Origin of the sequence: Streptomyces hokutonensis (assembly GCF_000376565.1) — a bacterium.
In the GTDB taxonomy this organism is placed as follows: domain Bacteria; phylum Actinomycetota; class Actinomycetes; order Streptomycetales; family Streptomycetaceae; genus Streptomyces; species Streptomyces hokutonensis.
Window position 1 is genome coordinate 113,817 of sequence record NZ_BARG01000050.1, and the last position, 49,379, is coordinate 163,195.

Sequence of the window (49,379 nt, forward strand, 5' to 3'; positions counted from 1 at the left end):
CCCGCGCGCAGCGCCTGCATGGCACCCGCGGCGACCACGTCGGTGCCCGCGAGCACCGCCGTGAAGTCCACCCCTCCCTTCAGACTGTCCTCGACCGCCTCGTACCCGTGCTCGTAGTCGTACGGACCGTGCCGCACCATCCCCGGGTCGAACGGCACGCCGTACGCCTCGAAGGCCCGTTGCGCGCCCCTCAACCGGCCCTGTGCCGTGGTGAGTTCGGCGTGCCCGGGCAGCAGCAGGACTCTGCGGTGGCCGGCCGAGAGGAGGTGGCTGGCCATGGCGTAGGCGCCGCCCTCGTTGTCGTAGTCGACCGTAGTGGCCGGTACGTCGCCCTCCAGCGGCGGGCGGCCGACGAGCACGAGGTGCGAGCCGGCCGCGTCCAGGGAGCGGGCGAAGCGGGCCATGCGCAGCTGGTACTCGTCGACGTCGTAGGCGCCGCCCAGCAACACCACGGCGGCGACGCCCTGTTGGCGCATGAGGTTGACCAGCGCGAGTTCGCGCTCCGGGTCGTCGCCGGTGGTGCCGACCAGGGAGAGCCAGCCGCGCAGCGTGGCCGCGCCCTCGACTCCCTTGGCCACATGGGCGAATGCCGCGCCGGTGATGTTGTTGATGAGGATCGCCACGGTCGGTGTGCCGCCGCCGGCCAGGGAACGGGCGTGCGCGTTGGTGACGTAGTCGAGGTCGCCGACGACCTTCATCACCCGGCGGCGCAGCTCCTCCGACACCGGATAGTTGCCGGACAGCACGCGCGAGACGCTCGCCACCGAGACCCCGGCGCGCTCCGCCACGTCCCGGATCGTGGCCCGGCCGACGTCGCCCGACGTCTTGCGCTGACTCACCGTGGCGACTCCTTCGCGGTATCGGCGTTCCCGCCGGGCGCGCGAGGCCCTGCTCCCGCGCCGGTCCGGAAACCGTATCCCATCGTTGTTCCAGGCAGGAGGCCCTGTGGACGGCCCGGATCAGGCGACACGGGCCAGGTCCGCGTGCCGCACCTCGTGGGCCGGCGGCAGGCCCGCGGCCAGCCGCTCCAGCTCGTCGACGACGATGGAGCCGAGCCGTGCCAGCTCGTTGCCGAGCGAGCCCGCGATGTGGGGGGTGAGGAAGACGTTCGGCAGCTGGTAGAGCGGGGACGCGGAGGGCAGCGGCTCGGGCTCGGTGACGTCCAGGATCGCGGTCAGCCGGCCGGAGAGCAGTTCGTCGGTGAGGGCGCCGTGGTCGATCAGCGCGCCCCGGGAGGTGTTGATCAGCACCCCGCCGTCCCGGATCAGGGCGAGCCGCCCGCGGTCGAGCATGCGCTGGGTCTCGGGGATGTCGGGGGCGTGCAGGCTGACGATGTCGCTGCGGCTCAACAGGTCGTCCAGCGGCAGGAGTTCGGCGCCCAGCGCGGTGGCCTCGGTGACACCGACGTAGGGGTCGTGGAGGAGGACCTCGAAGTCGTAGGGCCGCAGCAGTTCGAGCAGGCGGCGGCCCACCCGGGAGGCGCCGATGACGCCGATGCGGCGGCCGAGGTTGCCGATCGCGGCGGTCTCGGCGGGCGTCGGGTACGTGTGCGCCTGCCGGAAGCGCTCCCGCTGCGCGAAGGTGTCCTTCCCGGCGAGCAGGATCATCGCGAGGGTGTACTCGGCGACCGGCAGCGCGTTTCCGGTGACCGCGCTGGACACGGTCACCCCGCGTTCCCACAGGGCCTCGCCGACCAGTGAGCGGACCGAGCCCGCCGCGTGCAGCACGGCGCGTACCCGGGGTGCCGCCGCGAGGGCGTCGGCGTCGAGGTGCGGGCAGCCCCAGCCGGTGATCAGGACCTCGGCCCCGGCCAGGGCCCCGGCGGCCTCGGGGGCGGCGAAGTCGCGTACGACGAGCCCGGGGTCGATCTCGGCCGTCTGCCGGAGCCGTGCCATCAGGGGTGGGGGGAAGAGCAGGGGCAGGTGCACCGGATCCATGGCGAACACGGCCCTCGGCGGCTGGGCGCTGGGCATGACCCTCCAGTACTGCGGCTTGGGATGCAGCGTCGGAAACGTTTTCTGAAAGCGTCTTCTACCGTAGATCTGCCGAGGAGCGGGGGTCAATCGGTGGGAGGGAGCACGGAGGCTGGAATCTTCGCGTGACCCGGCCGGCGGAGTTCGTCCGCCGGAATAGCGGGGTGCGATGTGATGCTCTGATGAGCATGGTTCACGAGCGCGGTGAGGAGCTGGTGGGCAGATGACGGCAGAGCGGACGAACCCCGTGGTCGGAACCCCCTACGGGGCGGTGCGCGGCCGGTACGAGAACGGGATCGCGGTCTTCAGGGGCATCCCCTACGCGGCGCCCCCCTTCGGCTCGCGCAGATTCCGCCCGCCCGTCCCGCCCGAGCCCTGGACCGGGGTGCGCGACGCGCTCGCCTTCGGTCCGACCCCGCCGAAACCGCCGTACTCCGACGCCTTCGCCAAACTGCTCTCCGACCCCGTCATCCCGGGCGACGACTGCCTCAACCTCAACGTGTGGACCCCGGAACCCGGCCCGGGCGCCCGGCTGCCGGTCATGGTCTGGCTGCACGGCGGCGCGCTCACCCGGGGCTCCTCGGCCGTCCCCGTCTACGACGGCCACGCCTTCGCCCGCGACGGAGTCGTGTTCGTCTCGGTCAACTACCGCCTGGGCGTGGAGGGTTACGGGCTCTTCCCGGACGCGCCCGCCAACCCCGGTCTGCGCGACCAGCTCGCCGCGCTGCGCTGGGTGCACGAGTCGATCGCGGCCTTCGGCGGCGACCCCGACAAGATCACCCTCTTCGGTCAGTCCGCCGGCGCGATCAGCATCGGCGCCCTGCTCGCCGCCCCACAGGCCCAGGGACTCGTCCGCCGGGCCGTCCTGCAGAGCGGACCCCCGGAGGCCTTCGACCGCGACAAGGTACGGCGGATGGTGCGCCGGATGGCGACCCGGCTGAAGGTCCCCGCCACCGCCGAGGCCTTCGCCGCCGTCGACCGCGAACTGCTGCTGCGCACCCAGGCGGAGGTCGGCAGGCTCAGCAGCCCGGTGCTCGGCGGGCCCACGTTCGGGATCGTCATCGACGGCGAACTGGTGCCCCGTGACCCGCTGGAGGCGCTCATCGACGGTCAAGTCGCCCGCGATGTCGACCTGTTGATGGGGTGGACCCGCGACGAGTACCGGCTGTGGCTGGTCCCCGGCGGCCTGCACGAGCGCGTCGACCGGCTCGGCGCGGTCGCCCTGGCCGGCGCGATGGCCCGCTGCCACTGCGGAGTCGAGGTCCCGCGCGGCTACCGCGCCCTGCACCCCGCGGCCGGCACCGCCGAGACCGTCGGCCAGCTCGTCACCGACCACCTGCTCCGCTACCCGCTGCACCGCCTGGCCGACGCCCGCCCCGGAAACTCCCACGTCTACGAGTTCGCCTGGCCCTCCAACCTCCCCGACCTGGGCTCCTGCCACGCCCTCGAACTCGGCTTCGTCTTCGACACCGGCGACGTCCCCGAGGCCGCCAAACTCGCGGGCGAGGGCGCGCCCCAGGACCTCGCCGACACCATGCACGCGGCCTGGGTGCGGTTCGCCGCGGAGGGCGACCCGGGCTGGCGCGCCTGGGACGACTCGCACCCGGTCCAGATCTTCGGCGAGGGCACGCCCTACGTCGCCAACGGCCCGCGCGACCCCGAGTTCGCCCTCTGGGCGGCCGACACGGCGACGCGCGAGCCGGCGGTCCCGGCCGTGGGCACGCCCGCGCGCGGTGCCGTAGAACTGCGGTCGGTCGTACGGCGGTTGCGGCGGACCGGAGATGTGCCGAAGTCGTCGTGAGCGGGCGGATACGGGCCGGAAACCGGTTGCCCAACGCCCGTTGCCGAGAACTGCCGTACTGACGTAGGCGAATTGGCCGACACACGCCCCTCCTCCCGGCCGTCGCGCGCTGCTACCCTCCGCGCAGGGAACCGGTTGCCGGACGTGTTCCCGCAGGCAGGGGAAGGGCGAGGCGGCGCATGACCAGGAAGAGCCAGGACGCGAACGGGAGCACCATCCGGGACGTGGCGGCCCGCGCCGGGGTGTCCGCCTCCACGGTGTCGCGGGTGCTCGGCGGCGAGTACCCGGTGAGCACGGCGACCCGCACGCGCGTGCTGCGGGCCGTCCGCGAACTGGACTACGTCGCCGACGCGCGCGCCAAGGCCGTGGCGGGCGTCGGGACACCGACCCTCGCCTTCGTCCTGGAGGACATCACGGGACCGTCGTTCGCGCTGATGGCACACGGTGTGGAGCGCGAGGCGACCCGGCTCGGGCATCTGTGCCTGGTGTGCAGCACGGAGGGCGACGTCCAGCGCGAACTGGACTTCATCGAGACCATGCGCGCCCAGCGCACCGCCGCCGTGATCCTCGTCGGCGGAACCGCCGACACCCCGGAGTACCGCACCCGAACCCGCCGTATCGCCGACTCGCTCGCGGCGGCCGGCTCGCGGCTCGTGCTGTGCGGACGCCCGCCGCTCGGCCCGGGCGCACCGGTCACGGTCATCGAGTACGACAACGAGGGCGGCGCCTACGCCCTGGTCGCGCACGTCCTGGCCCAGGGCCACCAGCGTGTCCTGTTCCTCGGCGGCAAGCCCGACCACGCGACCGCGCAGGGCCGCGAACGCGGCTACCTCGCCGCCCATCGCGCCCGCGGCCTCGAACCCGACCCGGAGCTCCTGCTCCACGGCGACTTCACCCGCGACTCGGGCCACCGGCTGATGCGCCAGGCGCTGAGCCGGAAGCTGGAGTTCACCGCCGTGGTCGCAGCCACCGACATGGTCGCGGCGGGCGCCCTGACCGCATTGCACGAGGCGGGCCTGAGCGTCCCCGGCGACGTCTCACTGGCCGGCTACGACGACATCCCGTTCGCCCGTGACCTGTACCCCGCCCTGACGACGGTCCACGTCCCCTACGAGGAGCTGGGCCGCCTCGCGGTGCGCACCGCGCTGGGCCGCACACCGGAGTCCCCGGACGAGCACCTGCTGCTGGGCACGCACGTGGTCGTACGGAACTCGATCACGACGGTGTGAGCGTCCGCCGGATGTCCGCGATCGCCTCGGGCCCCACCCGGCAGCAGCCGCCGATCAGCCGCGCGCCGGCCTCCCGCCAGCCCTCGACCTGCTCGGCGGTGAAGGTGGAACGCCCCGTCCACGCACGGGCGTCGGCGTCCCACACCTCCCCGCTGTTGGGATAGACGACGACGGGCTTCCCGGTGACCCGGGCCGCGATCTCGATCGCGCCGTCGACGTCCTCCGGGGCAGTGCAGTTCACGCCGACCGCGATGATCTCGTCCGCGTCGGCGGCCAGGGCGAACGCCTCCTCCAGCGGCTGCCCGGCGCGGGTCCGGTCCCCGGCGATCGAGTACGACAGCCAGGCGGGCGTCCGCAGCCCGCGCACCGCCCGCAGCAGCGCCTCGGCCTCGACGGCGTCCGGGATCGTCTCGAAGGCCAGCACGTCAGGACCGACGAAGTCCAGCACCTCGAGGCGCGGCCGGTGGAAGGCCTCCAGCTCGGCCACGCTCAGCCCGTACCGGCCCCGGTACTCGGAGCCGTCCGCCAGCATCGCGCCGTAGGGCCCGACCGAGGCGGCCACGTAGAGGGGCCGCCCGATACCCCGCTGCCCTGCCTCCACCGCCGCGTCGACGCCCAACTCCACGCTCTCGGCCATGAGTTCGGCCGCCCGGTCGTGCTTGATCCCGCGCTTCGCGAAGCCCTCGAAGGTGGCCTGATAGCTGGCGGTGATCGCCACGTCGGCGCCCGCCTCGAAGTACGCGAGATGCGCCTCGGCGATCGCCTCGGGCCGGTCCGCGAGCAGCCGCGCCGACCACAGCTCGTCGCTCAGATCGTGCCCGGCCGCGCCGAGCTGATTGGACAGCCCGCCGTCGAGAACGAGTGTTCCGGCGGCGAGGGCGTCGGCGAGGAGGGGAGCGGTGTCGCTGGTCATGTCTCGACGCTAGCCGATACGGCCGTGGGTGCCGACTGTGTCCATTTGGTGAACGGATTGCCCGGCATGCGATACGTCTGCTCCGGCATACGGCGATCTGGTGGTCGTGTCCCCGACCTGCGAAGCTTGCGTGTACACGTCTTGAGGAGGCCCTGTGGTCTATGCGGAAGGGATGGCCCGGTTCACGTTGGCGCCCGCCGCCCGTGAGCTGCTGCGCCTGTCGGCCGACGGTGAGGAACACTCCGCGACGATTCCCTACGGAGGGGACGACTTCACTCTGTACGCCCACCTCAGGGCTCGCCGGACGGCACCCGGCCAGGGCGAAGTGGGCGTGGCGTGCTGGATCGTCAGCATCGACCTGGCCCGCTTCTTCAGCAGCACCCCTCCGGCCGAGCACGAGACACGACTGCCCCCCGAGGGGACGGCCGTACCGGACGGCGCCTTCACCATCGAAGCGGCCCGCCACCTGGCCATCTCCCTGAACGCCCTCGACGGTCCCCGCTCCGCGACCAACGGCGACGGCCATCGCACGATGACCGTTCCCGTCGACGTCCCGGAATGACGGGCAGCCGTCAGACCGCAGCCGTCAGGTCTACGCCGCGTGCTTCCCGCCCCCGCGCCTGCTCCCGCCCCGGGTGCGCCTGGTCGCCGGGACCAGCAGGGCGCCCAGGAGGCCGAGGCCGAGGGCGTAGGGCCACCAGCCGAAGCCGGCGCCTCGGGCGGTGTTCTCGGTACGGGCCTCGGTGATCGTCGTCCCGGACGACGACTTGGGGTGGGCGGTGGGGGAGGAGGAACTGCTCGCGGCGACGGCGGTCAGGACGACGTCGTTGCCGTCGCCGCCCCGGTAGCTGATCCGGTACGTCGTGTCGGCGAGCTTGAGCCTGCTGCCCTCGCGAAGTCCCTTGAACGCGCCGGTCGTTGGGGCGTCGCCCGTGTGATTGAGGATCGTCACGGTCCGCGCGGGATGCGTACCGGCGGCCGAGAGATCCAGGTCGCCGGCCAGGCCGACCTTGCCCGCGACCTTCAACGGCTTGTCGCGCAGGATCAGTTCGCCCTTGGTGCTCTGCGTGTAGTTCCCGGTCACGGTCAACCCGGTCGTCACCACGCTGTCGTTCGTCACCGAACCCTTCACCGTGCCCACACCGGTTAGGTCAGTCGCCACACGCAGGCCGGCCGTCCCCACGTCCAGCCGTGCGCCCACCGAGGTGAGCCGGATCGACCTGCTGTGGACCAGAGTTGCCCCCGAGCGGAGCGCCACCGTGCCCTTCGAGACCGTCGTCGTCCCCGTGTACGTGACCGCCGTGCCCGTCAGTGTCGTCGTCGCGGCGCCGGACTGGACGAGGGACCCCTTGCCGGAGAGGTACGACAGTTTCACGGGGAGCGACACGTTCCGTGCGACAAGGGTCCCGTCGTCCACGATCCGCCGCCCGACCGTGCCGGTCAGCACCCCGCCGTCGCCGCCCCGCTTCCCGGACCCCAGCCGCAGCACCGCCCCCTTCTCCACGGTCGTCGAGCCGTCGTAGTACTGCGGCGCCGCGAAGGTCACGTCGTTCCCTCGCGTCCCCGCGATCACGATGTCCCCGGCGCCGGGCGCGGCCAGGGTGTCGTGGTACTTGCCGCCGCCGATCGGCGCACCGAGGGTGACCGGACCGTCGTAGTCGAAGGTCAGCCTGGACCGGACCCCGCTCGCCGCGTGGAGGTTGATGTACACGGTGTCCTTGGTGCCCGGCATGAAGATCCGGTGGGTGGTGCCGTCGCCCCACTGGACGTTCGCGCCCTCGATGTTGGTGCCGCGCTTGTTCAACTGGTGGGCGATCGCACGCCAGTTGAGGCCGGGGTCGCTGAGCGACGGGTCGGTGTCGCCGCCCTGGTCGCTGTAGCTGTACTGGCCCGTGAGGACGACCTTGCTGCCCGGCCGGGAGTGCACGTTGACGTCGCTGCCGTACTCGCGCTGGTAGAAGTTCTGGCGCAGGGTGATCGTCTGGTACAGCGGGGTGTCGATGATCCAGGAGCCCTGGTTGAGGATCGCGCGGGCGTCGGGCAGCGCCACCGGGTACTCGGGGCGGCCGACCGCCATGCCGGTGCCGTTGTCGATCACCCCTGAGAAAGGGTGGGTTCCGGCGAGGTCGAGCGTGCCCCACATGTTGCGCGGCTGGGTGACCAGGCCCGAGCCGCTGATGGTGCCGATGTTGAAGGTGCGGGTCAGGGAGAGGCGGAGGGTGCCGTCGACCCGGACGTTGAGCTGGTTGAGCTGGTAACCCGGTGTGCTGTACGGGAAGTGGCCGATCAGGCCGGTGCCACCACCCGTGCCGTACTGGAGAGTTGTCCCGCGCTCGACCGTGATCGCGGGCGGGTCCGGGTTGCTGACGGTCGTGTACGGGTGGTTGCCGCCCTGGGTGGTCACCTTCTGCCGCTGCCGGGCCGCCGGGAGCGTGAAGTCGCTGTCCTTGGTGAGGACCAGCGTCCCGCCGCCGCGCACGGTCAGCGTTCCCTGACCGCGGAACACCCCGTCGTACGTCGTCGTCCCGGCCGGCACGGTGACCACCGTGTCGCCGGAGAGCGTGACATCGCGGTCGGCGAGCACGTCGGCGGTCGCGTCACGGGTACCGGCGGCCGCGGCCGGGGAAGCGGCGGCGAGGAGGGCGGCGACCGCGGCGAGGGCGCCGGCTGCTGCTGCTGTCGTGTGGATATGGCTGCGCACGGGAGTGGAGACGGTTCGGGGCCCCCCGGGATAACAGAAATTTCGGCCGGAGATGAAAGGGCGGGGGAAAGCGCTCTCTCAATGTCTCGTCGGACCCGTTGACCTCGTGGTGGCACACCCTTACCTTTTCGGCGTTCGAAGTCGTTCGTAATGACAGATGGTGTTCGCCACCTCGAACGTTTCCGAGAGGCAGCCGTATGAGCCGCAACGACGAACTGCCCCATGCCCCCAGCCGGAGGCTGATGCTGAAGGGAGCCGCTCTGGCCGCGGGCGCCCTGGCCATCGCGCCGACCCCGGCGACCGCGTCCCCGAAAGCAGCCCCGTTCGTGAACCCGCTCGTCCGCCAACGCGCCGACCCGTACATCCACCGGCACACCGACGGCCACTACTACTTCACCGCCACGGTCCCCGAGTACGACCGCATCGTTCTGCGCCGCTCCCGCACCCTCAACGGCCTTGCCACCGCTGCCGAGTCGGTGATCTGGACCAAGCACGCGACCGGTGTGATGGGCGCCCACATCTGGGCGCCGGAGATCCATCGCATCGGCGGCAAGTGGTACGTCTACTTCGCCTCTGCGCCCGCCGAGAGCGTCTGGGACATCCGCATCTGGGTCCTGGAGAACGCCAACGCCGATCCCTTCCAGGGCACTTGGGAGGAGAAGGGCCAGCTCAGGACGGCCTGGGAGACGTTCTCCCTCGACGCCACCACCTTCACCCACCGGGGCACCCGCTATCTCGCCTGGGCCCAGCACGAGCCCGGCATGGACAACAACACCGCCCTGTGGCTGTCGAGGATGGCGAACCCGTGGACCCTGACGGGCCCTCAAATACGCCTGTCCACACCGGAGTACGACTGGGAGACCGTCGGCTACAAGGTCAACGAGGGCCCGGCCGTCATCGCCCGCAACGGCCGCCTGTTCCTTTCCTACTCGGCCAGCGCCACCGACTGGCACTACTGCATGGGCCTGCTGACCGTCGACGCGAACGCCGACCTCATGGACCCGGCGAACTGGTCCAAGTCACCGACCCCCGTCTTCACCAGCAACGACACCACCGGGCAGTACGGCCCCGGCCACAACTGCTTCACGGTCGCCGAGGACGGCCGCAGCGACGTCCTCGTCTACCACGCGCGCCAGTACAAGGAGATCACGGGCGATCCCCTGAACGACCCCAACCGCCACACCCGGATCCAGCGCCTGGGCTGGCACTCCGACGGCACCCCCGACTTCGGCGTCCCCGTGGCCGACACCGTGAAGGAGAGTGTGTGAGATGAGACGTGCGTACGCCATCCTGCTCGCCCTGGTCTGCGCCCTCGCCGCCGCCCTGGTGACGGCGGGCCCGGCCCAGGCCGCCGCCCAGACCATCACCAACGGCACGCAGTTCACGGACACTTCGGGCAACGCCCTGCACGCACACGGCGGCGGGGTGATCAAGGTCGGCAGCTACTACTACTGGTTCGGCGAGGACCGCAACGCCGACAACACCTTCAAGTACGTGGACGCCTACCGCTCCACGGACCTGAAGAACTGGGAGTTCCGCAACCACGTCCTGACCCAGTCCAGCGCCTCCGAGCTGGGCACCGCCTACATCGAGCGGCCGAAGGTCATCTACAACGCGTCCACCGGCCAGTTCGTGATGTGGATGCACAAGGAGAACGGCGTCGACTACAGCGAGGCCAAGGCCGCCGTCGCCGTCTCCTCGACCGTGGACGGCAGTTACACCTACCAGGGCAGCTTCCAGCCACTCGGCGACAACATGTCCCGGGACATCACCACGTTCGTCGACACCGACGGCACCGCGTACATGGTCTCCGCCGCCAACGAGAACTACGACCTGCACATCTACAGACTCACCGCCGACTACACCGCCGTCGACAGCCTGGTCGCCAACCCGTGGGTCGGCGGACACCGGGAGGCACCGGCCCTCTTCAAGCGCAACGGCGTCTACTTCATGCTGACTTCGGCCGCCACCGGCTGGAGCGCCAACCAGCAGCAGTACGCCACCGCCACCAGCATCACCGGCCCCTGGACGGCCTTCACCAACGTCGGCGACTCGACCGCCTACAACTCGCAGACCGCCTACGTCCTCCCGATCACCGGGACTTCGGGCACCTCGTACCTCTACATGGGCGACCGCTGGGGCAACTCCTTCGGCGGCACCGTCAACGACTCGCGTTATGTCTGGCTGCCGTTGACCTTCCCGACCACCACCTCGATGTCCATGGCGTCCTGGTACCCGGAGGTGTCGATCGACACGGCCGCCGGCACGATCACCGGCACGAGCGCGACGTACAACACGCTCATCGCCCGCAACAGCTCCAAGTGCGCCGACGTACCGAACCAGTCCCTCTGGCAGGGCGTCGCGATCAGCCAGTACACCTGCAACAGCGGCACCAACCAGAAGTGGTGGTTCAAGGACCTCGGCACCGGCTACTACGAACTCATGGGCCGGGGCAGCTCGTTGTGCCTCCAGGAGAACTCGACCAACGTCACCCAGGAGAACTGCACCGGCGCCACCGCCCAGCAGTGGAGCCTGACCACGTCCGGCAGCTACGTCCTGGTCAAGGCCAGGACGAGCGGCGAGTGCCTGGACGTGTCCGGCGCGTCCACCGCCAACTCCGCCGCGATCATCACGTACACGTGCAGCGGGGCGACCAACCAGCAGTGGACGCGCGGGAGTTGAGACCCGCGTTACCGGACCGGATTCCAGCCGTCCGTGCCCGCCAGATACTTCTGTGCCGTGTAGTTCGCGGCCTGGGAGTCGGTGAGCTGCGGGCGGTTGGAGTTCACCGTCGCGCCCGCACCCGTGTTCTTGTACTCGGAGAAGCGGGCGTTCTTCCACGAGTAGCCGCTCATGTCCGTCCAGGGCCCGGCGACCTTCACGGCAGCGGGCAACGAGGTCTGCCGGACGACCAGTTGCCCGACCGCGTCCGCCGACGGATGCCAAGGGCGCCCCAGGTAGTACGTGTTGGCCGCCGCCGAGCTGGTGATCGAGCTGCCGGTGACGAGGATGCCGTACGTCTTGGCCGAGCTGGTGTTGGGCGCCGACAGGAAGCCGTTGAGACCGCCCGCCGCCGCGCCCGAGTTGCGCAGCTGGATGTTGACCCGGTCGTAGACGGCGGTCGCGTTGCCGAAGATGAAGTCCACGTCGCCGGATATGAACGACGAGTAGAAGTACTGCCGGTACTGACCGGTCGAGGACGGCGACCAGTTGAGGACGGTGTCCTGGCGGCTGATGAACCGGTCGTTGGTGAAGGTCTGCCGGTCGCCCTGCGCGGTGACCGCGACGGCCTGCGTGTCGGTGATGTCGGGGTGGGCCGCCTTGTCGAAGGTGTTCTGGACGGTGATCCCGGTGACGGTGAGACCGCTCGCCGAGAACGTGGCCACCGAACTGCCCAGCGTGCCGTACTTGTTGCCGCCGGCGTCGGTGTAACCGGCGGCCCGGTCATAGGTGATGACGACGTCCTCGGCGTTGCCGGTGGCGCCCTGGATGGTCAACCCCGTTTTCCCGGAAGGGACGTTGACAATCTCGGCGTACGTGCCCTTCGCCACGGAGATCGTGTCACCGGCCGCCGCCGCGTTCACGGCGGCCTGCACGGTGGTGAAGCGGCCCGAACCGTCCTTGGCGACGGTGATGACGGTGGCGGCCCGCGCCTGGGTCACCAGCGACACCGCGACCAGCCCGAGGGCGGCCGCGGTACCGGTCGCCACGGCGGCGGCTCGACGCCGGGCGGGGGAGCGGCGGTGCGTGTTCGGCTCAGTCATGCCTACAAGTCGCCGTCCCCCGCCCGGAAGTTGCCGCCCCTAGGCGAGAAGGTCGATCGCGTCGACCGACGTGCCTGCGCTCAGGAACGACGTCGATCCCGACCCGCTCGCCACATAGATCTTCAGCGTGTTGTACGCGCTCGCGTCCGTCAGCCAGGCGGACGCCGGAACGCTGTACGTGAACGTGCTGTTGTTGCCCCGGTACGAACCCACGGTCAGCGACCGGGTGCTCGGCTGGGTGGGCGGCGAGGGGACGGCCGAGGTCCAGGTGTCGTTGACGACGACCTGCGGCCGGCCGTTCGCGTACGCCGTCGTCACACCGATGCGCAGGGTGTGCGCGGCGGCGAGCTGAGCGGCCGTCAGCTTGAAGTACACGATCAGGCCGCTGTTGACGTCCTTCCACAGATAGCAGGGGAACGCCGAGGTCTCCGTCCCGCTGCCGATGACGACATTGCCGGTCCAGGACGCCGCCCGTACGTCCGAGGGATGCGCGTACGTCATCAGGTCCGCGTTCTTGAACCCGCCCGGAGTGCCGTCCCAGTTGCCGATCCGCCAGATCGCGCTCGCGTTGGACGGGTCGTTCGAGGACGGGATCGCGATGCTGTTCAGCGTCGTCGTGCCGCCCGCCGTGACCGCCACCGACGCGGTGTAGACGGCGAGTTCACCCTTGAAGACGGTCAGCGTGTACGTCCCCGGCAGGATCCCCGTGATCGAGAAGTAGCCGTCCGAGGCCCGCGCCGAACCCCAGTACTGCGCCGCCGAGTTGGCGAGCCCGACCGTGTACGCGTACGCCGTGTCGCGGCCCGTGATGCCCACGCCCGCGACCCGGCCCCGGCCGCTCGCGGCCGTGTACCCGGAGATGCCGAGCGAATCCGCCCACGAGGTCGTGAGGTTGGCGTGGTACAGCGCGGAGGAGGGCGCGCCGCCGTCCGTGAACGCGATGACGTACGGCCCCTGGAGACCGAACCGCTGCGCCTCCGTCTGGTTCTCGCCGTAGTACAGGATCTCGTACAACCCGCCGCCGTCCGCGCTCTGGTGGCGCAGCAGGGAACGGTAGAACGGGCCGCCGGACGCCTTCTCGTGGTTGCTGCGGACGACCCACAGGCCGACGCTGCCGGTGGTCCAGCCGATGTAGTCGTAGTCGACGACCCGCTTCTTCGAGTAGTGCTTGGAGCGGGTCTGGCCGTCGGACTTCTCGAAGACGTCGGCGGACTCGATGGTGGTGGGCGCGTAAGTGTAGGAATCCGGCTCGTCGTTGAGGAACAGACCGGCCTTGACGCGGACGATGTAGCGGGTCGCGCTGACGGAGTCGTCGGCCTTGTTGGTCCACAGGTAGACGTTGTTCTCGCCGCTGCGGGCTGCGTAGTAGTGCTTCAGCGTGCCGTACGCGACGGAGATCAGGATCGACGTGCCGGACTGGGCGATCGTCACGGTGGAGGTGCCGAGGCCGGACTCGACGTGCGAGTTCTTGCCGCCGTAGCCCTGGTACTCGGTGCCCTTGTAGACCAGCGAGGTCAGATCGCCGTTCGTCTTGCTGACCTTGAAGACCAGGCTCGCTCCGGTGTCGACGACGTAGTTCGAGCCGTCGTCGGTGTAGCCGAAACTCGCGGCCGAGGCGGTCTCGGCGAGCGGTCCGGCGAGCGCCGCCGTGCCGGCCGCGGCCGCTGTGCCGAGGACGAAGGTGCGGCGACGGACCGGTCTGTTCACAGAACCGGACATGGGGGTGCCTCCTTCGGGAGGTGGGGGTGCGGGTGCTTTGGAGGGTGACAGTTGAATCGATTTCGCGAAAGGGCTTTCGCAGCCCGGGAGTTGGCGATGACGTGAAATTTGACGCGGGTCTAGAAAGCGCTTGTCCAGAGCGGTACGGTCCACCGCCAGGCCTTGTCGTCGGACGGAGGAGCCACGGATGAGACGTTTCAACATCGCCCTGCTGGCCGCGGTGACCTTGAGCACCGCCCTGTCGGCCGCACCCGCACAGGCCCATGACCGCACGCCCCCGCTCGGCATCGCCAACTGCACCGCCACCGCCTGCCACTTCGACGTCCCGCCCGGCACCTACGACGTCACGGTCCGCCTCGGCGGCGAGAGCGCGGCGAGTACGGCCGTCACCGGCGAGACCCGGCGCTCCCTGCTCCCCGAGACGGCCACCGCCGCCGGGCAGACGGTGACCCGCAGCTTCACCGTGAACGTCCGCACCCCCGAGGGCGAACCCACCGGCCCCGACGGCACCCCCGGCCTCGACCTCACCCTCGGCGGCACCGCACCCGCCCTCGCCGACATCCGGGTGACCCCCGCCCATCACGCCCACCAGATCGTCCTGATCGGCGACTCCACGGTCTGCGACCAACCGGGCGACCCGTATTCGGGCTGGGGCCAACAGCTCCCGCAGTTCCTGCGGAAGGGCGTCTCCGTCGCCAACTACGCCGATTCCGGGGAGAGTACGGTCACCTATCTGGCGAATCCCTTGCTCTGGGGGACGGTTCAGCCGCTGATCAAACCCGGTGACCTCGTCCTGGTCCAGCTCGCGCACAACGACAAGACGACCGACGAGGCGACGTACCGCGCGAATTTGGAAACCCTCGTAGCGGGTATCCGGGAGATGGGCGGTCGTCCGGTTCTGGTGACACCGATCGTCCGACGCTGGTTCAATGCCGACGGCACACTGAACAACGACACAGCACTGCTGGTGAACGGACTCGGCGTCGACCTGCCGGGCGTCATCCGCTCGGTCGCCGCCGCCGAGGGGGTAACGCTGATCGATCTCACGGCGCAGACCAAGGCGCTGGTGGAATCGCTGGGAGTGGAAGGCTCCAAGGCGATCTATCTCTACAACGAGAAGAAGGACAACACGCACACCTCCGTGCACGGTGCCACGGTGTACGCGGGCCTGGTCCGCGACGCACTCGTCGCCCGGCATCTGCTGCCGGAGGACCGGGTACGGGTGGGTTGAGACCCGAAAGACCCCTGGGGCGTTCCGACCGGAACCGGGGCGCCCCAGGCTCCACCCGCCGCACCCGTCGCCCGTGAGAGTGAGCCGATGCAACTGCCCGCCGACGACCGCGTGTTGAGCCCGCGCACCGGCTATACCCGCGCCCACTGGGAGACGGCAGCCGACGCCCTCCTCGCCGCCGTGGAGCCGTACGCCACCGAGGACCGCGCGCTCTACCACCTCCCCGGCACCCACACCAGCTGGTCCGGCACGCTCTCCGACGGCCTGGAGGGCTACGCCCGCACCCTGCTGCTGGCCGCCTTCCGCCGCGACGAGACGGCCCTGGAACGCTACGCCGACGGCCTCGCCGCGGGCGTCGCGGGCGTCTGGCCCCGCATCGAGGACCGCAGCCAGCCCCTGGTCGAAGCGGCCTCGGTCGCCCTCGCCCTGCGCCTGACCCGCCCCCTGCTCTGGGACCGCCTCGACGAGCCGGTGCAGCAGCGCGCGGCGACCTGGCTGGCGGACGCCCTCACCGCCCAACCCTGGCCCTGCAACTGGGAGTTGTTCCCCGTCACGGTCGGCGGCTTCCTCCAGGAGATCGGCCACGAACCCGAGGCCTCCCGCAAGGCGATCGACCACGGCCTGGAACGCATCGAGCAGTGGTACGTCGGCGACGGCTGGTACACCGACGGCGACGGCCGCAAGTTCGACTACTACAACGGCTGGGCCATGCACCTCTACCCGGTCCTGCACGCCTGGCTCGCCGACGACCCCCGGCTCCTCGACCTCTACGGCACCCGTCTGGAACGCCATCTCGCCGACTACGCCCGCCTGTTCGGCGCCGACGGCGCCCCCATGCACCAGGGCCGCTCGCTGACGTACCGCTTCGCGACGACGGCTCCGCTGTGGCTGGGCGCGCTGACGGGCCGTACGCCACTGGCACCGGGGGAGACACGACGGCTGGCCTCCGGGGCGCTCCGCTATTTCCTCGACCGGGGCGCGATGGACGCCCGAGGACTGTTGAGTTTGGGCTGGCACGGCCCCGACGAGGCCGTCCTGCAAGGCTATTCGGGCCCCGCGTCCCCGTACTGGGCCAGCAAGGGCTTCCTCGGCCTGCTGCTCCCGCCCGACCACGAGGTGTGGACGGCGGTCGAGGAACCGGGCCCGGCGGAACGAACGGACGCGGTCACCACGATCACGCCCGCCAACTGGCTTCTCCAGTCGACGAGTTCGGACGGAGTCGTCCGCCTCCACAACCACGGCAGCGAGGACGTCCGCTACGACCCGTACTACACGCGGCTCGCCTACTCCACGGCTACGGTGCCCTCGGCGTCGTACGACAACAGCGTGTTCGTGGGCGGCGATCCGAGCCGGACGGACATCGTGCCGTTGGGGGTGGGGGAGGGCCAGGTGGCCTCCCGGCACACGGCGGCTTCCGGGGCCCGGGTGACCAGCGTGGTGATGGCCGAGGGGGCGGTGGAGGTGCGGGCGCATCTGGTGGTGGGCGCGGCTGCCGGGACGCCGGTCCGGGTCACGGGCTGGTCGGCCGAGGACGGACAGCTCGCCGAACTCGTGTCCCTGCACGGCCTGTTGGACGGCGAGGGCGTCGTTGGTGACGGGCCCACCCTGTTCGTCGCCCTGGTCCGGCTCACCGGGGAGCCGGAGCCCCGTCCCCTCGCGGAACTGGTGTCCGTGGAGGTCGACGGGGATCACGGCGTCTCCGTTCAGTGGGCCTCCGGCAGGCGCATGAACTACCGGTTCACGGAGTCAGCCGGGCTATCCGGAGGCTCGTGGCGGTCGGCGACGCCCCGTTGAGCGGGGTCGCGTAGGTCGGGGTGACCGGTGCGTACGCCCAGGTCAGCGAGCCGTTCTTCAGGACCGCTATGTCACCGGTGATGCGGGCGCTCACCACCTTGTCCGCGCTCTGGAACTTGCCGTTCCAGTCGATGAGCCGCAGATGGGTGCCCGTGAAGGTGCCGGTGCAGGTGCCGGCGGCGCACTTGGCGCCCTTCAGGGACTCCCAGGAGACCAGGAGGCGGGCCTTGCCGTAGGGCGCGACGTGCACGTTGACGTTCTCGGTGCCGGCCGCGGTCGTGAGGTAAATCGCCTTGCCGGGGCCGGAGTTGCGGTTCGCCATGAAGGCGACGGCGACCTGGTGGGTGCTCGTCTTCGGGGTGACCGTCCAGCCGCGTCCGCTGGAGTCGGCGGAGTTCTTCTTGGCCGAGGCGGCGCCACGGGAGGCGAAGGCCGTGGCGTACCGTCCGCTCGCCGACTTCACCAGGTCACCCGTGCGGCCGGGGAAGGTACCACCGCAGTACCCTGCCCAGCACTGCTCGCGCTGCACGACCGGTGCCACGTCCGGGGCGCCGATCCCGGTGGAGACGAACAGGCCCGAACGCCAGTCGTCGAAGCAGAGTGAAGTGAACGCGCCGGTGGTCTCGGCGTGCAGCGCGATGCCCTCGTTGTGGCTGCAGCCCCAGCTCCAACCACCGCTCAGCTTCGCGCCCTTGGCGCTGATGTACGCCAACTTGTCGCCGAAGTGGCCGTCCGCGAAGCCGCCAGCGCCGTGCACGACGAAGTACGCGCCGTACTTGGTGCCGTTCCAGGTGAGTTGGCCGTCGAGACCGGGGGAGGTGTCGTTCGACGCGGTGCCGGTGAGCTTGGTGCGGAAGGTCTGCTTGCCGTTCGTGTAGCGGATGATCGCGGCGGCCGTCTCCTTCCACTTGTTGGTGTCGGCCACCCGGGTGAGCAGCGCGAACCCGTCGTTGTGCGCGACCAGACCGCCGACCTCCTTGGCACCCTTGACGACCGTGTCGGCGCCCGAGCGCACTCCGGCGGCGTTCAGCGGGGTGACATGGACTCCGTCGGCGGCCGGCCAGGCCACGCGCAGGGTGCCGTTGGGGGCCACGGCCGTGGTCGTACGGGTCCACTGGCGGGTGTTGTTGTAACCGGCCGTCAGATAGGGGAACTTGGCGGTGAGCGCCACCGTGGTGCTGGTCGGGGTGAGCGTGCCGGCCACGGTCTTGGCGGCGGCGGCCGGGGTTTTCGCGACGGCCTTCGGGGTGGTTGTCGAGGTGGTCTTCGCGGAGGAGGCGGTCGTGGTCGCCGTGGGCGAGGTGGACGCGGAGTCGTCGGCGCCGGTGGACGCCGACGTGGTCGTCCCGGCCGCCGTCGAGCTGCCGCTTCCGCTGTCGCCGCTGTCCGCCGCCGCGGTCGCGTACCACGCGCCGCCCAGCAGGGCCGCGACGGCGAGTGAGCCCGCGAGCGGCTTGCGGGCGATGCGGCGGGGGTCGCGGCGACGGTGCGAAGTGGTGCGTCTTGCGTTGGTCATGCCCCCAAGTCGCCGCCCGCGCGGAGGAGGTTGCCGTGGTGCCGGGTGCAATGTTCCGGAGGTGAGACCGGCTCCACAGCCCGGGCGGGCCGATCCTGGTACGTTTGATGCTTTCCTGGGTATCAGACCCTTTGGACTCATCTCCGGCGAGGGACCGAGGAACCATGACCATGGACCCCGGCGACAAGCGGCTGGCGGCTGCCGTCGTGATGGACGACGACGGACGCGTACTTCTGGTGCGCCGCAGCGCGAGCGAGCGATTCCTGCCCCGGGTGTGGGGCGTTCCCTGCGGGAAGCTGGAGCCGGACGAGCGGTCCGAGGACGGTGCGCTGCGTGAGCTGAAGGAAGAGACCGGGCTCCTCGGCGAGATCGTCCGCAAGATCGGCGAGTCGTCCTTCGTGAGTGAGTACCGAGGCCGCGACATCAAGAACTGGCAGGACAACTTCCTGGTCAGGCCGCTGACCCGGGACATCACCCTCCCCGAGCCCGATCAGGCGTACCGCTGGCTGCGGCCCTCCGAGCTGGCCGGCTCCGGCCTCGACATCGACGAGTACAACCTGGACGTCGTACGCCAGGCCCTCACGGACTTCTGAGAAATTCGCCAGGCCCTCACGAACTTCTGAGCGACTCCGCCAGATCGTTCAACGCGCCCAGATAGTCCTTCACCTCGAGCGGTACCTTCGCCACCGCGCCCGGATGCGGGCCCGCGGCCGTGAACACGTCGGTGTGGCGCCGCCGTTCGGCACCCGTCTCCAGGAACAGGGTCACGGTCGGTACGTCCGTGTCGCACCAGGCCCGGTGCAGGGTGTTCGCCGGGAGGGCGTAGGCGCTGCCCGCCGCGTACTGGCCCACATGTGTGAGCCGCAGCCGCGCCGGTCCCGTGGGCCGCAGCGTCCAGTCGGCACTGCGCTCGGCGAGGGACTCCTCGTACCGGTCCGCCGTGATCCCGCCGTCGCCCCGGGCCTCGTACAACTCCATCGCGAGCCGGCCCCGGACCACGTAGGAGGCAAGCGGGGAACGGTGGTTGTGGATGTCCTCCGCGCCGATCGCCGCCACGTCGGGATGCCAGAGGTGCGCGCGCAGCATGTGGCGCGGTCCGCCGTCGATCAGCAACAGCTTGTCGAAGCCCAGGACATGACGGTACGACAGCCCGGCGCAGTGTTCGGGATCGCCCTCGCCGGAGGCGAGTTCGGCCACCAGCTCCAAAAGCCGCTCGGGAGAGCCCAGTTCGGCGATGACGGCACGGGCCGCGGTCACCGTCTCGTCGTCGGACAGGTCGCCGTCCAGCGCCTCGGTCAGCAGCCGTCGCGCCGCCAGGATCTGCCGACCACCCATGCACTCACTCTCCAACTCGCCCTCACACCAGCCTGGTTCGAGTATCCGGCTGATACATCCATACGGCATGTGCGCGCAGCGCCGAAAGCCCCTGATAGGTCATCCAGATCGGCTGGCGCAGTTCCTCCGTCGTCGTGAACATGGACCCGTCCCGGCTCCAGGACCAGATCCCGTCGGTCTGCGCCGCCCACACCGCGCCCGCCGCCCCGTTCAGCCGCTCCTGCCAGGCCTCCTCCAGGCCGTCCTGCCGGGCGATCTCCTGGGCGCCCGGGGTGAGCAGCGCGCGCACGATCCAACTCGCGGTGAAGTGGCGGACGTTCAGCACCTCGTGGTGCGAGGAGTCGTCCGGGTGGCGGCGGCGCACCTCCTCGCGCAGGTTCGCCAGATCGGCGCAGGCGTCGTGCGCGGTCGCCGGGCAGGCCAGCAGCCAGCGCACCCCGTCCTCGCGCGCCGCACGCTCCACCGGCCCCTCGCCCAGGACCCGGGCCGCCCGGTCCAGGGCGACCACGGCCTGCGCGGTGTGCAGCGCGGAGGGCTGGGCGGGGTGCCGGACGACGGGCCGGTCCGGGTGCGCGGGCCACGGCAGCACCGACAGCCGATGGCTCCAGCAGCGGCGGTGCTGGCGCTGCGGGTCGGGGAACGCGCCGTCGACCAGGGCGTCCCGCAGCACGGGAAGGATCGGCGCGTCCGGTGCCGCGCGCAGCAGCCCCCGCATCACGGTGGTGACCACATGGGTCAACGCCCGTCCCGTACTGTCGAGTTCGGGCGTGAAGCCGGCCTCGCAGCGGGCCACCTCGTCGGCCAGCCGTTCCCGCGAGGCTCCCGCCCGGGCCAGTGCGCCCAGCACCATCGCGGTGACCTCCGGGCGGGCCACCGCCCCCTGCGAACGGGCCGACCAGCCGCCGCCCTGCAGCCGCAGCCGCCACAGTGTGTCGATGAGGTCGCCGGTGTGCAGCCGTCCGTCCTGCACGCCCAGGTCCAGCACGATGTGCAGGCCGTACGCCGTGGCCAGCGAGGTCGGCCGGGCCGGGCCGTCCAGCTCCAGGAGGGAGTGCGGCCAGCCGATGAGACGGCCGCGCACCGGGTCGTCGACCTCGGCGACCTGGGCGACGAGGGTGTCGTAGGCAGAACCGAACACCTGTGGCAGCGGGCCGGGGACGGCCGGTGGCGGGGGAGCGGGGGCGGGCAGCGGTGCGGGGCCGGACGTGCGGGCGCGGAGCAGGGCCGCCGCCAGCCAGGTCATTCCGGCCGTGGCGAGGCCGCTCAGCCCGGAGATCAGATACTTGGCGGGCGCCCCGTCGATCGAGTCGGGCAGCACCTCGAACAGGAACTGGAACACCGCGTAACCGGCGGCCAGGCACCCGAACCGGCCGAGCCAGCCCACGAACCGGGCCGGCGGACTCCCGCCCTGCGGTACCGGACCGGGCGCTCCCGGAGGTCCCGGCGCTCTCAAGGGACCACGTCCCAGCTGCTGTTGAGACAAGTCGCGCTCCCTCCCCCCAGGGTGGCACGTGGCATTCGCGAAGCTTCCAGTCTAAGTGGTCAGCGATGCGCCTGGGGCGCGGACCGGAACCGCCGTCTCCGTCACACCGCTTCCCCTTCACGCGGCCAGTGCGTCAATGCCACATGGAGGGCGTCGACGGCACGCTCCCACGACTGCCGCACATCACGCGGCGCACCGAAACCGCCGGCGGACTCCAGCGCGCAGTAGCCGTGGAACGTACTGCGCAACAGGCGTACGGCGTCGGTGAGATCGGGCTCCTCCAGGCCGTAGGCGCGCAGCAGGCCGTAGGTGAGTTCGGCGGTGCGGCGCAGGGCGGGGGAGGCGGCGACCAGGGTCTGGTCGATGCGGATCTGGGTGGCCGCGTACCGGCCGGGGTGCTCCAGGGCGTAGGCCCGGTAGGCGTCGGCGAACGCGCCCAGCGCGTCCCGGCCGGAGCGGCCCTCGACCGCGACGGCGATCCGGTCGACCAGCTCGCCGCCCGCGAGGAACGCGACCCGGGTGCGCAGGTCCTGGAGGTTCCTGACGTGCGAGTACAGGCTCGCGTCCTTCACCCCGAAGCCGCGGGCCAGCGCGGACAGGCTGACGTTCTCGAAGCCGACCTCGTCGGCGAGGTCGGCCGCCGCCGCGACCACACGGTCGGCGGTGAGTCCCGCACGTGGCACGGTGCTCCACCTCTCCTCCGACCTGCGGCAACTGAAGACCCTAGGACAATAACCAGTAACAAGACGGGTGCCCCGCGTGTTTTCACCCCGCCGCCACCGGACTCCGGCACCAGACTTGACCACCATGGACGAAGACTCCGCCACCCCCGCCCCCACCGGCCTCCGCGCCACCGCACTCCTCGGCCGCCCCAAGCTGTGGCTCATCCCCACCGTGCTGACCGGCCTGCTCGCCTTCCTGCTGTCCCTGCTCTACATGGGCGGCATCGTCAACCCCAACCGCGAGCTGAACGACCTGCCCATCGCCCTCGTCAACAGCGACACGGGCACACCGCTCCCCGGCCAGCAGCAGAACATCGGCACCCAGATCGCCCACGCCATCGTGACGAACACCAGCAGCCGCGCGGCCGGTTGGAGACAACTCACCAGAGTCCAGGCCCAGAAGGAACTCGACTCCGGCAAGGTCTACGGCGCCCTGGTCATCCCCGCCGGCTTCACGGACTCCGTCGCCGCGCTGTCGACCACGAACGCCACCGCCCGGCCCACGATCACCGTGCTCACCAACCCCGGCAAGGGCAGCCTCGGCTCCTCCCTCGCGAGCAAGATCTCGACGACCGCGGCCCAACAGGCGTCCCTGACCATCGGCAAGCAGCTCACGGCGGCGGCCGCGAAGGCCGACTCGACGCAGAAACTGCTGCTCGCCGACCCGGTCGCCGTCGTCACCCAGGTCGGCCACCCCATCGGCAGCAACAGCGGCATCGGCCTGACCGCCTTCTACTACACCTTGCTGCTGGTCCTGGCCGGCTTCATGGGCGGCAACGTCATCAGCAACGGCGTGGACACGGCCCTCGGTTACGCGGACAACGAGATCGGTCCTTGGCACACCCGCCGCCCCACGGTCCCGATCGACCGCACCCAGACCCTGCTCCTGAAGATGGTCATGACGGCCGGCATCACCCTCCTCAGCGTCTCCCTGATCATGCTCGCCAGCGTCAGCATCCTCGGCATGGACGCCACCCACATCCCGCTGCTGTGGATCTACTCCTACTGCGCGGCCCTCGCCGTCGGCCTGGGCGTGCAGGCCATCAACGCCGCGTTCGGCGGGATCGGCCAGCTGGTCTCCATGTTCGTGTTCATCGTCCTGGGCCTGCCGTCCTCCGGCGCGACCGTCCCCCTCCAGGCCGTCCCCGGCTTCTACCGCTTCCTCTCCCACTTCGAGCCCATGCGCCAACTCAGCGACGGCGTAAGGGCGATCCTCTACTTCGACGCCCGCGGCGACGCGGGCCTGACCCGCGCCTGGACCATGATCGGCGTCGGGGCGGCCATCGGCCTGCTCTTCGGTTTCGTGATGGTCCAGTACTACGACAGGAAGGGCCACAAGCGCCTGACACCGCAGCCGATGGCCTGAGGCTCAACTACGTGGCCATATCCGGGAGTTGACTGTCAGACTTTCTGAGAGAACACTCTCACATCATGGATTCCGGCAATCGCTTCGGCGACATGGAGATCTCCGACCCGAAGACCATGCGGGCGCTGGCCCACCCCGTGCGGCTCGCCATCCTCGAACGCCTTCAGCGTTACGGCCCCGCCACCGCCTCCCGGCTCTCCCCGCACGTGGGTGCCACCCCGTCCGTCACCAGCTGGCATCTGCGCCATCTCGCCGGTTTCGGCCTGGTCCGCGACGCCGAGGGCGGGACGGACCGGCGGGAGCGGCGCTGGGCGGCGGTGGCGCGGGGCTTCCGGTTCGAGGCGGGGCGGGACGAGGAGGGCCGGTCGGCCGCGCAGGAGCTGGCCGGTGAGATGTTCGCGCGCAGAGCGGACGTACCCTTGCGCTGGCTCACCGGGACAGCGCCCGACCTGGAACCCGAGTGGAGCCGGCTCGCCGGGGCGGCCGACACACGGATCACGGTGACGGCGGCGGAACTGGCCGCGCTGAAGGACGCGATGGAGGAACTGATCGCGCCGTACGTCGCCCGCAACCGGGATCGCCGGCCACCCGACGGCAGGGGCGTCCGCCTGCTGATGTACACCCTGCCGGAGGGCGCCGGGAGCGAGGACAGCGCGACGGACATACCCGAGTGAAGGGCCGACGGACACCTCGGCCAGCGCCCGGCTCGCTGTGGCGGGACCGTCGCTTCGTACGGTTCTGGTGCGGCCAGACCGTCTCCCAGCTGGGCGACCGCATCTCCGAACTGGCCCTGCCCCTCCTGGCGGTCGGCGCCCTGCACGCCTCCGCGAACCAGGTCGCCTGGCTGACCGCCCTCGTCTGGACCCCGAACCTCCTCGGCCTGTTCCTGGGCGCCTGGGTCGACCACCGCCCCGGCAAGCGCCGACTCATGCTGCTCGCCGACCTGTTCCGCGCCGCGGTACTCCTCACCCTCCCCATCGCCTACGCCTTCGACACGGTGACGCTCGGCCAGGTCTACGCGGTGGCCCTGCTGACCGGCGCGGCGGCGGTCGTGTTCAACACGGCCTACTCGTCCTACTTCGCGCACCTCGTGCCGCAGACGGCGTACGTCGACGCCAACAGCAAGCTCAGCGCGAGCAGATCGGTCTCCTTCATCGCGGGCCCCGCGATCGGCGGCGGTCTGGTGCAGGCGCTGACGGCACCGGTCGCGGTGATCGCCGACGCGCTGTCGTTCGTCACGTCGGCGATCCTCGTCGGACGCACCCGCGTCGACGAACCGGCGAACAGCAGCCAGGCGTCCGGCCCTTCGCTGCTGCGGCGGGCGCGAGAGGGGCTGGCCTTCGTGATCCACGAGCCCGTCATGCGGGCCGGGCTCCTCTGCGCCACGACCGTCAACTTCTTCACGTTCCTGGCGAGCACGGGTCTGGTGGTGCTGTTCGCCGACCGGGTCCTCCAACTGTCGCCCGGGGCCATCGGGTTGGCGTTCGGAGTGGGTGCGACGGGCGGCCTCCTGGGGGCCGTGACGGCTCCCGCGATCACCCGCCGGATCGGTGTGGGCCGCAGCATCGTCATCGGGGCGGTCCTGTACCCGGCCCCCATCGCCCTCATCGCGGCCGCGACCGGCCCGACCTGGGCCCGCCTCGGCATCCTGGGCGCGTCCGAGTTCCTCTCCGCCTTCGGCGTCATGCTCCTCGACGTCAACCTCAACTCGCTCCAGACATCGATGGTTCCGGACGGGTTGCGGAGCCGGGTGGCCGGGGCGTACAACACGGTCAACTACGGGGTACGGCCGCTGGGCGCCCTGGCGGGAGGCGGGCTCGCCACACTGGTCGGCCTCAGGGCGACCCTCGTCGTCGCGGCCGTCGGCGGGGCGCTGTGCGTGCTGTGGCTGCTGCCCTCGCCGATACCGGGGACACGGGTGCTGGGGAAGAGCCCGGACGCCGACGCCGAGACCACGCGTGAGGAATATCGTTTCTGATTCGCCGGCGGGCTGCCTAGGGTTGCCGGAATGGCCCAACCCCTCTGGCGGCAGCGGGACTTCGCCACCTTCTGGACCGCCCAGACCCTCTCCGTCCTCGGCGACTCCTTCGCGCTGATCGCCCTTCCCCTGCTGGTGCTTCAGGCCACGGGATCGGTCGCGCGGATGGGGCTGCTCACGGCGGTGGGCGGGGCGGCCTCGGTCGGCGCGGGGGTGTTCGCGGGGGTCGTGGTGGACCGGGTCGACCGGCGCAGGCTGCTCGTCTGGTGTGACCTCGTGCGCATGGTGTTGTACGGGGTCATTCCGCTGGTATGGGTTTTCGGGCCGAGGATCTGGCTGCTGTACGTGGTGCTGCCGTTGTGCGAGGCCGTCGGCATGTTGTTCTCCGTCGGGTATGTGACCGTTGTTCGCGGGCTTGTCGGCACCGAGCAACTCACGGAAGCCAACGGGCGGTTGAACGCCAGTGCCGCCGCGGCGGGGGTTCTCGGGCCGCTCGGCGCCGGAATCGTCGCGGCCTGGAGCGGACCGGCCGCCGCCGTCGGTGTGGACGCGGCCAGCTTCGGGGTGTCGGCCGCCTGTCTGGTGTTCGTGCGGTTCCGTGGCCGCCCCGACCCCGAACGGCGGGCGGAGCGGGGCGGGTTGTGGCGGGACCTGCGTACGGGAATCGCCTTCCTCCGTGGGCATCCGGTACTCCGCGCCCTGACCGCGCTCCTCTTCTGCTTCAGCTTTCTCACCCTCGGCCTCAACGACCTGGTGATCTACCACCTCAAGCACGACCTCGGGCACGACGACGGCACCGTGGGCACAGTCATGGCGGTCGGTGCGCTCGGCACGATCGCCGGGGCATTGTTGGTGGCCCGGGTGCGGCGCCGGTTCGGGTTCGGGGTGACCTGGATCGGGGGCGTGGCCGTGTGCGGGGCGGCCTTCGCCTGGCTGAGCCGGGCGGACGACGTGGCGGCCGTGGCGGTGGTGAGCGCCGCGTTCCTGGGCTGCGACCAGATGGCCGGTACGTGTTCCATGTCGTTGCGGCAGGAGGTGACACCGGAGCAACTGCTCGGCCGGGTCACTTCCGCCTTCTGGACCCTCCACTATGCGGCGGCCCCCGTCGGCGCGGCCGTCCTCACCTGGGCTGCCGAGCGGCGCGGCACCGCACCGGTCGCCGTCGTGGCGGGTGCGTGCTGCGTACTGATCGCGGGCGTCGCCCTGCTGACGCCGGTACGGCGGTCCGGCCGGTCCTGAGCGGCTCGCGCGCGCACGCCCAGGGCCGGGCTCTCAGCCGGTCAACCCGGTCAGCCCGCGCAGAGCTTCACGTCCACCGTGTCGCCCTTGAGCACGATCTTCGGGCTGTGGGGAGTGAGCTCGACGACCGAGGCCGGCTTGCAGCCGGGGCTGACCACCTTGACGATCGTGCCGAGTTTGAGCTGGGCCTTCTCGAACTGGCCCTTCGCCGTGGCCAGGTCCTGGCCGGTGAGGTCGACCGCGATGGGCTCCTTGGTGAGGCCGCCCAGGAGGAAGGTGGCCTTCGCGTGGTCGACGGTCGTGGTGGCGGCCGGTGTCGACTGCGAGGCGCTGCCGGAGATGGAGGCCAGCGCCGTGCCGCCGCCCGCCGCGATCAGGGCCGCGGCGAAACCGGCGACGAGGGTGGCCCGCCTGCGGCGGGTGCGGTGGACCATGCCGGCCGTGTCGAAGGCCGGGGAGTCGGTGGAGTGCGCGAAGTCGTTCATGGCGTTGATCAGTTCCTCTTCGAAAGGTGTGCAGCCGGAAGGCCGCGGGTCGTACGAACTCATCGGGTTCCTTCCGTGAGCCGCTGTGGCGAAGGGGCGGAGAGCGCGGGGAACTGGCTTCTCAACTGGCCGATTCCACGGGTGAGTTGGGAGCGGACGGTGCTCTGCGAGATCTTCAGGTCCGCCGCTATCTCGGCGTCGGACAGATCGTGGAAGTACCGCAGCACCACCACCGTCCGCATCCGCATGGGCAGTTGCTGCAGAGCGCGCACCAACTGGTCACGGCTGTCGATCCGTCCGTACTCGTCACCCGGCGCGGCGGGATCACCGTCGACCGGGTGCTGAGCCGTACGGCGGAATCTTCGCCAGCGGTCGTTGGCGAGGTTGACCATGATCCGCCGTACGTACGCGTCCGGGGCGTCCTTGGCGCTGATGACGCGCCACTTGCGGCAGGCCCGCTCCAGGGTCTCCTGGACCAGGTCCTCCGCCGCGTCGCGGCTGCCCGTCAGGACGAACGCGCCCCGGAACAGCGCGGCCGACCGGGCGGCGACGAACCGATGGAAGTCCCCCTCCGTCGATCCAACACCCTTGCTTCCCGCGTCCGTTGCCCACTTGGCTGCCAGATCCACACGCTCCTCCCTTCCTGTCACCCCTCCTCGACGGGAAAGCCCATGGATCTGCTGCACGGCGAAGACGTGACCTGGGTCACGCCGTAGCGGTCACCCGTTCACCCCCGTGTAGTTGCTGAGGCTCCACCGCCACAGCAGGCGCGCCCCGAGATACGTCAGCAGGCCTACGAGGGGTGAGCCCGCCGCCAGCCAGTACGGCACCCCGATGTCGTGGCCGTGGCCGGTGAGCACGGCGGCCGGGAGGAAGGCGACGAACGCGAGCGGAAGGCCGTAGGTGAGGAAGCCGCCCACCGCGCGGGGCAGGACGTTGAGCGGGTAGTTGCCGAAGGTGCCGAGGAGGTCCTCGATCCAGCGGCTCCAGTAGTCCGCGGACGGGAAGCGGAGGGAGGCGGAGGCCACGGTCGTGAAGAGGGCCGCCTCCACGAGCATGCCGCCGATGAGCGCGGCGATCAGATACGCGATGCGGCCCGCGGTCCAGTCCAGGTGGCTGCGGCTGAGCGCGCCGACCATGAGGCCGCCCGCCACCGTGAGGTCGCCGATCGCGTTGGTGGGGAAGTACTCCAGCTGCGCCTGGCGGTGGACCGGCATCGGCCGCACCAGATAGATGTCGATACGGCCTTCCTGGATGTACCGGCCGAGGCCGTGCATACGGCCCAGGAACAGCACCATCAGCCCGTGCGCCATCATCCGGGTCGCCGGGATCAGCAGCACGTCCGAGCTGTCCCAGCCGCCCATTCCGGAGAACCGGGTGAGCAGCACCGTCGCGAACACGATGACCGACACCTGCCAGATCGCGCCGATCGCGATCATCAGCAGGAACTCGGTGCGATATTCCAGCTGGGCACGGAAGTTGAGGCGCGTGATGCGCCATACGATCCGGACGGCTTTCACGCGCATCAACCTCCTTGGGCCACGACCCGGCGGGCGGCGCGCCGCCACAGGAACCGGGTGAACAGGGACAGGAGCGCCACCCAGGCGGCCTGCAGGGCGAGTTGGACCCCCGCGTCGGACAGCGGGATGCGGCCCACATAGATGGAGAGCGGCACGCTCAAGGTCGCCTGGAACGGCAGGAATCGGCTCATCGTGATGAACCAGTCCGGAAAGAACCACAGCGGCGCGTACACACCGGACAGCAGGTTCTGCGCGAAGATCAGGATGAGCATCGCGGCCCCGTTGCGGAGCGTCCAGAAGCACAGCTGGTCGATGAGGAGCATGACGTAGTAGAGGACGAGCTGGCCCAGCAGCATGCTCAGCGCGAACACCCCGCCCACAGCAGGGGACTTGGGCGGTTCCACCACCCCGGCCGCGAGGCAGACGGCGTATCCCGTCAGCGCCCACGCCAGCCCGTACAGCTGCTCGCCGAACGCCCGCAGCGCGTAGTACCGCTGGGGCGGCAGCGGGCGCAGATACCAGTAGATGATCGTGCCGAAGTGCATGTGCTGGAGGACGGTGTCCCGGCCCGCGTACTGGTCCAACTCCCTCAGCCGGGAGGCGAGTACGGCCAGTACGGCGTACGTCACCGCCTGGTCGCGGGTGAGTCCCGCGGTGGTGCCGGTCTGGGAGTACAGGCCGCGCCACAGGGACGCCACCAGCACGATCTGCACGGTCAGCCGGAGCAGGGCGGCGGTGATGCGGGGCGGGGCGAGGAGTTCGCCGAGCGGGGTGACACGGGCGGCGCGCCAGGCGTGCAGGGCGGCCATCTCAGATCTCCTCGGCGTGCGGGCCGGCCTGGACGTACGCGGCCCGCATCACGTCCTCCAACTCCGCCTCGTCCATGGCGACTTCGGTCACCTCGTACCGCTCGATGACCTGCTTCAGCGCCTGGTGGACGGTCGGCGCCTCGGTCCCCTCCGGGCCGAATACCACCTGCGGTCCGTCCCGCCGCACCAGGGCGATACCCGGCAGCGGTACGACCTCGGCGTGCGCGTCGGCCAGCGTCGCGCGGATCTGCCAGGTCGAGCCGAACTTGCGGCGGATCTCGTCGAGGGTGCCGTCCAGGACCAGCCGGCCGTGGTTGATGAGGACGACCCGCTCGGCGAGCCGGGCCACCTCGGTCATGTCGTGCGTGGTCAGCAGGACCGTACGGCCGCGCTCCTCCACCTGATGGCGCAGGAACTCCCGCACCTGCTCCTTGACGACCACGTCCATGCCGATGGTCGGCTCGTCGAGGAAGACGACCGGCGGGTCGTGCAGCAGCGCGGCGGCGAGGTCGCAGCGGACGCGCTGGCCGAGGGAGAGATGGCGGACCCGGGTGTCCCAGAAACTGGACAGTTCGAGGAGATCGTCGAACTCCCGCAGCCGGGCCGCGTGTTGGGCCTTCGGCACCTCGTAGATGTCCCGCAGGATCGAGAACGACTCGCGCACCGGCAGGTCCCACCACAACTGGGTGCGCTGCCCGAACACCGCCCCGATGTTACGGGCGTTGCGTTCCCGCTCCTGGTACGGCACCACGCCCGCGACCCGGGCCTCTCCGGAGGTGGGCGTGAGAATCCCGGTGAGGATCTTGATGGTGGTGGACTTGCCGGCGCCGTTCGGGCCCAGCAGGGCGAGGAGTTCACCCGGGGCGACATCGAACGTGACGTCGGAGACGGCATGTTTGGGCACGCGGTCCGGGTTGACGAGCGAGCGCAGCCCGCCGACGAAGCCCGGGCGCCGCACAGTTGTGTGGAAGGTGCGGGACAGCCCCCGGACCTCGATGCTGCTCGCGTTCACTCGGTCAGCCTTCGCGTGAGCAGGAACAGGGCCTTCATGATGCGGACCTCCTCGTCAGTCGGATCAGCCGGAGCGTCGCCAGCAGCGACGCGGCCGACAACGCGGTCAACAGCCAGGGCACCGCATGGATCCCGGAGGCCTCGATCCCGACCCCGAGCAGCGGCGGAGCCGCCACCCCGCCGACGTTCGAGGCCGCGATCACCCACGCCCCGGCCCGCTCGGCCTGGGGAAGCGCCCTGGTGAGCCAGGCGAAGCCCGTCGGGAAGACCGGTGCGATGAACAAGCCAACACCGGCGTACGCGACCGGTGCCACTCCTTTAACCAGCGTCAACAGCAGACACACCGTCATCCCGGCCGCGCACACCGTGAGGATGCGCTCGGGGGAGTACCGCAGGGTGACCGGTACGACGAGGAAGCGGCCCGCCGTCATCATCAGCCAGTAGACGGAGGTCGCCGACGCGGCCACGGTCGCCGTGTAGCCGACCGTCTCCAGATGCGTGGGCTCCCAGCCGCCGACGCTCGCCTCGACCGCCACATTGAGGACGTAGAGGATCAGGAAGCCGACGAGGACGCGGGACAGACCGAGGCCACCTTTCTCCGTAGGGGCTGGTGGAGCGTCAGATACACGTGTACGTACGCCGATTGAGCCCGCGGACACCAGCACCGCCGCCAGTGCCGCGCACGCCCCGAACGCGTACGGGTAGTCGTCCGGACCGAGCCAGGCCACGACCGCCGGGCCGAGCACCGCGCCGATGCCGAAGTGTGCGTTGAGCACGTTCAGCATGGCGGTGGAACGGTCGCCGAAGCCGACGGCGAAGAGCTGGTTCAGGCCGTAGTCGAGCCCACCGAAGCCGAGACCGCCGAGGAACGCGGCGGCCAGCGCGAGGGGCCAGTTAGGCGCGAGTGCGAAACCCGCGGCGCCCGCCGCCATCAGGCCGTAACTCCAGGCCAGCAGGGCCCTGTTGCTGATCCGGGAGTGGATCGCGTTGAAGGCCAGGACGCCGGCGACGCCACCGGTGAAGTGCAGGCTCAGTCCGAGGGCGGCGGCCGAGGGGGACAGGCCGAACTCATGGCGCAGGCCCGGGATCGCGGGGCCGTAGAGGGCCTGGAGCATGCCGATGAGGACGAAGCCGACGCAGGACGCGACCGCGGCCGACCGGGCGAAGAGCCGGTCGGCCGCAGGCGACGTGCTGACTGTGCCGGTCAACTGGTCCCCGGGGATTCTGTGAACACGAAGGAGAATTCGGCGGGTTCGGCATTCAGGAAGTACTGCGGGAGCGGTCCCGGGCCGCAGGACTGCGAGCCGATGCCGTGCTGGCCGTGGTCGAGGTTCACCCAGACCCTGTCGCCGGGTGTGAGGTCGGTGCGGTGGGCGGCGGCGTCCAGTTGTTCCGTCGTCCAGCGGCGGGCCGTGAACCAGAACTCCGGGTCGCCGTCGATCCGCAGCCCGCCGATCTCCGCCCAACGGACGTCCGCGCGGGCGCCGTTCTCCTGCGGACGGACGTAGGGGGTCTGGAGGCCGTCGACCGTGGACTCCCAACGGCCCAACTGTGAAGCCGACTTGGTGTCCGGGTACCCCTCGCCGGGCCCGCCGCCGAACCACTTCACGCGGTCGGCGCCCGCGTCGAGCCCGAAGCGGATGCCGAGCCTGGGCAGCGGCACCGTCCAGTCGCCCTCGGGTGCCACGGACACCGTCAGCCGCAGCCGCGAGCCGTCCGAGGTCCAGCGGTACACCGTGGCGAGCCCGATCTCCCAGGCGGCGGGCGCCACCCGGGTGCGGACGGTCAGCGCGTCCTCGCCCAACTCGACGCCGTCCAGGCGGTGTCGCATCCGGTGCAGCCCCAACTTGCGCCAGAGCAGGCCGTGGCGGATGTCCGTCTGCCAGGACGCGCCGTCGTCGTTGTCGGTGGTCGCCCGCCACACGTCCAGACGGAGACCGGTGACGTCCACCGCGCCGATCGACTTCAACTCGCCCGTACGGGCGTCGAAGGAGGCCGGGCCGAGCGTGATCCGCCGCTCGCCGAGGACGGGCCCGGCGGTGGCGGAGACATACGGCAATGGGCGCGCCGTGACCGGGATCTGGCCCCAGCCCACCACATGGCCGGCCGGAGCCCACGCGGTGTCGGCGGCCAGCAACGCCCGTACGGTCCACTGGGATTCGGCACCGTCGGACTCCACGGGCGGTGCGGGCAGTTTCACGTCGGCCGACTCGCCGGGCGCGAGCGGCGGCACAGTCAACGGGCCCGACTCGACGGTCTCGCCGTCCACTTGGTAGGACCACTGGAAGGCGAATGCGGACAGGTCGGCGAAGTCGTGCTTGTTGGTGACCCGTACGGAACCCTCGGCGCCGTCGATGGAGATCGGCTCGATGACCTTCTTGTACTCGATCAGGCCGGGGGAGGGGACGCGGTCCGGGAAGAGGAGTCCGTCGCAGACGAAGTTCCCGTCGTGCAGCTCCTCGCCGAAGTCGCCGCCGTACGCGAAGCCGTGGCGCTCGTCCTTGATGCCGTGGTCGATCCACTCCCAGATGAAACCGCCCTGGAGCCGGTCGTACGACTCGAAGAGGCGCTGGTAGTCGGCGAGTCCGCCGGGGCCGTTGCCCATGGCGTGGCCGTACTCGCAGAGGATGAAGGGGAGTTGGCGGCGTTTGTGGGTGCCGCCGTCCAGGTCTTGGCCGATGCGCTCGACCTCGGCGTGGTCGGCGTACATCCGTGAATAGACGTCCGTGTCACGGCAGTTGATGTCGCCCTCGTAGTGCACGAGACGTGAGCGGTCACGGCCGTGGATCCACTCGGCCATGGCGGTGAGGCCGCGGCCGGTGCCGGCCTCGTTGCCCAGCGACCAGATGACGATCGACGGGTGGTTCTTGTCCCGTTCGACCATGCGGGCGGCGCGGTCCAGCAGGGCCGGGGTCCAGCGGTCGTCGTCAACGGGGTTGTCCCGCCAGGCCTGTTCGGTGAAGCCGTGGGTCTCGAGGTCGCACTCGTCGATGACCCACAGGCCGTACTCGTCGCACAGGTCGAGGAAGTCCGGGTGCGGCGGATAGTGCGAGGTGCGGACCGCGTTGATGTTGTGCCGCTTCATCAGCAGCACGTCCTCGCGCATGGTCTCCAGGTCGAGGGCGCGGCCCTTCTCGGGGTGCCACTCGTGGCGGTTGACGCCCTTGAAGAGGGCCGCCTTCCCGTTGACCTTGATCAGGCCGTCGGAGAGTTCGACGGTCCGGAAGCCGATGCGCAGCGGGATGCGTTCGCCCTCCGTCGTCAGCAACCCGTCGTACAGGTACGGGAGTTCGGCCGTCCACGGCCGCACCGGAACGGTGACCGGCTCGCCCGTCGCGACATCGATGTCCAGCGCGGGCACGGTGATCCGGCCGTCGACGTCGGAGTCGACGCGCAGGGTGCCGGTGCCGCCGAGGTGGTCGTAGGAGGCGTGGACGAAGAAGTCGAGGGCGCTGCCCGGCGGGCGGTGCAGCAGGGTGACGTCACGGAAGATGCCCGGCAGCCACCACTGGTCCTGGTCCTCCAGGTACGAGCCCGCCGACCACTGGTGGACACGGACGGCGAGCACGTTGCCGCTGGGCTTGAGCAGGTGGCCGACCGCGAACTCGTGCGGCAGCCGGGAGCCCTTGAACTCCCCGATGTCCGTGCCGTTCAGCCAGACGCGGGCGCAGGATTCCACGCCGTCGAAGCGGAGCACCGCCCCGCCGTCCGAGGGCCACTCGGACGGCAGGTCGAAGACGCGCAGATGGTCGCCGGTCGGGTTCTCGGTCGGGACGTGCGGCGGGTCGACCGGGAAGGGGTAGAGGTGGTTGGTGTAGATGGGGGAGCCGTGTCCTTGCAGGACCCAGTGGCCGGGGACCGTGACCTCGGCCCAGTCCCCGGCGTCGTAGCCCTCCTCGGCGAACGAGTCGTCCTCGGCATCGGCCGTCGCCGACACACGAAGACGCCAACTACCGTTGAGGGACAGTGACTTCGCGTCCGAGGCCGCGTACCGGGCGCGGGGCGGGAGAGCGCCGCTGCCCGGCGAGACGTCTTCGAGATGGTCGACGGCGGTGCTGGAAGTCATGGATCTCCAGGTTTCGGGATGCGGGTGTCGGGAGGCGAGGGTCAGCCCTTGATGCCGGTCTGCGCGATCCCCTGCACCAGCCAGCGCTGGAGGAAGAGGAACACGAACACCAGGGGCAGGATGGAAACTGCGGTGGCCATGAAGATGAGATGGAAGTTGACAGTCTGGTTCGTCATGAACGACGACAGGGCGATCTGCACGGTCCAGGAGTTCGGGTCCTGGCCGATGACCAGCGGCCACAGGAAGGCGTTCCAGCCGCTGATGAAGGTGATGGTGGCGATCGCCGCGAAGAAGTTCAGCGAGTTGGGTACGACGATCCGCCAGTACGCGCCCCAGTAGCCGAGCCCGTCCACGCGCGCCGCCTCCTCCAACTCCTTGGGGAACCCCAGGAAGTACTGCCGGAAGAGGAAGCAGGTGAAACCACTGAAGAGGCCCGGGATGATGAGACCCCGGTAGGTGTCGACCCAGCCGAGGGACGAGACGAGCACGAAACTCGGCACGAAGGTGACGGCCGTCGGCACCATCAGGGTCGCCAGGACGAGGTAGAAGACCTTGTTGGAGTGCTTGTACGGGATGCGGGCCAGGCCGTAGCCGGCCAGCGAGCAGACCAGCAGGGTGCCCACGGTCATCAGGACGGCGACGACCGTGGAGTTCCACAGGGAGCGGCCGAACTGGACGGTCTGGTCGTCGAACAGCTCGGAGATGTTGCCCCATTGGAAGGAGGGCAGCAGCTTCCAGTTCTCGCCGGTGATCTCCTGGTCCGTGGAGAGGGCGTTGCGGACGATCAGATAGAAGGGGAGCAGGAAGAGCAGGGCGGCGATGCCGACGGCGAGGTACAGGCCCGTGTTGCCGAGGACGCTCCCGCGCTTCTTGCGCCGGTTCTTGCCCAACTGTGGTGCGGTGGAGGTCACTTGGACTCCTCCCCCCTTCCGAAGCCCATGATCCTGCCCTGGGCGAGGGTGACGATGCAGATCAGCAGCGACAGGATGACCGCGCCCGCGCTGCCGGCGCCGTAGTCCTGGTTGGTGCCGAGGGCCGCCTTGTACAGCTCCATGAGCGGTGTCTGGGCCCAAGTGGCCTTGGTGCTGATGATGTTGAAGAACTCGTCGAAGGCCTGGTACGCGGCGACGAGCAGCAGCAGGACCACCGCCGTGGACGTGGCGCGGAGTTGGGGCAGCGTGATGTACCGGAAGGTCTGCCAGCCCCGCTTGGCGCCGTCGATCTCGGCGGCCTCGTACAGCTCGGCCGGGATGTTCTGGAGCGCCGCCAGGAACAGGATCATGTAGAAGCCGGCCTGGATCCACAGTCGCAGGCTCACGATGACCAGCCAGTACCAGGGCGGGCTGGGGTTCGCCAGATAGGCGATGTTGTCGACGCCGAACCAGCCGAGGACGGTGTTCATCAGACCGAAGCGGACGCCGCTGAAGATGGACATCTTCCAGATCAGCGCGGCGGCGACGTACGACACGGCGGTCGGCAGGAAGAACACCGACCGGAAGAACGCCCGCATGAACCGCAGTTGGTTGACCAGCAGCGCCAGCCCCAGTGAGAGCGCCCAGGTGGTCGGCACGATGAACACGGCGAACACCGTGAACGTCAGCAGTGAATCAGGGAAGTTGCTGTTGGTCAGGATCTGCTTGTAGTTGTCGAGGCCGATGAAATGGCTCGGTGTGACGGTGTAGCGGGCGTCGAAGAAGCTGAGCCAGATGCTCCATCCGATGGGGACGAAGACGAAGATCACCAGGCCGATGAGGAACGGGCCGGTGAAGAGCCAGAAGTTCAGGGTGGCGTTGGACCGCAGGCCGCGCCGCGGCCGGGACTTGGAGGTCTCGGCCGCGGCGGTCTGGGCGACCCCGCGCGTGGTGGTGGTCGACATCTCGGGTTCCGTCCGCCGGCCTATCCGAACAGCTTCTTGAGCTCGACGTTGACCTTCTTGTCGCAGGCGTCGAGCGCGGCCTCGGGATTGCCGTTCTTGCGGACGGAGTTGGCGATCACGTCGGCGAACGCGGTCTGCATCGTCTGGTCGTAGGCGATGTTGTCGAAGTGGCCGTAGTCCGTGAAGAGCTTCACGCCCTCGGCGGGCAGACCGGACTTGAGCTTGGTGGCCCCGGCGGCGATCGAGGTGCGCGGCGGGATGTGGAAGCCGTAGGAGGTCGCCCAGTCCTCCTGGTACTTCTTCTGGTCGATCCACAGCCACTTGACGTAGGCCTTGGCCGCCTCGACGTTGTCGCCCTTGGCGTTGACGAACATCGACCAGCCGCCGTTGTACACCGACTGCTTGCCCGCGCTGCCGACGCTGGGGAAGGGGAAGATTCCCAGGTCGTCACCGAGCGCCTGCTGCATCGCCGGCATGGACCACATGCCGCCCCACTGGATCGCGCACAGGCCCTGGTTGAGGGAGGACGGGTCCCAGAAGTCGGTCGGCGCGTCAAGCAGCACATGGCCGCTGGTGAACAGCTGGCGGAGCTTCTTGAGGCCCTCGACGACGCCGTCCGTGTGGTACGCGATCTGGTTGTTCGCGTCGATCGTGTCGGCGCCCGCCGACCAGATGATCGGGTTCTGGACCGGGGTGAAGTCGTTGCCGAGGAAGGCGCCCTTGACCTTGCTGGTGGTGAGCTTGGCGGCGGCCTCCAGCAACTCGTCGAGCGTGGTGGGGACTTCGACCTTGGCCTTCTCCAGCATCGACTTGCGGTAGTAGAAGAACTGCGGGTCGTCGATCATCCGGATCCCGTAGATCTTCCCGTCGACCGTGTGCGACTTGATGTCGGCCGGGTTGAAGTCGTCCTTGACCGGATCGATGATGTCGCTGAGGTCGGCCACCTGACCGCTCTTGACCAGCTGCAACTGCGGGTGGAACTCGAAGACGTCGGGTGCCTGCTTGGTGAGCAGGGACGAGAAGAGCTTGGCCTCGAAGTTGTTGCCGGTGATCCAGTTCGTGGTGACGTTGGCCTTGGTGTACGCCTTCGCGTACCGCTTGATGGCCTGTTCCGTGCCGGCCTCGCCGTACGCGTGGAAGTACTGGACGAGCTGCTTGCCCGAACCCCCGCTTCCCCCACGCCCGTTGTTGCCGCCGCACGCGGCCAGCGTGCCGGCCGCGGCCATCCCCGCGGCCGCCCGGAATATCGATCGGCGGGAAAGGTTGCTGTTGCTCATTGCCGACATGGTGACGTCCTTGTCTCTCGCGCGGCTGCGGCTCCACGGCTCAGCTGCCCGTGGCTGAAATCGAGGTGCGGTGCGGGACGTTAACCTTCGCCTAAGGCTTCGGCAAGGGGTTGGACGAAGTCTGTTCGAAGCGTTGTGCAAGGTTCGGAATACCGGACGTGACGAAGGTGCGGACCGCCGCGCGGTCGGCCCGCACCACGCCTTCAGGTCGTCATCAGACCTTCGACCAGGCCTCGTTGGCCCCGCCGTTGCAGCTGTAGAGGATCACTTTGCTGCCGTCGGCTGTCGCCTGACCGCTCACGTCGAGACACTTCCCGGACGCCTCGCCGAGGATCTGCCCGTTGGCGTTCAGCAGCCATCGCTGGCCGGGATCACCCGTGAAGTCGGCGCTGGTCGTCAGCCCCGAACTCCCCACCGTCAGATACCCGTTGGCCCCCTTCAGGCCCCCCTTCGCGTCGTACGACCACGTCTGCTCCGCCCCGCCCGTGCAGGTGCCGATCGCGGCCCCCGAGGCGTCCGCCGTCAGGCACTTGCCGGACTGGCTGCCCCGGAGGGCGCCGGTGACGGCCGTCGAACTCCCTTGGCCCTTGCGGGGTTTCTGGTCGAGGACGTACGTCGTGATGGAGCGCGCGGCGAGGGTCGTGGAGACCGTGGAGCCGCTCACGTCCGGCTCGGCGACCTTCGCCCAGTTCTCCGTGGCCGAGGTCCGCACCGCCTGCGCCGCCCGCACCGGCGTCCTGCTGTTGAAGTGCAGGTTCAGCGAAGTGTCCGTGGTGTTCTGGTTGTTGACCACGACGACCCACTTGCCGTCCCGGTCGTACGAGGTCACCTCGACACCGCTCGGCGCGCCCGTCACGTTGTGCGCGACCGAGCCCGGCCGTACGAACTTGCTGTACTGGCCGAGCGCGTAGTACCGCTTGGTGAAGTACAGGGTCTGGTTGCCGTCCGTCGCGTAGTCGGGGTCGTAGTAGATCAGCCCGTCGTTCCAGCCGACGTCGTTGCGCGCGGCCGGGTCGGTGCCGTAGCCGCTGGCGAGGGCCACCCACCACTGGAACGCCGAGTCGTGTGCGCTCGCGAAGTCCTTGTACATGATCCGGGACATCAGCAGGGCGTTGTCGATCGTCGGGTCGTACTCCTGGTTCCAGCCCGTGGTGCCCTTGCCGAAGCAGCAGATCTCGGTGGCCCAGGAGGGCTTGCCGACCGTCCTCGCCGTCTCGTAGACATTGCCCAACTGGCCGTCGTTCGGGTTGTTGTACGTGTGGTGCGCCAGCTCGGACACGTACTGCGCGGTGTCCGGCTGCGCGATCCACTGCGGGACCTCGGTGCTGAAACTCACCGTGCTGCTCGACTCGTCGGCGATGATGCTGGTCCGCTGCTTCCGGGCCCGCTGCTCGGCGCCCAACGCCCGCACGATGTCGTCGCGTTGGTCGACGGTGACCTGCATGCCCTCCTGGCCGCAGTCGCCGAAGTTGTTGTTGGGCTCGTTGAAGGGGCTGATGTAGTCGAACTTGGCGCCCTGCTCGGCGAAGTGGGCGGTGACGTCGGCGATGTACTTCGCGTAGTCGCTCTCGTTCTCCGGCTTCAACTGGCCGCCGCAGCTCTGCCCGTTGGTCGTCCACTGCGCGGGCGCGCTGTTCACGAAGCCGATCAGGTCCTGGACGCCGTACTTCGCGGCGTACTTGAGGAACGTCCGGCCGCCCTTGTCCTTGCTCCAGTCGTAGCTGCCGTCGGCGTTCAGGAAGTCCTGGGCGGCGCGGGCCGGGGTGGTGACCGCGGCGCCACCGCCGCCGATGTTGTAGCGGTAGGAGGAGAGGTCCAAGCCCTTGGAGGAGAAAAGGAGTTGGGCCACCCGGGCCTGTACCTCGGGCTTGAAGTACTGGAGGTCGTTGACCCACCAGGCGCCGGACGCGCCGATGTTGTCGATGGTCTGGGCCGCGTGGGGGGAGACTTCCGCCGGTGCGACGCCGTCGGCGTTCGCGGGCGGCGCGGATATCAGGGCCCCGGTGACGGCGAGCGCGGCTGCCGCTGTCGCGAGGATCGATCTCCTGGGGTGGGGCTGGGTCACGTGCATCCCTTCCGTCGTCATGAAGGTGGTGCGGTACGGCTCCTTGCCTGGGTGGTGCGGTTCTTGCCGTTCCTCTGTCCCACCGACTGAAGTGCCCCTTCGAGTGCGAACGTTGCCGCTCCGAGGCACGCCGGGTCGGTGGGGATGGGGGAGAGGACGATCTCGGTGGCGGCGAACGGCCGCCTGAGCGCGTGCCGTTGGACGGCCTCGCGCACTTCGTGCAGCAGCGGATCGCCGAGCTTGCGGGCGACCCAGCTGCTGAGCACGACCACTTCGGGGTTGAGGAGGTTCACCAGGTTGGCGATGCCCGCGCCGATGTAACGGGCCGTCTCCCGCACGACCTTGAGGGCCACGGGGTCGTTCGCGGCCACGCCCTGGGCCAGTGCGTCGATCGTCGCCGTCTGGTCCTCGGGGTGCAGCAGCGGGCTCTGCGGGCTCAACTCCCGCAGATTCAGCATGATTCCGGGCGCGCCGACATAGGCCTCGACACAGCCGTGGTTGCCGCAGCGGCACAGCCGTCCGTCCAGGACGAGTGTGGTGTGGCCCCACTCGCCGGCACTGTTGCTCACGCCCCGGTACAGCCCGCCGCCCAGCGCGAGCCCGGCGCCCACCCCGGTGCCCAGGTTGACCACCACCGCGTCCCCGCGCCCGCGCGCCGCCCCGAACCACATCTCGGCGACCGCGCCGGCCCGCAGCGGATTGTCCAGGTAGAGCGGGTAGGCGATGACTTCGGACAGCAGGTCCAGCAACGGCACGTCGTGCCAGTCCCAGTTGGGCGCGTACTCCGAGACACCGGTCTTGCGGTCCACCTGTCCCGGCACGCTCACCCCGACGCCGAGGACACGCGCCGCCTCGACACCGGCCTGCGCGACCACCGACCCGACGGCGGCGGCGACATGACCGACCACCTGCTCCGGACGGCTCTCGCCGGGCCGCATGTCCTCGTCGGCGCGGGCGAGGACGTTCAACGCCAGGTCGAACAGCTCGACATGGACGTACGTCTCCGCGATGTCGACACCGATCAGCGCGCCCCCCGACGCGTTGACCGCCACGAGACCCCGGGGGCGGCCCCCCGCCGAGTCCTCGAACCCGACCTCGGTGATCATCCGCAGGTCCAGCAGCTCACCGACCAGCGTGGCCACCGTGGCCAGGCTCAGCCCGGTCGCGGCGGCCAACTCCTGCCGGGAGGTGGGGGATTCGGCGATGATCTGACGCAGCACCTCGTAGCGGTTCGCGGTACGGATGTCGCGTGATGTGCGCTTCACCGGAGGTGCCCCCACCCTTTGTGCGGTCATGCCGGGGCACGACGGCTCCGGCGCGCGGCAAGGCTATGGGCTGCGGGTGACGTTCGACAAGGGGTTAGGAAAGGGGCTATACAAAGTCGTTCACCCGGTCGTCGGCCCGGTCCTTCGCCGGGCCGCCCGCCGAGTCGTGGACCGGGTCATTCACCGATCACGTCCCGGACGAATGCGTTCGCGAACGTGCCCTGCGGGTCGAGGTCCCGCGCCAGCGCCGCGAAGTCGCCGAGCCGCGGATAGCGCCCGCGCAGCACCTCCGCCGGAGTGGTGAACACCTTCCCCCAGTGCGGTCGCGCGTCGAAGCCGTCCAGCGCCTCCTCCAGCCGCCGCACCACCGGCAGCACCGCGGCCGTGTCCTCGATCCAGGTGAAGTGCAGTGCCACCGTGTCCCGCCCGTAGGAGGGGCTCAGCCACTGCGCGTCGGCGGCGACCGTACGCACTTCGCAGATCTGCAGTACACCGGCGACCGTCTCCCGGATCCCGCCGACCGCATACAGCGCGTCGTATGCGGTCGACCGCGGCAGCAGATACTCCGACTGCAGCTCCGCCCCGCTGCTCGGAGTGAACTCCGCCCGGAAGTGCGGCAGCCGCTCCTGCCACGGCCCCGGCACCCCGAGCTGCTCGGTGGTGTTGACCGCGGGCATCCCCGGCACCGGGTGCAATGCCTCCGTCGCGGGCGCGGCCCACGGGAAGTCGACCGGCGCCTGGTCGGTGCGCCGCTTCAGCCACACCTGGCGGAAGCCCGGCTCCCGCCAGTCGGTGAACAGACTCACGCTGTACGCCGAGGCCGCCACCGTCTCGAAGTCGAGCCCGGCAAGGGGGAGTTCGGTGAAGACGTGCTGCTCGACCTCGAAGGCCGGCTCCAGGTCGAGGGTGAGGGAGGTGACGACACCGAGCGCGCCCAGCGAGGTCACGGCGCCGTCGAAGCGGTCGTCGCCGCGTGCGATCGTCACCGTCGACCCGTCCGCCGTGACGATCTCGACCTCGCGTACGGCCGCCGCGAGCGAGCCGTTGCGGACGCCCGAACCATGGGTGCCGGTGGCCACCGAACCGGCCACCGAAATGTGCGGCAAGGATGCCATGTTGGGCAGTGCGAGCCCGTGCTCGGCCACCCGGCGGGCCAACTCGGCGTAACGGACGCCGCCCGAGACCCGTACCGTCCGGGCCTCCGTGTCCACGTCGAACTCGGGCGGCAGCGCGGCGATCGACAGCAGGGTGCCGTCGGGGCCCGGCTCGGCGATCTCGTTGAAGGAGTGGCCGCTGCCCAGCACCCGTACCCGCGCGCTCGCGGCCACGAGGGTCCTGAGCGCGTCGAGTGTGTGCGGGCGGTGGAGTTCCTTCGCCGCGTAGGTGATGTTGCCGGCCCAGTTGGTGACCGTCTCCGTCATGCCTGCCGTCCCTCCGCGAGCGTGCGTTTCCCCCTGACCCTCTCACCTGTCGACGACTGGTGCGGATTTCGTTGTCTTGGGGTGGCATGGACTACCTTATGGGCAAATCCGTCGCCATTTTTCTACGGTATCGGTAGTCTCCGGCGGTATGAGCGACCGCCTGCCTGAAACCGACCTCACCCGTCACCGCCGGCTCCGTGAACAGGGCAGCCTCGACCGTGCGGACCTGGACGCGATCCTGGACGCCGGTTTCGTCTGCCACCTCGGGGTCGTGATCGAGGGGCGGCCGGTAGTAGTCCCCACGGTGTACGGGAGGGACGGGCGGCGGCTGTATCTGCACGGGTCCGTCGCGAGTCGTAGCCTCGCGGGTGGAGGCCCGGTGTGCGTCACCGTCACGCATGTCGACGGGCTGGTGCTGGCCAGATCCGTCTTCGAGCACGGGGTCAACTACCGCAGCGCGATGATCCACGGGGTGCCCCGCAAGGTCACCGACCCGGACGAGAAACTGGCCGGCCTGCGCCGCCTGACCGAACACGCGACGCCGGGGCAGTGGTCGTACGCCAGGCAGCCGAACCGCAAGGAACTCGCCGCCACCACGCTGCTCGTCCTCGCGCTGGACGAGGCCTCCGTCAAGATCCGCACCGGCGGGCCGGACGACGGCGACGGTCCCGACGCGGAACTGGGCCTGTGGGCGGGAACCCTGCCGCTGACCTCCACCTGGGGCGCGCCCGTGCCGGACCCCGTGCTGCCGCCGGGTATCCCGGCGCCGGAGCACATCGCGCGCCGCGAGGGAACCGGGCGGGGCTGACCCTGCAAAGGCCTCTCGCTCTTTGTCCGCCCCTGTGGCGCTCCCACGCCGCTACGGGGCGGTGCCGCCAGGGATGTATTGCCGCCCGGACCTGGCCTGCCTGACCTGATCGGCCCGCCCCGACCTGGCATGCCTGACCTGATCGGCCCGCCTCGGCCGCCCCGCCGCGATCTGACTGCCCCCTCCCGGTCTGACCGGCCTGGCCCGAGCCGGCCGGCCCTCCCGGCTCTCCCGGCCCTCCCGGCCCTCCCCGGTCGTCCGGCCCGCCTAGCCCCGACCTGCCCCAACCCCGCCCACCCCCATGCCCTCAGGGGCGCGGGGTCGTGACATTTGCGGCTTCGCCGCGGGGCGCGCCCAGCCACAACGCACCCGCACCCCGCAGACAACCCGAGCCCCACCCCCCGACCGCCCGCCGCGCCCCGCCCGAACCGCACCACACCGCGCCCCCCGCTCCCACCACCGAACCGCCGGGGGCATACCGTGAGGAGTCGTACGTCCGAGCAGGGCGCACGTGCCGGGAGGAGATACGGGATGGGCAGCCGCACCGCACTGGTCGAGGATCTGATGGAGCGCTTTCCGCATGTGCCGCGGGAAGCCGTCTTCAAGGAGGACCTGCTGCGCGGGGGTGTCGCCTTCGACCCGTCCGCGCTGAGCGACAACGAGGGCGGCGAGGTCAAGCCGAAGTCGTACTTCATCTTCTCCTTCGACCACGGCACCCTGCCGGAGCTGGGCGAGGCCGCGCTGCGCCGCCCGCCGGAGGAGATCATCCTCACGGGTGGCCCGTACGACCTGAGGCGGACCGTCGTCTCCGTGCGGGTGAACCCGGCGTCGCCGTACCGGGTGGCCTCCGACGAGGACGGGGTGCTCGGGCTCTATCTCGACGGGAAGCGGATCGCGGACGTCGGTGTGCCGCCGATGCCGGAGTACTACAAGCACAAGCTCGCCAACGGGAAGTCCGTCATGGAGGTGGCCCCGACGATCCAGTGGGGCTATCTGATCTACCTGACCGTCTTCCGGGTCTGCCAGTACTTCGGCGCCAAGGAGGAGTGCCAGTACTGCGACATCAACCACAACTGGCGCCAGCACAAGGCCGCCGGTCGACCGTATACAGGAGTCAAGGACGTCGAGGAGGTCCTCGAAGCCCTGGAGATCATCGACCGCTACGACACCGCGAAGGTGTCGACCGCATACACCCTCACCGGCGGCGCGATCACCAAGACGGTCGCCGGGCGCGACGAGGCCGACTTCTACGGCCACTACGCCAAGGCCATCGAGGAGCGCTTCCCGGGCCGCTGGATCGGCAAGGTCGTCGCCCAGGCGCTGCCGAAGGACGACGTACAGCGGTTCAAGGACTACGGCGTGCAGATCTACCACCCCAACTACGAGGTGTGGGACGAGTACCTGTTCAAGCTGCACTGCCCGGGCAAGGAGCGCTACGTCGGCCGCGCCGAGTGGCACAAGCGCATCCTCGACTCCGCCGAGATCTTCGGCGCGCGCAACGTGATCCCCAACTTCGTGGCCGGCGTGGAGATGGCGGAGCCGTTCGGCTTCAAGACCGTCGACGAGGCGATCGCCTCCACGACCGAGGGCCTGCGCTTCTTCATGTCGCAGGGCATCACGCCCCGCTTCACCACCTGGTGCCCCGAGCCGACCACCCCGCTGGGCAAGGCCAACCCGCAGGGCGCGCCGCTGGAGTACCACATCCGGCTGCTCGAGGCCTACCGCGCCACGATGGAGGACTTCGGGCTCAAGTCCCCGCCCGGATACGGCGAACCGGGCCCCGGCCGCGCGGTCTTCTCCGTCAGTTCCTTCATGGACAGCCTCCCCGCCGAGGAGCCCGCGGCTTTGTAAGGTAACGGTGTGGACAACTCCTGCTACGGGTGAGACGGGAGAGGCTCGGACACGTACAACTGCACAGAGGCGACTGACGGTTACCGTAATTGAATACCCGGCTTGTCAGTTGTGTGGGACGCGTGAAAGGCTCTGGCCCTGTCACGAGGCAGCCCCCCTCCAACTTGCTTACTGTCAGAGCTAGTTGGCCGTCATTCGTGGATGCAGGAGACCCATGCCCGACCTGCCGACTCCTCAGGACGCCGCTGAGGCCGCGCTGTTCACCGAGTGCTGGGACGCCGTGCTGTCCTACGCCGACCTGTGCACATCCGGCGCCGCCTCGGCCACCGAGCTGGCGAGCGAGGCCTTCGCACTCGGCATACAGGAGGCCCGTTCCGCCGGGTCCGGCCCGATGCGCGGCCCGACCCGTCGCGTCCTGCCGGTGATACCGCTGCTGCTGACCGCCGTACGGACCACGGCCGCGGAGTGGGAGTTCGCCGGGCGGGGGCACCGGCTCGACCCCGACCTGCGGCTGTGGCTCAACTCGGAGAAGGCGGCCCGCTTCCACGGCATGCCGTTGCAGCGGCCGATCGCCCTGCGCGGGCTGCGGGACCTGCAGGAGCCGGACGCGGCGCTGCTGTGGCTGGCCGAGGTCGAGGCGCTGCCGCTGACCGTCGTGGCCCGCCGCCTCGGTCTCGACCCGGCGATCGTCTCCGGTGAACTCGCCCAGGTGCGCGGTCTGTTCAGGGACCGCTGCCACCGCAACCACCTCGACTCCCCGATGGCCGCCGAGTGCCGCAGCTACGCCCGGCTGCTCGACGCGGTCACCCGCTCGCCGTCCGCCGACACCCCCGAGGACCTCTCGCGCCACCTCGCCACCTGCGTGCAGTGCGCGGAGGCCGCCGCCTGTCTGCGACTCCAGGGCGGCGGACTGCCGTCGGCCCTCGCGAGCGGAGTGATCGGCTGGGGCGGGCTCGCCTATCTGGAGCGCCGCCGCCGCGCCGCCGAGGTACGGCTCGGCGCCGGGCGCCCCGTGGCCGAACTCGAGGCCGGGGAACCGAAGGAGGGCGCGAGCAAGGCGCGTCTCGTGCGCAACGGACTGCTCGTCGCCGCCGTCCTTCTCTCGTTCGTGGCGCTCGGGGTGTCGATGATGCCGATGGGCGGCTCCGGGCGCGAGAACACGGCCAGCGACGACGCCGACAGCCAGCCGGTGATCGACCCCGGCTCCACCGTGGCCTCCGTCGGCACGCACCCGTCGACCACGCCGTCCGGGTCCGGCCGGCCGACGGCGAGCGACAACAAGGCGTCCGCCTCGCCCAGCGACAAGAACCCCGACACCGAACCCCAGGGCACCGCCTCGGCCACCGCGAGCGACGACCCCGCGCCGACCACCAGCGCGTCGGCGCAGCCGCCCGCCGCGGCGAGCTGCGACGTCACCTACGACCTGGTCGGCCAGTGGAACGACGGCTTCCAGGCCACGGTCACCGTCAGCACCACCAAGGCCCTCGACAACTGGCGGGTCGCCTGGTCCTACCGCGACGGCCAGCAGGTCACGCAGATGTGGGACGCGAGCGTCGCCCAGGACGGCTCCCGGGTCAGCGCCACCGCCGCCGACTACAACAAGAACGTCGCCGCGAACGGCAGCCTCACCTTCGGCTTCCTCGGCACCTGGAACAACAGCAAGAACTCCGCGCCGTCCGGCTTCACCCTCAACGGGGCGGCCTGCGACTAGTTCTGACGGCGAGTCAGGGAGCTCGTGGCACTGACCGCCGTAGCGCGGCAATTTACTAAGGCAGGTTGATAAACTAGCCTTAGCGTATGAGCGACGAAGACCTGGATCCCGAAGCGGTCGCCTCGGCCCTGATGACGAGCATCGGCGTGCTGCTGCGGCGGGTGCGCCAACTGCCGGTCGGGGGCGGGCTGACGATGCCCGAGCGGGCCGCCCTGGCGCAGCTGGACCGCAGCGGCCCCACCACCTCCTCGGCGCTGGCCCGGGACGCGCAGATCACCGCGCAGGCCATGGGGGCGACGCTCGGCGCGCTGCGGACCCGGGGGCTGGTCGAGCGCCGCCCGGACCCGGAGGACGGCCGGCGCGTGGTGCTGACGGTGACCGACGAGGGCCGGCAGGCCCTGCGGGACAAGCGCAACGCGCGCGCCGAACTCATCGGCCGAGCCCTGACCGGCGGCACCTTCACCCCGGCGGAACTGAAGCAACTCGCCGCAGCCGCACCGCTGTTGGAGCGACTGGCCCAGAACATCTGACGCCGACGGTGCCGGAGGAAGCAAGCGCATGACGAAACCTCCCAGGACGCGCACCCCGCGTCGTACGGCCGCCGGGGACCGCTACAAGTGGACGGCGCTGACCAACACCACCGCCGCGGTCTTCATGTCCGCGCTCGACGGCTCCATCGTGCTGATCGCCCTGCCGGCCATCTTCCGCGGTGTGCACTTGGACCCGCTCGCCCCCGGCAACATCGCGTATCTGCTGTGGATGATCATGGGCTACCGGCTGGTCCAGGCCGTCCTCGTCGTCACGGTCGGCCGCCTGGGCGACATGTACGGCCGGGTCCGGATCTACAACTCCGGGTTCGCGGTCTTCACCTTCGCCTCGGTGCTGCTCTCCTTCGACCCCTTCGACGGCGGCCACGGAGCGATGTGGCTGATCGCCTGGCGCGTGCTCCAGGCCGTCGGCGGCTCGATGCTGACCGCGAACTCGGCCGCGATCCTGACCGACGCCTTCCCCGAGGAACAGCGCGGTTTCGCCCTCGGCATCAACCAAGTCGCCGCGCTGGGCGGCATGTTCATCGGTCTCGTCGCCGGCGGACTGCTGTCGGCCTGGGACTGGCGGGCGGTGTTCTGGGTGAACGTCCCCGTCGGCGTGTTCTTCACCGTGTGGGCCTACCGCACCCTCCGCGAGACCGCCGGACGCGACGGCGGCCGTATCGACTGGTGGGGCAACATCACCTTCGGCGTGGGCCTCAGCGCCACCCTGATCGCGATCACCATCGGCCTCCAGCCCTACGGCGGCCACACCATGGGCTGGACCAACCCGCTGGCCGACGCGCTGATCGCCGGAGGACTGCTCCTGCTGGCGGCCTTCGTCGTCATCGAGAAACGCGTCTCCGCGCCGATGATCCAGCTCGGCCTGTTCCGCCAACGGGCCTTCACCTTCGGCAACTTGGCGGGCCTGGCCATCTCCATCGGCCGCGGCGGGATGCAGTTCGTGCTGATCATCTGGCTGCAGGGCATCTGGCTCCCGCTGCACGGCTACGACTACGCCGACACACCCCTGTGGGCCGGCATCTTCATGCTGCCGCTCACCGCGGGCTTCCTCGTGGCCGGACCCGTCTCCGGCTACCTCTCCGACCGGCTCGGCTCACGCGGCCTGGCCACCGGCGGCGCGCTGCTCTTCGGCGCGAGCTTCCTGGGCCTGATGTGTCTGCCGATCGACTTCGGATACGGGATCTTCGCGCTGCTGATCACCGTCAACGGGATCGCCAGCGGGATGTTCGCCTCCCCCAACTCCTCCTCGATCATGGGCAGTGTGCCCGCGAGCCTGCGCGGTGTCGCCTCCGGAATGCGCGCCACCTTCCAGAACTCCGGCACCGCCGTCTCCATCGGCGTCTTCTTCTCCCTCATGATCGCCGGACTGGCCAGGAGGCTCCCGCACACGCTCACCGCGGGCCTGGAACAGCAGGGCGTACCGGCCCACATCGCCACCCAGGTCGGCGAACTGCCCCCGGTCTCCTCCCTGTTCGCCGCCCAGCTCGGCGTCAACCCGGTCCAGCACCTGCTCCGGCCCAGCGGCGCCCTGACCCACCTCACCGCCGCGCAGCAACACACCCTCACCGGAAGCGAGTTCTTCCCGACCCTGATCTCCGGGCCCTTCCACTCCGGCCTGGTCATCGTGTTCGCCTTCGGCGCCACGCTCGCGCTGCTCGCGGCGATCCCGTCGCTGTTGCGGGGTGCGAACCCGGCCGCGCCGGGGACCTCGGGGCGGCCGCGAACGTCCGCCGCTGAGGCGTTGGCACGGCGAGCGTCGGCTGCCAAGGCTCCGGGACCGCGCGCGTCCGCCGCTGAGGCGTCGGCGCGGCGAGCGTCCGCCGCTAAGGCTCCGGGACCGCGCGCGTCTGCCACTGAGGCTCCGGCGCGGCGATCATCTGCTGCCAAGGC

40 protein-coding genes (1 of these 40 only partly in view) are annotated in these 49,379 nt (G+C 70.1%); 17 read left to right on the top strand and 23 right to left on the bottom strand.

The window, feature by feature from the left end:
- Together SSP08S_RS30890 and SSP08S_RS30895 are read right to left on the bottom strand one after the other, a co-directional pair.
- Positions 1–839, bottom strand: the 5' portion of a protein-coding gene (locus SSP08S_RS30890; protein ID WP_019071524.1) for a LacI family DNA-binding transcriptional regulator. 253 nt of this gene lie to the left of the window's left edge; only the first 839 of its 1,092 coding nucleotides appear in the window; the start codon lies at positions 837–839; its stop codon lies off the left edge, out of view.
- A 120-nt stretch (positions 840–959) separates the two neighbouring features.
- Positions 960–1,973 carry a hydroxyacid dehydrogenase gene (locus SSP08S_RS30895; RefSeq protein WP_026178974.1) on the bottom strand — a complete coding sequence of 338 codons (1,014 nt, stop codon included), beginning with the start codon at positions 1,971–1,973 and terminating at the stop codon, positions 960–962.
- Between the two features lie 223 nt (positions 1,974–2,196).
- Here SSP08S_RS30895 and SSP08S_RS30900 point away from each other — a divergent pair, with 223 nt between their 5' ends.
- The gene (locus tag SSP08S_RS30900) at positions 2,197–3,774 is read left to right on the top strand and encodes a carboxylesterase/lipase family protein (protein ID WP_019071526.1); all 1,578 of its coding nucleotides are present in this window, start codon (positions 2,197–2,199) and stop codon (positions 3,772–3,774) included.
- Between the two features lie 179 nt (positions 3,775–3,953).
- Entirely contained in the window at positions 3,954–5,003 is a 1,050-nt protein-coding gene (locus SSP08S_RS30905; protein ID WP_019071527.1) for a LacI family DNA-binding transcriptional regulator, read from the top strand.
- Here SSP08S_RS30905 and mmuM read toward each other — a convergent pair.
- The gene (mmuM, locus tag SSP08S_RS30910) at positions 4,990–5,916 is read right to left on the bottom strand and encodes a homocysteine S-methyltransferase (RefSeq protein WP_019071528.1); all 927 of its coding nucleotides are present in this window, start codon (positions 5,914–5,916) and stop codon (positions 4,990–4,992) included. The two genes, SSP08S_RS30905 and mmuM, sit on opposite strands and share 14 nt — an antisense overlap.
- Positions 5,917–6,070: 154 nt before the next feature.
- Between mmuM and SSP08S_RS30915 the strand changes: the two genes are divergently transcribed.
- Positions 6,071–6,478, top strand: coding sequence for a hypothetical protein (locus SSP08S_RS30915; RefSeq protein ID WP_026178975.1), 408 nt, complete (start codon positions 6,071–6,073; stop codon positions 6,476–6,478).
- Between the two features lie 30 nt (positions 6,479–6,508).
- Here SSP08S_RS30915 and SSP08S_RS30920 read toward each other — a convergent pair whose 3' ends face one another.
- A complete protein-coding gene (locus SSP08S_RS30920; RefSeq protein ID WP_019071530.1) occupies positions 6,509–8,617 on the bottom strand; it encodes a hypothetical protein in 2,109 nt (702 codons plus the stop codon).
- 197 nt (positions 8,618–8,814) lie between these two features.
- Between SSP08S_RS30920 and SSP08S_RS30925 the strand changes: the two genes are divergently transcribed.
- Both SSP08S_RS30925 and SSP08S_RS30930 read left to right on the top strand, forming a co-directional pair.
- Positions 8,815–9,885 carry a glycoside hydrolase family 43 protein gene (locus SSP08S_RS30925; RefSeq protein WP_019071531.1) on the top strand — a complete coding sequence of 357 codons (1,071 nt, stop codon included), beginning with the start codon at positions 8,815–8,817 and terminating at the stop codon, positions 9,883–9,885.
- 1 nt (position 9,886) lies between these two features.
- The gene (locus tag SSP08S_RS30930; RefSeq protein ID WP_019071532.1) at positions 9,887–11,299 is read left to right on the top strand and encodes an RICIN domain-containing protein; all 1,413 of its coding nucleotides are present in this window, start codon (positions 9,887–9,889) and stop codon (positions 11,297–11,299) included.
- Positions 11,300–11,307: 8 nt separating this feature from the next.
- Here SSP08S_RS30930 and SSP08S_RS30935 read toward each other — a convergent pair whose 3' ends face one another.
- Positions 11,308–12,381 (bottom strand): pectinesterase family protein, encoded by a 1,074-nt coding sequence (locus tag SSP08S_RS30935; protein ID WP_078532559.1) that lies wholly within the window; start codon positions 12,379–12,381, stop codon positions 11,308–11,310.
- 39 nt (positions 12,382–12,420) lie between these two features.
- The gene (locus tag SSP08S_RS30940; protein ID WP_019071534.1) at positions 12,421–14,100 is read right to left on the bottom strand and encodes a rhamnogalacturonan lyase B N-terminal domain-containing protein; all 1,680 of its coding nucleotides are present in this window, start codon (positions 14,098–14,100) and stop codon (positions 12,421–12,423) included.
- Positions 14,101–14,287: 187 nt separating this feature from the next.
- On the opposite strand from SSP08S_RS30940, the gene SSP08S_RS30945 reads away from it, so the two are divergent.
- Both SSP08S_RS30945 and SSP08S_RS56200 read left to right on the top strand, forming a co-directional pair.
- Positions 14,288–15,331 carry a rhamnogalacturonan acetylesterase gene (locus SSP08S_RS30945; RefSeq protein WP_019071535.1) on the top strand — a complete coding sequence of 348 codons (1,044 nt, stop codon included), beginning with the start codon at positions 14,288–14,290 and terminating at the stop codon, positions 15,329–15,331.
- Positions 15,332–15,418: 87 nt separating this feature from the next.
- The gene (locus SSP08S_RS56200; protein WP_019071536.1) at positions 15,419–17,125 is read left to right on the top strand and encodes a DUF2264 domain-containing protein; all 1,707 of its coding nucleotides are present in this window, start codon (positions 15,419–15,421) and stop codon (positions 17,123–17,125) included.
- On the opposite strand, the gene SSP08S_RS30955 is transcribed toward SSP08S_RS56200, so the two are convergent.
- Positions 17,070–18,641, bottom strand: coding sequence for a hypothetical protein (locus SSP08S_RS30955; protein ID WP_020684321.1), 1,572 nt, complete (start codon positions 18,639–18,641; stop codon positions 17,070–17,072). The two genes, SSP08S_RS56200 and SSP08S_RS30955, sit on opposite strands and share 56 nt — an antisense overlap.
- A gap of 170 nt (positions 18,642–18,811) precedes the next feature.
- On the opposite strand from SSP08S_RS30955, the gene SSP08S_RS30960 reads away from it, so the two are divergent.
- The gene (locus SSP08S_RS30960; RefSeq protein WP_019071537.1) at positions 18,812–19,234 is read left to right on the top strand and encodes an NUDIX hydrolase; all 423 of its coding nucleotides are present in this window, start codon (positions 18,812–18,814) and stop codon (positions 19,232–19,234) included.
- 16 nt (positions 19,235–19,250) lie between these two features.
- Here the strand turns inward: SSP08S_RS30960 and SSP08S_RS30965 are convergent, their stop codons facing one another.
- From SSP08S_RS30965 to SSP08S_RS30975, 3 genes are all read right to left on the bottom strand, one after another.
- A complete protein-coding gene (locus SSP08S_RS30965; protein ID WP_019071538.1) occupies positions 19,251–19,976 on the bottom strand; it encodes a hypothetical protein in 726 nt (241 codons plus the stop codon).
- A 22-nt stretch (positions 19,977–19,998) separates the two neighbouring features.
- On the bottom strand, positions 19,999–21,429 hold the full coding sequence (locus tag SSP08S_RS30970) for a hypothetical protein (protein WP_245607987.1): 1,431 nt from the start codon (positions 21,427–21,429) through the stop codon (positions 19,999–20,001).
- A gap of 131 nt (positions 21,430–21,560) precedes the next feature.
- The gene (locus SSP08S_RS30975; protein WP_019071540.1) at positions 21,561–22,142 is read right to left on the bottom strand and encodes a TetR-like C-terminal domain-containing protein; all 582 of its coding nucleotides are present in this window, start codon (positions 22,140–22,142) and stop codon (positions 21,561–21,563) included.
- A gap of 124 nt (positions 22,143–22,266) precedes the next feature.
- Here SSP08S_RS30975 and SSP08S_RS30980 point away from each other — a divergent pair, with 124 nt between their 5' ends.
- The 4 genes from SSP08S_RS30980 (at position 22,267) to SSP08S_RS30995 (ending at position 26,764) form a co-directional block, all read left to right on the top strand.
- Positions 22,267–23,547 (top strand): YhgE/Pip domain-containing protein, encoded by a 1,281-nt coding sequence (locus SSP08S_RS30980; RefSeq protein ID WP_019071541.1) that lies wholly within the window; start codon positions 22,267–22,269, stop codon positions 23,545–23,547.
- Positions 23,548–23,612: 65 nt separating this feature from the next.
- Positions 23,613–24,221 carry an ArsR/SmtB family transcription factor gene (locus tag SSP08S_RS30985; RefSeq protein ID WP_019071542.1) on the top strand — a complete coding sequence of 203 codons (609 nt, stop codon included), beginning with the start codon at positions 23,613–23,615 and terminating at the stop codon, positions 24,219–24,221.
- Positions 24,218–25,525 carry an MFS transporter gene (locus SSP08S_RS30990; protein ID WP_019071543.1) on the top strand — a complete coding sequence of 436 codons (1,308 nt, stop codon included), beginning with the start codon at positions 24,218–24,220 and terminating at the stop codon, positions 25,523–25,525. Before SSP08S_RS30985 ends, SSP08S_RS30990 begins: the two co-directional genes overlap by 4 nt.
- Positions 25,526–25,555: 30 nt before the next feature.
- Positions 25,556–26,764 carry an MFS transporter gene (locus SSP08S_RS30995; RefSeq protein ID WP_019071544.1) on the top strand — a complete coding sequence of 403 codons (1,209 nt, stop codon included), beginning with the start codon at positions 25,556–25,558 and terminating at the stop codon, positions 26,762–26,764.
- A 50-nt stretch (positions 26,765–26,814) separates the two neighbouring features.
- Here SSP08S_RS30995 and SSP08S_RS31000 read toward each other — a convergent pair whose 3' ends face one another.
- The 13 genes from SSP08S_RS31000 to SSP08S_RS31060 all read right to left on the bottom strand — a co-directional run bounded on the left by SSP08S_RS31000 (position 26,815) and on the right by SSP08S_RS31060 (position 42,568).
- Positions 26,815–27,312, bottom strand: coding sequence for a PASTA domain-containing protein (locus SSP08S_RS31000; protein WP_019071545.1), 498 nt, complete (start codon positions 27,310–27,312; stop codon positions 26,815–26,817).
- The gene (locus SSP08S_RS31005; RefSeq protein WP_019071546.1) at positions 27,309–27,878 is read right to left on the bottom strand and encodes a SigE family RNA polymerase sigma factor; all 570 of its coding nucleotides are present in this window, start codon (positions 27,876–27,878) and stop codon (positions 27,309–27,311) included. Before SSP08S_RS31005 ends, SSP08S_RS31000 begins: the two co-directional genes overlap by 4 nt.
- A gap of 90 nt (positions 27,879–27,968) precedes the next feature.
- Positions 27,969–28,775, bottom strand: coding sequence for an ABC transporter permease (locus SSP08S_RS31010; RefSeq protein ID WP_019071547.1), 807 nt, complete (start codon positions 28,773–28,775; stop codon positions 27,969–27,971).
- The gene (locus SSP08S_RS31015) at positions 28,775–29,578 is read right to left on the bottom strand and encodes an ABC transporter permease (protein ID WP_019071548.1); all 804 of its coding nucleotides are present in this window, start codon (positions 29,576–29,578) and stop codon (positions 28,775–28,777) included. Before SSP08S_RS31015 ends, SSP08S_RS31010 begins: the two co-directional genes overlap by 1 nt.
- A gap of 1 nt (position 29,579) precedes the next feature.
- Positions 29,580–30,590 carry an ABC transporter ATP-binding protein gene (locus SSP08S_RS31020; protein WP_019071549.1) on the bottom strand — a complete coding sequence of 337 codons (1,011 nt, stop codon included), beginning with the start codon at positions 30,588–30,590 and terminating at the stop codon, positions 29,580–29,582.
- A gap of 34 nt (positions 30,591–30,624) precedes the next feature.
- The gene (locus tag SSP08S_RS31025) at positions 30,625–31,797 is read right to left on the bottom strand and encodes an MFS transporter (RefSeq protein ID WP_019071550.1); all 1,173 of its coding nucleotides are present in this window, start codon (positions 31,795–31,797) and stop codon (positions 30,625–30,627) included.
- Complete coding sequence (locus tag SSP08S_RS31030; RefSeq protein ID WP_019071551.1) at positions 31,794–34,655, bottom strand: glycoside hydrolase family 2 TIM barrel-domain containing protein; 2,862 nt, start codon at positions 34,653–34,655, stop codon at positions 31,794–31,796. The genes SSP08S_RS31025 and SSP08S_RS31030 overlap by 4 nt, the downstream gene beginning before the upstream one ends.
- A gap of 41 nt (positions 34,656–34,696) precedes the next feature.
- Entirely contained in the window at positions 34,697–35,566 is an 870-nt protein-coding gene (locus SSP08S_RS31035; RefSeq protein WP_019071552.1) for a carbohydrate ABC transporter permease, read from the bottom strand.
- On the bottom strand, positions 35,563–36,531 hold the full coding sequence (locus tag SSP08S_RS31040) for a carbohydrate ABC transporter permease (protein WP_019071553.1): 969 nt from the start codon (positions 36,529–36,531) through the stop codon (positions 35,563–35,565). Before SSP08S_RS31040 ends, SSP08S_RS31035 begins: the two co-directional genes overlap by 4 nt.
- 20 nt (positions 36,532–36,551) lie before the next feature.
- On the bottom strand, positions 36,552–37,817 hold the full coding sequence (locus SSP08S_RS31045; RefSeq protein ID WP_026178977.1) for an ABC transporter substrate-binding protein: 1,266 nt from the start codon (positions 37,815–37,817) through the stop codon (positions 36,552–36,554).
- A gap of 214 nt (positions 37,818–38,031) precedes the next feature.
- On the bottom strand, positions 38,032–39,888 hold the full coding sequence (locus SSP08S_RS31050; RefSeq protein ID WP_026178978.1) for a glycoside hydrolase: 1,857 nt from the start codon (positions 39,886–39,888) through the stop codon (positions 38,032–38,034).
- Between the two features lie 11 nt (positions 39,889–39,899).
- A complete protein-coding gene (locus tag SSP08S_RS31055) occupies positions 39,900–41,147 on the bottom strand; it encodes an ROK family transcriptional regulator (protein ID WP_019071556.1) in 1,248 nt (415 codons plus the stop codon).
- 176 nt (positions 41,148–41,323) lie between these two features.
- The gene (locus SSP08S_RS31060) at positions 41,324–42,568 is read right to left on the bottom strand and encodes an FAD-binding protein (protein WP_019071557.1); all 1,245 of its coding nucleotides are present in this window, start codon (positions 42,566–42,568) and stop codon (positions 41,324–41,326) included.
- A gap of 148 nt (positions 42,569–42,716) precedes the next feature.
- Between SSP08S_RS31060 and SSP08S_RS31065 the strand changes: the two genes are divergently transcribed.
- The 5 genes from SSP08S_RS31065 to SSP08S_RS56205 form a co-directional block, all read left to right on the top strand.
- Positions 42,717–43,376: a pyridoxamine 5'-phosphate oxidase family protein gene (locus SSP08S_RS31065; protein ID WP_019071558.1), complete on the top strand. Its 660-nt coding sequence runs from the start codon at positions 42,717–42,719 to the stop codon at positions 43,374–43,376.
- Positions 43,377–43,907: 531 nt separating this feature from the next.
- A complete protein-coding gene (locus tag SSP08S_RS31070; RefSeq protein WP_019071559.1) occupies positions 43,908–45,227 on the top strand; it encodes a radical SAM protein in 1,320 nt (439 codons plus the stop codon).
- Between the two features lie 214 nt (positions 45,228–45,441).
- Complete coding sequence (locus SSP08S_RS31075; protein ID WP_019071560.1) at positions 45,442–46,938, top strand: cellulose-binding domain-containing protein; 1,497 nt, start codon at positions 45,442–45,444, stop codon at positions 46,936–46,938.
- A gap of 86 nt (positions 46,939–47,024) precedes the next feature.
- A complete protein-coding gene (locus SSP08S_RS31080) occupies positions 47,025–47,468 on the top strand; it encodes a MarR family winged helix-turn-helix transcriptional regulator (RefSeq protein ID WP_019071561.1) in 444 nt (147 codons plus the stop codon).
- Between the two features lie 28 nt (positions 47,469–47,496).
- Positions 47,497–49,379 (top strand): MFS transporter (locus SSP08S_RS56205; protein WP_019071562.1); only part of this gene is annotated, 1,883 nt, incomplete at its 3' end.

Excerpts from the sequence above, each read along its gene's own strand:
- SSP08S_RS31030 (WP_019071551.1), bottom strand. The coding sequence starts at position 34,655 with ATGACTTCCAGCACCGCCGTCGACCATCTCGAAGACGTCTCGCCGGGC.
- SSP08S_RS30895 (WP_026178974.1), bottom strand. The coding sequence starts at position 1,973 with ATGCCCAGCGCCCAGCCGCCGAGGGCCGTGTTCGCCATGGATCCGGTG.
- SSP08S_RS30955 (WP_020684321.1), bottom strand. The coding sequence starts at position 18,641 with ATGACCAACGCAAGACGCACCACTTCGCACCGTCGCCGCGACCCCCGC.
- SSP08S_RS30930 (WP_019071532.1), top strand. The coding sequence starts at position 9,887 with ATGAGACGTGCGTACGCCATCCTGCTCGCCCTGGTCTGCGCCCTCGCC.
- SSP08S_RS30995 (WP_019071544.1), top strand. The coding sequence starts at position 25,556 with ATGGCCCAACCCCTCTGGCGGCAGCGGGACTTCGCCACCTTCTGGACC.
- SSP08S_RS30980 (WP_019071541.1), top strand. The coding sequence starts at position 22,267 with ATGGACGAAGACTCCGCCACCCCCGCCCCCACCGGCCTCCGCGCCACC.
- SSP08S_RS30935 (WP_078532559.1), bottom strand. The coding sequence starts at position 12,381 with ATGACTGAGCCGAACACGCACCGCCGCTCCCCCGCCCGGCGTCGAGCC.
- SSP08S_RS30965 (WP_019071538.1), bottom strand. The coding sequence starts at position 19,976 with ATGGGTGGTCGGCAGATCCTGGCGGCGCGACGGCTGCTGACCGAGGCG.
- SSP08S_RS31040 (WP_019071553.1), bottom strand. The coding sequence starts at position 36,531 with ATGTCGACCACCACCACGCGCGGGGTCGCCCAGACCGCCGCGGCCGAG.
- SSP08S_RS30940 (WP_019071534.1), bottom strand. The coding sequence starts at position 14,100 with ATGTCCGGTTCTGTGAACAGACCGGTCCGTCGCCGCACCTTCGTCCTC.
- SSP08S_RS31000 (WP_019071545.1), bottom strand. The coding sequence starts at position 27,312 with ATGAGTTCGTACGACCCGCGGCCTTCCGGCTGCACACCTTTCGAAGAG.
- SSP08S_RS31065 (WP_019071558.1), top strand. The coding sequence starts at position 42,717 with ATGAGCGACCGCCTGCCTGAAACCGACCTCACCCGTCACCGCCGGCTC.
- SSP08S_RS31060 (WP_019071557.1), bottom strand. The coding sequence starts at position 42,568 with ATGACGGAGACGGTCACCAACTGGGCCGGCAACATCACCTACGCGGCG.
- SSP08S_RS30900 (WP_019071526.1), top strand. The coding sequence starts at position 2,197 with ATGACGGCAGAGCGGACGAACCCCGTGGTCGGAACCCCCTACGGGGCG.
- SSP08S_RS31015 (WP_019071548.1), bottom strand. The coding sequence starts at position 29,578 with ATGGCCGCCCTGCACGCCTGGCGCGCCGCCCGTGTCACCCCGCTCGGC.
- SSP08S_RS30945 (WP_019071535.1), top strand. The coding sequence starts at position 14,288 with ATGAGACGTTTCAACATCGCCCTGCTGGCCGCGGTGACCTTGAGCACC.
- SSP08S_RS31045 (WP_026178977.1), bottom strand. The coding sequence starts at position 37,817 with ATGTCGGCAATGAGCAACAGCAACCTTTCCCGCCGATCGATATTCCGG.
- mmuM (WP_019071528.1), bottom strand. The coding sequence starts at position 5,916 with ATGACCAGCGACACCGCTCCCCTCCTCGCCGACGCCCTCGCCGCCGGA.
- SSP08S_RS31075 (WP_019071560.1), top strand. The coding sequence starts at position 45,442 with ATGCCCGACCTGCCGACTCCTCAGGACGCCGCTGAGGCCGCGCTGTTC.
- SSP08S_RS31010 (WP_019071547.1), bottom strand. The coding sequence starts at position 28,775 with ATGCGCGTGAAAGCCGTCCGGATCGTATGGCGCATCACGCGCCTCAAC.
- SSP08S_RS31070 (WP_019071559.1), top strand. The coding sequence starts at position 43,908 with ATGGGCAGCCGCACCGCACTGGTCGAGGATCTGATGGAGCGCTTTCCG.
- SSP08S_RS30925 (WP_019071531.1), top strand. The coding sequence starts at position 8,815 with ATGAGCCGCAACGACGAACTGCCCCATGCCCCCAGCCGGAGGCTGATG.
- SSP08S_RS30905 (WP_019071527.1), top strand. The coding sequence starts at position 3,954 with ATGACCAGGAAGAGCCAGGACGCGAACGGGAGCACCATCCGGGACGTG.
- SSP08S_RS30960 (WP_019071537.1), top strand. The coding sequence starts at position 18,812 with ATGGACCCCGGCGACAAGCGGCTGGCGGCTGCCGTCGTGATGGACGAC.
- SSP08S_RS31050 (WP_026178978.1), bottom strand. The coding sequence starts at position 39,888 with ATGCACGTGACCCAGCCCCACCCCAGGAGATCGATCCTCGCGACAGCG.
- SSP08S_RS30985 (WP_019071542.1), top strand. The coding sequence starts at position 23,613 with ATGGATTCCGGCAATCGCTTCGGCGACATGGAGATCTCCGACCCGAAG.
- SSP08S_RS56200 (WP_019071536.1), top strand. The coding sequence starts at position 15,419 with ATGCAACTGCCCGCCGACGACCGCGTGTTGAGCCCGCGCACCGGCTAT.
- SSP08S_RS31080 (WP_019071561.1), top strand. The coding sequence starts at position 47,025 with ATGAGCGACGAAGACCTGGATCCCGAAGCGGTCGCCTCGGCCCTGATG.